This window comes from Micromonospora sp. WMMD1155 (assembly GCF_029581275.1).
GTDB lineage: Bacteria > Actinomycetota > Actinomycetes > Mycobacteriales > Micromonosporaceae > Micromonospora.
The window spans coordinates 336,565-393,933 of the sequence record NZ_CP120742.1 but is presented as its reverse complement, the minus strand read 5'-3'; the positions used below and the strand labels follow the sequence as shown (position 1 = coordinate 393,933).

Below are 57,369 nucleotides of genomic sequence, written 5' to 3'. Positions count from 1 at the left end.
CGTATCGGCGGAGCTGGGCGGACCGTTATCGTGGGGACCGCCATGGCGAAGATCTTCCAAGTGTCGGCCCGCGCGGGGATGACCCGCGTCGTCGAGCCGATTGCCCGTGCCCTTCTGCGCGCGGGCGTCACCCCCAATGCCGTCACCGTCACGGGCACCGTCGGTGTGCTCGTCGGCGCGCTCGGCTTCGGTGCGCGCGGCCACCTGGTCGCGGGCGCGTTGATCGTGACTCTGTTCGCGTTGACCGATCTGCTCGACGGGACGATGGCCCGGATGAGCGGCGGCTCCACCCGGTTCGGCGCGTTCCTCGATTCGAGCATGGACCGGGTCGCCGACAGCGCCGTCTTCGGCGCGGTCGCGTACTGGCTGGCCACCGAGGGCAACCACTCGGGGGTCACCGCCGCGCTGGTCTGCCTGGCCGCCGGGAGCCTGGTCTCCTACGTGAAGGCACGCGCCGAAGGGCTCGGCATGACCTGCAACGTGGGCATCGCCGAGCGCACCGAGCGGCTGCTGATCGTCGGCGTCGGCGGCATCCTCACCGGTGTCGGTGTGGAGCCGGCGCTGGAGATCGCGCTCTGGCTGCTCGCCGCAGTGTCGATCTTCACGGTGGGGCAGCGGATGACGCACGTCTACCGCCAGGCCCGGCAGCTCCAGCCGGACGGCCAGGCGTGAGGGGCCCGGTGACGGCCCGGTGCCGGACGACCGGCGGCCGGGCCGCGTGAACCTCACCGAGCTGGGCTACGTCGCCGGCTGGCGGGTGGTCCGCGCGCTACCCCGGCCGCTGGTGGCGGCGGTGTTCCAGGCGGGCGCCGACCGCGCCCACCGCCGTGGCGGCGGGGGTACGGACCGACTGCGCGCGAACCTGCGCCGGGTGGTCGGGCCGGAGCTGCCCGACGCCGAGCTGGACGATCTCGTCAAGCGTGGGTTGCGCTCCTACGCCCGGTACTGGATGGAGGCGTTCCGGCTGCCGTCGTTGAGCCGGACGCAGATCCTGTCCGGCTTCCGGCTCGACGGCGCGGAGCTGCTCGCCGCCGACGTGGCCGCGGGCCGGGGCGCCGTGGTGGCGTTGCCGCACGCCGGCAACTGGGACGCCGCGGGGGCCTGGGTGGCGGCCACCGGTTGGCCGATCACCACGGTCATGGAGCGACTCAAGCCGGAGGGCGTCTACGAGCGTTTCATCGCCTTCCGGGAGAGCCTGGGGATGGAGATCCTGCCGACCCACGGCGGACCGCGCCCGGCGTTCGAGGTGCTGCTGGACCGGGTACGCGCCGGTGCCGTGGTGCCGCTGCTGGCCGACCGGGACCTCTCCGCCCGTGGCGTGGAGGTGGACTTCTTCGACGGGAAGACCCGGATGCCGGCCGGGCCCGCACTGCTCGCGTTGCACACCGGAGCGCCGCTCTACGTGGCCTCGATGTGGTACGAAACGGACGCGGCCTGCGCGTCGCTCGCCGGCCCGCTGCCGGTGCCGGGGCCCGAGGCGGGGCCCCTGGACCAGCGGGTCCGATCGCTGACCCAGCTGATCGCCGACCGTCTGGCGGCGGGTATCGCCCGGCATCCGGAAGACTGGCACATGTTGCAGCGGATGTGGCTGGACCAGCGGAGGGCGGGGGACGGCACGGTGCTGCCCTCGTCGGCCTCCGGTCCGGCCTAGGGCGTGGTGGGCACGGTGGGTTGGTGTCCCACGATCACGGACAGGGGGCGGTGACGCATGCGGATCGGCATCGTGTGCCCGTACTCCTTCGACGTGCCCGGCGGTGTGCAGAACCACGTGATGGACCTCGCGGAGGCGCTGATCGCGCTCGGTCACGAGGTCAGCGTGCTCGCCCCGGCCGACGAGGATTCGCCGCTGCCGCCGTACGTGGTGTCCGCGGGCCGTGCGGTGCCGCTTCCGTACAACGGCTCGGTGGCCCGGATCGCGTTCGGCCCGGTCTCGACCGCTCGGGTCCGTCGGTGGATCACCAACGGTGACTTCGACGTGCTGCACGTGCACGAGCCGCTCACGCTGAGCCTGTCGCTGCTGGCCGTGCTCTCCGCTCGGGGTCCGGTGGTGGCCACGTTCCACACCGCGATGACCCGTTCGCGGGTGTTGGCGGCGGCGCAGGGTGTGCTCCAGATCGTGTTGGAACGGATCACCGCCCGGATCGCGGTCAGCGCGCTGGCCCGCAAGGTGCAGGTGGAGCACATGGACGGCGGCGCGGTGGAGATCCCCAACGGGGTGGCGGTGGCCAAGTTCGCCGACGCCGAGCCGTTGCCGGGCTGGCCGGGGGAGTGTGCCCCGGGCACCGGCGGCACGCTCGGCTTCCTGGGCCGGTTCACCGAGGCGCGCAAGGGCTTCCCGGTGCTGCGTGACGCGTTCGTGGCGCTGGCACCCACCCGGCCCGGGTTGCGGTTGCTCGTCGCCGGCCCGGGTGACCCGGACGACCTGTACGACCAGTTCCCGGCCGAGCTGCACGAGCGCGTCACGTTCCTCGGCCTGGTCACCGAACCGGACAAGGCACGCATGCTGCGCAGTGTTCACCTCTACGTGGCGCCGAACACCGGTGGCGAGTCGTTCGGCATGATCCTCACCGAGGCGTTGGCCGCGGGTACGACGGTCGTCGCCAGCGACCTGGACGCGTTCCGGCGGGTGCTCGACGGTGGGCGCGCGGGCCGGCTCTTCCCCACCGGCGACCCGGCGGGGCTGCGCGACGCGGTGACCGAGCTGTTGGACGATCCCGCCGGGCGGGCCACGCTGACCGCCTGCGGGGATCAGGTCGTGGCGAATTTCGACTGGCCGGTGGTTGCCCGCCGTGTTCTGGAGGTATACGCAGCGGCGATCGAGGCAACCGACGGGCGGGTCATCGACCAGGAATGGGTGGGGCTGGGCTGACCGCTGTGACGGACGGTGCGGCGGTGACCGGTCTCCCGGCCTGACCGCACCCACTCGGAACCGAAACGGAGCAGCACTACGATGCCGCACATGTGGTGGGTGGTGGCCGCGAGCGTGGTCGTCGGGCTGGTCGCGGCGTACCTCGTCTGGACGGCCGGCCGGGTCGACAGGTTGCAGGGTCGCGCGGAGCTGGCGGCCCGGGCACTCGACGCCCACCTGCTGCGCCGGGCGGCGGCGGCCGCGGTGCTGGCCGAGCGGCGGTTCGGCGTCGAGCTGTACGCGGCGGCCCGGATCGCCCTGGACGCCGGCCCGGACGAGCGTGAGGCGGCGGAGAACGACCTGACCCGGCAGTTGCGTGCCGTCCAGTTGGATCCGGACGATCCGGACTGCGGGGCGGTCATCGCGGCCAGCCGCCGGTTGGCGCTGTCTCGGCAGGTGCACACCGATCTGGTCCGGGACGCCCGCTCGGCGCGTAGTCGGCCGCTGGTGCGGTTGTTGCGGATGGGGCGGGGCCGGGAGTGGCCGCGCTACTTCGACATCGACGACCCGACCCTGACGGTGCCCGCGGACGTCCCCGCCACCTGACCCGGCCTCGCGCGGGCCGGTGATCAGTGCCACAGGGCAGGCCACCGGGGGTCTGATTGGCTGTCGGTGCGGCGTTGCAGCGCACGTAGCATTTTCGCTGCCACCCCCGGAGCCCGTCCAAGGAGCGTTGACCCGTGCCCGAAAACACCGCCTCGAACACCGGTACCGCCCCCGTCGTCGGCTCGGCCCGCGTGAAGCGTGGCATGGCCGAGATGCTGAAGGGCGGCGTGATCATGGATGTGGTCAACGCCGAGCAGGCCAAGATCGCCGAGGACGCCGGCGCCGTCGCGGTGATGGCCCTGGAGCGGGTGCCCGCCGACATCCGCGCGCAGGGCGGGGTGTCCCGGATGAGCGACCCCGACATGATCGACGGGATCATCGAGGCGGTGTCCATCCCGGTGATGGCCAAGGCCCGCATCGGCCACTTCGTGGAGGCGCAGATCCTCCAGTCGCTCGGCGTGGACTACGTCGACGAGTCCGAGGTGCTGACCCCGGCCGACTACGCCAACCACATCGACAAGTGGGCCTTCACGGTGCCCTTCGTCTGTGGCGCGACCAACCTCGGAGAGGCGCTGCGCCGGATCACCGAGGGTGCGGCCATGATCCGCTCCAAGGGTGAGGCCGGCACCGGTGACGTCTCCAACGCCACCACCCACATGCGAAGGATCCGCCAGGAGATCCGTCGGCTGTCCTCGTTGCCGGCCGACGAGCTGTACGTCGCCGCCAAGGAGTTGCAGGCCCCGTACGAGCTGGTCAAGGAGGTCGCCGAGAGCGGCAAGCTGCCGGTGGTGCTGTTCACCGCCGGTGGGATCGCCACCCCGGCCGACGCCGCGATGATGATGCAGCTCGGTGCGGAGGGTGTCTTCGTCGGCTCCGGCATCTTCAAGGCCGGCAACCCGGCCCAGCGGGCCGCCGCGATCGTCAAGGCCACCACCTTCCACGACGACCCGGACGTGCTGGCGAAGGTCTCCCGTGGCCTCGGCGAGGCCATGGTCGGCATCAACGTCGACGAGATCCCGCAGCCGCACCGCCTGGCCGAGCGGGGCTGGTGACCGACGGATGGCCGTACCCGTGATCGGTGTTCTCGCTCTTCAGGGTGACGTCCGTGAGCACGTGGCGGCGTTGGCCGCGGCGGGCGCGGACGCCCGCCCGGTGCGTCGTCCGGCGGAACTGGACGCGGTCGACGGCCTGGTGATTCCCGGGGGCGAGTCCACCACCATCAGCAAGCTCGCTGACATCTTCGAGATGCGCGAGCCGATCGACAAGCGGATCGCCGACGGCATGCCGGTCTACGGGTCCTGCGCCGGCATGATCATGTTGGCCACGGCGGTGCTGGACGGCCGACCCGACCAGCGCGGCTTCGCGGGCATCGACATGACCGTGCGGCGCAACGCGTTCGGTCGGCAGGTCGACTCGTTCGAGGCCCCGGTGGAGATCACCGGGGTGCCGGGGGAGCCGTTCCACGCGGTCTTCATCCGAGCGCCCTGGGTCGAAAGGGTCGGTGCCGGTGTCCAGGTCATCGGAACGGTGACCGGTGGCCCGGCCGCCGACCGGGTCGTGGCGGTCCGGCAGGGCAACCTGCTGGCCACCTCGTTCCACCCGGAGTTGACCGGTGACCTGCGGGTGCACGCGTACTTCGTGGATCTGGTGCGGGCCGCCTGAGCGGTCGGGCGGGGTCGCCCTCCGACCGGCGGGGCATGTTCTCCGGCCCCGGTTGGTTGTCCCATGGGTCGCCGGCGGCACCCCGGCGGCACCCCGGCGGGTGCCGGATGTGACACGCCCGGGTGTGACCTCGGTAAGATTGCCGCGGTTCGGCAGGGCCGTCGCCCGGCGCGGCAATTCCCGCGGAGCCGACCGGCCGCCGGACCGCCCGATGCGGCGCGTCATCGGTGCGGCAGTCGATGCAGGCGTGGAATGACAGACGGAGGTAGAAGATGTCCGGCCACTCAAAGTGGGCGACGACCAAGCACAAGAAGGCCGTCATCGACGCCAAGCGCGGCAAGATGTTCGCCAAGCTGATCAAGAACGTCGAGGTGGCCGCACGGACCGGTGGTGGCGACCCCTCCGGTAACCCGACTCTCTTCGACGCGATCCAGAAGGCGAAGAAGAGCTCGGTGCCGAACGACAACATCGATCGCGCCGTCAAGCGCGGCTCCGGCCTGGAGGCCGGCGGCGCCGACTGGCAGACGATCATGTATGAGGGGTACGGCCCGAACGGCGTCGCGATGCTGATCGAGTGCCTCACCGACAACCGCAACCGGGCGGCGACCGAGGTGCGCACCGCGCTGACCCGCAACGGCGGCTCGCTGGCCGACGCCGGCTCGGTGTCGTACCTGTTCTCCCGCAAGGGCGTGGTGATCGTCCCCAAGGAGGGCACCAGCGAGGACGACGTGATGATGGCCGTCCTCGACGCCGGTGCCGAGGAGGTCAACGACCTCGGTGAGGCGTACGAGGTGGTGTCCGAGCCGACCGACCTGATCGCGGTCCGCACCGCCCTGCAGGACGCCGGCATCGAGTACGAGTCGGCCGAGTCCTCCCTCATCCCCAGCATGAACATTCCGCTGGACGAGGAGGGCGCGCGCAAGGTCTTCAAGCTGATCGACGTGCTGGAGGACTGCGACGACGTGCAGAACGTCTACGCGAACTTCGACGTCAGCGACGACGTGATGGCGGCCGTCGACGCCTGAGGGCGATAGCCACCTCCATGATCCACACCAGGTCGGCGATATCGCGGTATCCGAGGCCCCGGGATACCCAACATCGGCGAAACCGAGTCGATCAACCGCGCAGACGATGCAGGTTTGCACTTGGCCCCAGGGGCGTGCAGACCTGTATTTTCTGCGCGGTTGATCCGAATTGCCCGGCGTGAGCGTGTCCGGGGCAGGAGGTCTGCTGGTCCCGACCCGGGCCAAGTGCCCCCTGCTGCCCATCGCCTGGTGCGCGGACAACTTTTGCCGGGCGCGACGCCTACTCTCGCGCCGCAGACGGAACACTGACTCTGAGGGCCATTCGCGGACTCCTTCGGGGATTCGGTAATCCGGGTGAGGATCCGCCTCCGGTTCACGGCCGGGGCCGGATGCCACTGTCACACGGGGGCAGATCTTCGTGCCGTCCGCGCAGTTGATCCGCAGCGTGGACGGCGACAGGTGCACTCCTGGGTACCCGCACGTCTCCCACGTCGTGAAGACGGATGGGCGCGCGTAGTCGAGTAGCTGTGTGGCGAACGCGAGCGTTCGGGTCGCCCGCTGCGTAGGCGGGGGCATCCCCGCCGGGGGTGGCTCCGGAGCCGGAACGGGGCGTGGCTCCTCGGCAGCCCACAACAAGGCGAACGAGCCAGACCGATACATGACTTTGACGCCGCGGGTCACTGCCCACCCGGACTGGTGTCCGCGCCGTAGCGCGTCACCGCCGTGATGTCGGGGTGCTCGCTGGCACTGATAAGCGCCGCGATCGCATCTAAGGCTTCGGTCACCTGAACGTATCGACTCCATTTTCCGCACGTCAGGGCAGCTCAGCGGGCGCGAATCAGTCTAGGTGTGGGCGAGGGCGCCGCCCTCGCCCGCCTCGCCTGGCCGGCTGACAGTCTTCGTAGCCCGGCCGGCTGCACGAGAACGGTTCGGCGGGCGACAGCGTCGCCCTTGCGGTTCACCTCGTAGCCGTCCAGCCAGGCCCAGTCGTCGTAGGTGGGCCAGTCGAGCATCCTGATGACGCGGAAGGTGATGGGTCGGATGAACTGGATCGACGCGGCTCGGGTGACGTGGAGAACATCGCCAGCTTTGAAGTCAGCCACCGGCAACCGTCCCGAGGTCCACGGCATCCGGCTCAAGCCGTGCTGGCGGGTTGTCCCGGAGAGCCTGCACCCGGATCGATACCGCGCGTTCTTGGAACGCCCTACCGTCGGGCCACAGCTCCACGCCGTGGAGTTGCACCCACTCAAGGGCCAGCAGGTCGGCGTTTCTCGGGACGTGAGTGACCCGCAAGTGGAGCCGATCACTCCCGAAGCAGTAGTCGGCCGGGCTGATGCTCAAGACGTCACCAACAGCGACCAGGGGCCAACGTGCGGGTAGGGCAGCGGAAAGGTCATCGCTCACCGCGTGTTCCGCCGCATCTGCCTCGTCCGGTGTTCCCCGGCCGTGTGAGTAAGGGCCGCTGCCGTAGGGCGGTCGTGGGTGCGTTCCACAGAGAGTGCGGTTCAGCTGAGGGTGAGGGCGGGCGGTAGCCGTATTCGCCCCGACGACCGGGGCGAGGTCGGCCGAGCCGACGACGGTCTACAACGAAGGTCTTTCGGGTGCGCTCTACCTTGACCGGCTCGAAGAGGTCAGAACGTACGCGGAAGTTTGGAACGCCCTCACCGCCCAAGCGTTGAGCGTTGAGGAATCCCGGAAGCTGATGCAGGGGATCAAGGAGAGGCACCATGTTTGATCTGACCAGCGCTCGTTGGCGCAAGAGCACCCGGAGCGGGGCACAGGGCAACTGTGTGGAGGTCGCCGACAACCTCCCTGGCATAGTCGCCGTTCGGGACAGCAAGGACCCGGACGGCGGTGCGTTGACTTTCGGGCAGGCATCGTGGCAGAGCTTCGTCAGCCTGGCGAAGGGGATCGGCACCCGCACGCTGCTCACCGAGAAGTAGGGCAGGGTGGACGCCGTGACATCGTGTCGGTCCTGACGTCACCGAGCCCTCGGTGGGGAGAGCGCGGAGGTGGAAGTGGTGGCGGACCGGTTCTCGCCCGGTGACACCGTGGTGCGGCGCGAGGTGCTGCGCGGCGAGGTGTGGTTCGCCTGCCCGACGATCTGCGTCGAGGACTCACCCGACCTGCTCGCGCTCTACCTCCCGCCGGGGGCTGAGTTCGGCTTCCCGAAGGACGGTGTCTTCCCGTGCGGGAGGCACCCGTGGGAGACCGCCGGGCACCGCTCCTGGTCGGGCCACGGCAAGGTGATGCTGCAACGCCCCGGTGAGGCGCACTCGATCGACGTGTTCTGGACGGGGCCCGGGCGCGACTTCGCCGGCTGGTACTTCAACCTCCAGGACCCGGTGCGCCGTACCCCGATCGGGGTGGACACCCTGGACCACGAGCTGGACCTGTGGTGGGGTGCGGACGCCGACCGGTACGTCTGGAAGGACGTGGAGTTGTTCGCCCAGCGCCTCGTCGAGGGGCGCTACCCCGGCATGAGCGACGCGATCCAGGCCGAGGGCGACCGGATCGCCGCGCTGCTCGACGCCGGTGCGCGCTGGTGGGACCCGGCGTGGGCGCGGTGGCAGCCCGACCCGGCCTGGTCCGCGCCGCCGCTGCCGCCCGGCTGGGACCGGGTGCCGCCGGCCCGTTGAACTCCGCCGGTCAGCGGCCAGGCAGTGTGTCGACCAGGAACAACTGGTCCGCGCCGTTAGTGCACGGCTCGACGAACGCCTCGGCCGACACCTCGGTGTCGTCGTCGCGCAGACCGACGCACAGGTCGCCGCGGGCCGGTCGGATCCGGTACGAGGTCGGCGTCGAGCCGGTCGACTCGAACCGGAACAGTTGCGACGAGTTGGTCGCGCTGCAGTCCTGCCAGGGTTCCAGCAGGTGGCGGCCCGGATCCTCGTCCCGGACGGTGAGGCAGCCGGGCCCGTGCGCCGGGTGGTTCCACTTGATGAAGTACAGCCCGTCAGCCACCGGCTCCAAGTAGGTGTCCGGTGGGGTGGCCTCGGTGCAGGGACGCTGCACCGCCACCTCGCTCCGGTACCGGCCGGTGCGGTCCCGCCCCTCGGTGACACAGAGTTTCGGGTTGCGGGCGGGCCGGATCTGGCTCAGTCGTGCGTTCGGCGCGATCGTCGGCCCGGCACCGGCGTCCGACGCGTCCGGTGAACCGGCGCTCGCCGAGCCGGTCGGCGCGCCCTGCGGTGCCGTCCGCTGTCCGTCATCGGGTCGCTGCATCCAGACACCGACGCCCAGCGCGGCCAGCAGGGTGCCCACGAGGGGCAGTGCCAGTGGCAGGGGCCGCGCGAACCACCGCGAACGGGTGGCGTCCGCCGCCTCCGGGGCGGCGTTGTCCGCCGCCGGGTGGCCGGGCACCGTGCCGCGCTCGGAAGCGTGATCGGCTTCGACGGACGGCTGGTCGGGTTCGACCGAAGGCCGGTCGGGCGCGGGCGAGGTCGGGGCGTAGGCACCCACCGCGAGACGGTGCCGCGCCCGCAGCCACGCCTCGACCTGGTCCCCGGCCCCGCAGGCCCGGACGAAGGCGGCCACCACCTCCGGTCGGGGCAGGGTGCTCCGGCGGACGACGTCGGCGGCGGTGCTGCGGGCCAGCACGTCACCGGCCGCCGTGGCGCGTTGCTCCAACTGGCGGTACGTGAGCCGCGACCGGTCCTTGAGTTGGCGTAGCAGGTCGACGAACTCGGCCGGATCGGCCGCCTCGTCCGGTCGTAGCTCCCCCGTGGACATCGCCCGATTCTGCATACCGTGCAGGCACCGGGGCAAGCTGCGGTCCACGGACTGTCCGAGATGGTCGGACAAAACCCGGACAGGTGGTCCTGAGCTGCGCGGACACCGCATCGCGACGGCCGGGCGGTTGTTCCGGCCCACCGCCTTGTCTAGCGTCTTCCTCGATGGCCGCGCCGGTGACGGGTGGACGGCTCACGGGCTCGGACCGGCACCGGTCCGGGCCCGACGACATCAACGACACGGGGAGAATCGATGGATGACGCCGCCCTGGATCCGGTGCCGTCGGCGAGCACGGCGGGGGAGTACGTCGCGTTGCTCCGCGAGGTGCGTCGACGTTCCGGCCTGACCTACCGGGAGATCACCCGACGTGCCTCGGCTACCGGACACTGGCTCCCGGCGAGCACCCTGGCCACGATGCTGGGGCGGAGCACCCTGCCCCGGGAACGTGTCGTCGTGGCGTTGCTGGCGGCCTGCGGTACGCCGGAGGGCGAGGTCGAGCGGTGGTTGGCGGTGCGCCGCGACATCGAGGCCCACCTCGGCGAGCGGGACCACGTGGCGGGTCAGGAAGCGCAGACCACGATGGCCCGGCCCACCGATGCGGCCCCGCCGGTCGACCCGGTTCCGTCGCACTCCCCGGCTCCGTCGGCCGAGCCGGACCCACCGACGTCGGTGCCACCTGAGGTGCCCCGGCCGGCGCGTCGACGTCTTCGGCTGGCGGCGCTCGCGCTGCTCGCCGTGCTGACCGCCGGCGCGGCCGGGACGCTGCTATCGCGCGACACCCCCACTGCGGACGTCGCGCCGACCGACGGCTGCCCGGCCGTCCTGCGCCAGGGCATGTACGGCCCGTGTGTGCAGGGCCTCCAGGAGCGGCTGGTGGCGGGCGGGTTGTTCCTGCCGGTGGACGGTTGGTTCGGCCCGGACACCACCAGCCGGCTGATCGCCTTCCAGGCCCTGGGTGGTCTGCCGGTCAGCGGCATCGCCGACGGGCAGGTGCTCGACGAGCTGTCGGGTGACCGGGTGGCCGCCAGGTGGCCGCAGGAGCGGGTGGGCACGTACGTGCGGAAGGCGTTCCCGGAGGATCCGGCCGCAGCGGTGGACGTGGCGCGGTGCCTGTCCGGGCTCGACCCGTACCGGGTGGAGATCGCCGCGGACGGGTCACGGCGGTGGGGGGTCTTCCAGTTCAGCGACATGGAGCTGTCCCGCCTCGGCGTCGACCGCCGGACCGCGCTGGAACCGGTGTGGAACGTCCGGGCCGCCCGCGACGTGTGGTTGCGTACCGGCAGCTTCGCGCGCTGGGACTGCACGCCGTTGCCGTGACCCAGACGTGCTGCTCCCCGCCCGACCTTGTGGACCGGACGGGGAGCAGCCCTCGGGCCTACACCGACTGACGGCTCACGGCCGCAGGCGGTTGGCGTAGACGTACGCGCCCACGGAACGCCCGGTGGCGAGTCCGGCGTCCGCGTCGAACCGGTAGTGCACGCCGAGGTAGATCCGGCTCAGCGCGTTCTCCTCGGCGGCGTGGTCGAAGCCGGTCATGCGCCGGACCACGCCCTGCGCGTGCGGATCGTCGGTGGTCGCGTCGAAGGCGATCGCGTCGGTGCCGAAGAACCTCTTCATCACGGCGGACCAGGCGCCCGCGAAGGTGGCGTGCCCGGAGACGTAGGCCGGGAACGCGGGCGAGAACGACACGCCGTTCGTGTCCTGCGACAGCGGCTTCCAGCCGTTGCCGATGGCGCTCTCCGGCCGCCACAGGTCGATTCCGGTCAGGTACTTGGCGTCCCAGGCGGCGATGGCGGCGTCGGCGAGCGCCAGGGCGACCAGCCCGAAGAGCCGGGCGTTGGCGAGGATGCCGAGGTTCTGCTGCTTCGCCACGATCTGGGTGTGCGCGAAGAGCTGACCCGGTGGCCGGTAGGTCACCGGCAGGTCGTTGGCCCAGAAGAAGGCGATCTGCGTCTGCTCGGGGGTGCGCAGCGACGACGACCGGCCGCCCAGGTTCCGGACCTCCTCGACCTGTTCGCGGTACTCGTCCTTGCCGAGCAGGTCCTCGTAGTCATCAGCGTCGGCCGGCAGGTCGGGCCGGAACTGGCTGCCCGAGGTCAGCGCGAACGGAGGGAGCAGACCCCACTTCGGGGTGACGGCCGGCTTCTCGTCGGTCGGCCGCCAGGAACCGTCGACGCCGTCCAACTGGTACCCCCCGGTGTCGCCGGAGCCGTCGTTGGCGCGGGCCTGGAGGTTGGCGGCGGCGGCTGCGGCACCAACCGTCTCACCGCGCGCGACCTCCGCGCTGTTCACGCCGGACGGCCGGCGCGAGGTGGCGGTCCCGTAGGCGTTGTCGAAGACCGGGCGCCGAGCCGGGAAGAGGGCCGCCAACACGTCGTACGCGGCCTTGTCGATGGCCGCGTGCAGGGACGGTGCCACGACGTCGTCCATGGTGCCTGGATAACTGACCGGCACGCGTACCCGGTAGGGGTTGCCGACGCCGGTGACCGACACGGCGGCGTCGTGCGTCGCCGCGTGCAGGATGGCCGCGTGGCGCGACAGGGTCGTCGGTGGCAGCTCCATCCCCTTGAAGGCGTCCAGCAGGACGCCGTTCCAGTACAGGATCGGGTCGGTGGCCGGGTCGACGGCCAGCGGGGTGAGCGAGATGTTGTCCAACCGGACAGTCGAGGTGGCCTGGCCACCGAAGTGGAACAGGAGTACCGCCTTCGGGTCACCGAACGGGGACGCGAAGTCGAAGGTGAACCGGCGCATTGTCGGGGTGAGCGCGACGCTCTGGTCGACGGCGGAGGTGAAGGGCGTGTCCGCCCGGGAGACCGAGACGCGCAGCGGGCGGCTGACGTCGGCGGTGGCGTCGAACTGCAACCGGTACCGTTGCGCCGCCGTCACGCCGAACTCGAAGTGGCCGACCAGGTCCTCCCAGACGGGCTTGCCGACCGTCGCGCTGGTGCGCACGCGCAGTTGACCGGCGTTGACAGTCGTGCTGGTCGAGGCGAGCCGGGTCCACCAGGGCTGGGTGCTGCCGTTGTCGAACGTGCCGTTGAGGATGAGGTCGCCCGGGGCGGCGGCGGCCGGCGTGGGCCGGACGAGGGCGGCGAGGGTGCCGGCGAGGACGACGGCGAGTACCGCGCTGAGGAGACGACGGAGGTGCCGTGGGTTGATCGGTGGGGACATCGAGAGCCTTTCCGGTCCGGGAACCGGCGACGACCAGGTCGTTGCCGTGAGGATCGGCTCACCGTAGGAGCGTTCGCCCTGTTCGCAGCCGCCGAACAGGATTCGGACCGGTGCCGTACGGCAGCGGGCGCCGGTGTCCGACCAGGACACCGGCGCCCGCGCGCGAACCGTCGGCTCAGCCGATCGTCTCCCGCTCCCGCCAGGCGGTACGCAGGGAGGTGCGGCCGTTGGTGCGCAGGAGCGACCCCTCGTACACCCGGGCACCGGCGACCAGGAACGCGCCGGCGGCGAGCACCAGGATGACCAGCGAGACGATCGGCTCCCAGCCGGCGGCGTCGCCGGTGAACAGCCGCAGCGGCATGGCCGTGGGCGACGAGAACGGCAGGTAGGACAGCACCCGCATCGCGGTGTCGTTGTCGTTCAGGAAGATCACCGCGAAGAACGGCAGCATGACGGCGAGCTGCACCGGCGTCGACACGGCGGCGATGTCCTCCTGCCGGTTGGCCAGCGCGCCGGCCGCCGCCCACATCGCGGCGAGCAGCACGAAGCCGAGCACGAAGAACGGCACGAACCAGCCGATCGCCGGGGCGAGCAGGGTGAGCAGGCCCCCGCTGTCACCCATCTGGAGCCCGATCACCGCCACCACCGCGATCAACGCGATCTGCGCGAACGCCAGGATGGCACCGGCCACCACCTTCCCGGCCAGCAGCGCTCGGACCGGCACGGCGGCGACCAGGATCTCCACGATGCGGGTCTGCTTCTCCTCGGTGACGCTCTGCGCGATCTGCAGGCCGAAGGTCTGCGAGGTGATGAAGAAGACGAACGCGAAGACGAACGGCACCAGGAACGCCACCACCGGGTCGACCGCGTCCGGGTCGAGCAGCTGCACGGGCGGCGAGCTGCTCAGCGCCTGGACCACGTCGGTGGGGGACTCGTCCATCGCGAGCACCTTCGGACCGGAGACCACAGCCGCGTCCACGTCACCGTCGCGGACGGCCTGCTCGGCGGCCCGGTCGTCGGCCACCACCCGGACGTCGAGTCCGGCGTCGCGCAGCGGGCCGGCGGCCTCCTGGGTGACGGCCACGCTGTCCGGCCCGCCGGAGAGCAGCGGCGGCAGGATGGTGCCGGCCGCCGCGATCAGCAGGAAGAACAGGGTGCCGAACAGGAACGTACGGTCGCGGAGCTTGACCCGGATCTCGCGTTCGGCGACCAGCCGGGTGGCCTGGGTGACGTTCACTGGGTGACCTCTCGGAAGATCTCGGTGAGCGAGGGGCTGACCGGGCGGAAGGCGCGGACCGGGCCGCGGGCGAGGGCTGCCTGCAACACCTGCTGCTCGTCGGCGCCGGCGGGCAGGTCGAAGACCACCCGCGGGCCGTCCAACTCGACCACTGTCACCCCGGGGTGGTCGCGGACCCAGCCGGCGTCGCTCGCCACCACCAGCTCGAAGCGGGGCACGGTGTACGAGTCGCGTAGCTCCTGCCGGCTGCCGGCGGCCCGGATCACCCCGGCTCCGATGATCACCAGGTCGTCACAGAGGCGCTCCACGACGTCGAGCTGGTGGCTGGAGAAGAGCACCGGCGCTCCGGCCGAAGCCCGTTCCCGCAGCACTGTGACGACGGTGTCGACGGCCAGCGGGTCGAGGCCGGAGAACGGTTCGTCGAGCACCAGCACCTCGGGGTCGTGCACCAGCGCGGCGGCGATCTGGGCGCGTTGCTGGTTACCCAGCGACAGCGTCTCCAGCAGGTCGTCACCGCGTTCACCGAGCCCGACCCGTTCCAGCAGGGTGTCGGTGGACCGTCGTGCCGCGGCGGCGTCCAGACCGTGCAGCCGGCCGAGGTAGGTCACCTGCTCCCGGGTGGTCATCTTCGGGTAGAGGCCCCGCTCCTCCGGCATGTAGCCGAAGCGTCGACGGTCCTGCCGGGTCAGCTTCGTACCGCCCCAGCTCACCTCGCCCGCGTCGGGCGAGAGCACACCCAGGATGATCCGCATGGTGGTGGTCTTGCCGGCGCCGTTGGCGCCGACGAAGCCGGTCATCCGTCCGGCGGCCACCTCGAAGGACACGTTCTTGAGCACCTGCCGGTCGCCGAAACCACGGTCGACACCGTCGAGGCGGAGCGTTCTGGTCACGGACCCACGCTAGATCGAATACGCCGGCCCGCCGTCCGTCCGGCGGCTGAGCGGGCGGTCCGCCTCGCGACGGACGGCGGTCAGCCCCCGGGTCGGACCACCCCGTTCTCGTAGGCGAACACCACCGCCTGCACCCGGTCGCGCAGGCCGAGTTTGGCCAGCACCCGGCTCACGTGTGTCTTCACCGTCGCCTCGCCCAGGTGGATGGTCGCGGCGATCTCCGCGTTGCTCGATCCGGCGGCGAGCAACACCAGTACCTCGCGTTCCCGTGGCGTCAGCTCGGCCAGCGCGGCGTCGGCTTCGGGGCCCCGGTGGGCGGTGCCCGCCGGGTCGCCGGGGCGGGCGAACGTGGAGATCACCCGGCGGGTGATCTCCGGTGCGAGCAGGCCGTCGCCCCGGGCCAGCACGCGGATCGCCTCGACCAACTCCTCGGGCGTGCCGTTCTTGAGCAGGAAGCCGCTGGCCCCGGCCCGCAGCGCGGCGAACAGGTAGTCGTCGCGGTCGAACGTCGTCAGGATCAGCACCGCGGGCGCCCCGGGGCCGTCGGCGGTGATCTGCCGGGTGGCCTCCAGGCCGTCCATCCCGGGCATCTCCACGTCCATGAGTACGACGTCCGGGCGGGTGGCCCGGGCCATGCTGACGGCCCGCTCGCCGTCGGCGGCCTCGCCGACCACCTCGATGTCGTCCTCCACCTCGAGGATCACCCGGAAGCCGGTGCGGACGAGGTGCTGGTCGTCGGCGAGGAGGACCCGAACCGGCTGACCGGAGCTGCTCATGCGCGGCCCTCTCCGTCGGCGACCAGGTGTTTCTCGCCGTCCGGCGTGCGCTGCGCGTCGACGGGCGTACCCGCCGACGTCGCCAGTGGGAAGCGGGCGCGCACCCGCCATCCGCCACCGGCACGCGGCCCGACCTCCAGGTCGCCGTCGTGCGCGGTGACCCGTTCGTGCATGCCGATCAGCCCGAGACCCTGGATGTTGGGTCGGCCGCCGGCCCGTCCGTCGTCGGTCACGTCGACCTCCACCTCGCGGGCCAGATACCGGACCCGCACGTCCAACAGGTCCGCCCCGGCGTGCTTCAGGGTGTTGGTCACCGCCTCCTGTGTCACCCGGTAGGCCGCCTGCGAGACGGACGCGGGCAACGCGACCGCGTCCCCGTACACCCCGAGGGTCGCCGTCAGGCCGGCGACGCGGGCCCGCTCGACCAGCTCGCCGATCCGCTCGACGCCACCCGCGGCCGGCGGCGCGGCGTCGGTTCCGGGAGAGGTCCGCAGCACGCCGAGCATGCGACGCAGTTCGTCGACGGCGGTGCGCGCGCTCTGCTCGATGGCGGCGAGTGCGGTGCGGGCCTTGTCCTGGTCACGGTCGAACACCCGACGGCAGGCGGACGCCTGCACGCCCATCACCGACACGTGATGGGCGACCACGTCGTGCAGCTCCCGGGCGATCCGGAACCGTTCGCCGAGCACCGCCCGCTCCCGGGCCTCGGTCTGGGACCGGCGTAGGTCCTCGGCCTGGGTGCGCAGCTCGTGCTCCCGCCGGGCGGCCACCCATGAGGTCTCGCCGAAGAAGTACGCGAACCCCAGGATCAGGACGTTGAGCAGCACGCCGGTGACCACCATGGCGAGCCTCGGCGGCACCGGACCGACCGCGTCGGCGAAGGCGGTCGCCGGAATGTGGTCGAGCAGCACCGCGTAGTAGATCCCCAGCCAGGCGAACATGGCGCCGATCACGCCGATGCGCAGCCGGCGGGCCAGTTGGCGGTTCTGCCCCCACGCGCCGACGGTGTACAGCGCGCAGAACAGCGCCCACGCGGAGAACTGGGTCTCCGGTGCCGAGCGGGCCTGCGCGGCGACGAACGCCACCGCGACGACGAGAAGCGTCGCGCCGGGCCACCGCCGTCGCCAGATCAGCGGCACGGTCACGGCGACGGTCCAGAACAACTGCTCCGGCCCGGACGGCGGCGGGCCCAGCAGGAACGCTCCGGTGCTGCGGGCCAGGGTGAGGCTGACCAGCGCCAGCCCGGTCACCGCCAGCCCGATCCACCGGTCGTTGCGACGCTGTTCCGCTGTCGGGCCGGGGCGGCGCCATTCCTCTCGCGGTGCCACGGTCATCCGGGAACGATGCCACGGCGGTCTGCGCGCCCGTCGACGGGGCCGGTGGCAGTCGTTGTGCTCGCGCCGACGGGCGGCGGCCCGGCGCGGGGTACGCGCCGGGCCGCCGCCTCGGGTGTCGCTCACGCCGTCTGCTGGCGCGTCTTACGGGCGGTGTCGACCAGGTCCCAGACCACGACCGCCGCGGTCCCCACCGCGATGGCCAGTCCGATGGCCTCCCGGTTGTCCGCCTCCGCGACCCAGCTCAGTCGCTCACCCAGGGCCGGGTTGAGCAGCCGGTCGGAGAGCGCCAGCCACGCCAGCGGCACCGAGAACGCCAGGTTGAGCAGCGCCTTGACGCCGAACAGGCCCCAGGTCCAGCGGCCGATCCGGTACTTCACGACCTCGAAGACGACGCTGAGGACCAGCACCACGATCAGCGCCGGCAGCCAGAACGACCACAGGGCCGGGTCGAGGAGCGGGATGTTCTCGCCGTCGGTGTCTCTCACCCACGACTGATAGTGCTGGAACGGCAGGTAGCCGATGGTCAGCACCAGCATGATCACGGATGCGATGGTGTCGGCGAGGGGGATGCCCCGGCGCACCGGGGCGTCGGGCAGTTGGTCGACGGTCCACTCCGGCAGGTCCACGGCCGTCTGGGTGCGCTCGATGATGGCGAAGGTCACTGTGAGCCAGAAGGTGATCTGAACGGCCACCTGCATGGCCACGACGAGGCCCGGCCCGATGGCGCCGAAACCCTTCCCTTCCGCGGCCTCCACGACGGTGACGACTGTGCCGACCAGCGCCGGGATGAAGCTGAGCAACAGCTTCAGCAGTCGCAGCCAGAGCAGGTAGTAGGTCGGGCCGATAAGTTGCAGCCGGCGGTCGGCGTACCGGGCGGCCAGCCGGTCGGGGTTGCCCAACTCGGTGAGCACCTCCCGCTCGGCGGTTCTGGCGTCCTGGCCGCCACTGGTCCGGCCCTCGATCATGTCGTCGATGGAGGCGCGCAGCTCGCTGGCGATCTCGTCGCGGCGCGGAGCGGGCACCGAGCGCAGGGTGGCGGCGAGGTAGCGGTCGGTCAGGGTGTTCATCGGTCCACTCCTTGGATCAGCCCGGTGACGGAGGTCTGCACGGCGGCGAGGTCGTCGAGGAGCCGGCTCAGCATCGACTCGCCCTCGTCGCTGGTCCGGTAGAACTTGCGCGGCCGGCTCTCCTCGGTGTTCCACTCGCTGGTCAGCAGCCCCTGGTCTTCGAGGCGGCGCAGCAGCGGGTAGAGGGTGTTGGCATCCACCGGGAAGCCGTGCTCGGTGAGTCTCTGCAGCAGTGCGTAGCCGTAGTCGGGTCGGCGGAGCGCGACCAGGCTGGCCACCACGACGGTGCCGCGACGCAACTCCTGTAGGTGCGTCCGTAGAACGTCCTCGCTAACCATGTGTCACACCATACTGTGTGGCACACAGTGTTGTCTATAGAAATAACATCGCGTCTGCTGGGGGTGTCGGATCGGGCCGTCGGCCTGGGCGCTGCCGGGGTCACGAGGGGTTGTTCACCCCCTTTGCTCTGCTGCTGCGGATGCGCCAGTGCGGCGCCGCCCGGTGGTGCGTAAGCGGCAGCAGAGCAAAGGGGCCATGTACAGCAGTGGCCCGGCGCTCAGAGGGCGCCGGGCCAGGTGATCGAAGAGGTGACGCGCTCGCCGCGTCGAGCGCACTACTCGAAGCGGGACACGTCTCCGGCGCCCCGGCGCAGGATCTCCGGCTCCGGGCCGGACAGGTCGATGACCGTGGTCGGCTCCATACCGCAGTCACCGGCGTCGAGCACCGCGTCGAGCTGGTGGTCGAGCCGTTCCTTGATCTCCCAGCCCTGGGTCATCGGCTCGTCGTCGCCGGGTAGGACCAGGGTGCTCGACACCAGCGGCTCGCCCAGCTCGGCCAGCAACGCCTGGGTGACGGTGTGCCGGGGTACGCGTACGCCGACGGTGCGCTTCTTCGGGTGCAGCATCCGGCGCGGCACCTCACGGGTGGCCGGCAGGATGAAGGTGTAGCTGCCCGGGGTGGACGCCTTCACCAGGCGGAAGACCGAGTTGCTGATCTGGACGAACTGACCGAGCTGCGCGAAGTCCCGGCAGATGAGCGTGAAGTGGTGCCGGTCGTCGAGGTGGCGGATCTGCCGGATCCGGTCCAGCCCCTCCTGGTTGCCCAGTCGGATGCCGAGCGCGTAGCAGGAGTCCGTCGGGTAGGCGACCAGCCCGCCACCGCGGATCAGGTCGGCGACCTGGCCGATGATCCGGGGCTGTGGGTTCTCCGGGTGCACGTCGTAGTACCTCGCCATCCTGAGGAGCCTAGGCGCACCCGGGACCGGGCAGGAGACGAGGGCCACGGCCGTCGGCGCGGACGGTGGAGCCGCCGAGATCACCTCGGTAGGGTAGGTCCCGGTCGGCTCCGACCAACAAGATCCACAACGCCGGGGGGCGCCACGCATGGCCGATTCGTTCGCGCATCTGCACGTGCACACGGAATACTCGATGCTCGACGGAGCGGCCCGGCTGAAGGACCTTTTCGCCGAGGCCAACCGCCTCGGCATGTCGGCCGTGGCGATCACCGACCACGGCAACATGCACGGCGCGAACGACTTCTACAACCAGGCGATGGCCGCCGGGATCACCCCGATCCTGGGCGTCGAGGCGTACGTGGCGCCGGAGTCGCGCTATCACAAGGCGCGGGTCAAGTGGGGTCGGCCGGAGCAGAAGAGCGACGACATCTCCGGTAACGGCGCGATCACCCACAAGACGATGTGGGCCAAGAACGCCAAAGGGCTGAAGAACCTGTTCACCCTCAACTCGCGCGCCTCCATGGAGGGGCACTACGTCAAGTGGCCCCGGATGGACATGGAGCTGATCGCCGAGCACGCCGAGGGGATCATGGCCACCACCGGCTGCCCGTCCGGCGCGGTGCAGACCCGCCTGCGCCTCGGGCAGTTCGACGAGGCACTCAAGGTCGCCGCGAGCTACCAGGACATCTTCGGCAAGGACAACTACTTCCTGGAGATCATGGATCACGGGCTCTCCATCGAGAGCCGGGTCCGTGAGGGGCTCACCGAGATCGCCCGCAAGCTGGACATCCCGCCGGTGGTCACCAACGACTCGCACTACACCCACGAGGCGCAGGCCACCGCCCACGACGTGCTGCTCTGCGTACAGACCGGCAGCAACATCGACGACCCGAACCGGTTCCGGTTCGAGGGTGGCGGCTACTTCATCAAGAGCGCCGACCAGATGCGCGCGGTGGACTCGTCGGAGCTGTGGCAGGAGGGCTGCCGTAACACCCTGCTGGTCGCCGAGAAGGTCGACCCGAAGGGCATGTTCGAGTTCCACAACCTCATGCCGCGCTTCCCGGTGCCGGAGGGGGAGACCGAGGAGTCCTGGTTCCGCAAGGAGACCTTCGCCGGGCTGGGCCGCCGCTACCCGAACGGCATCCCGGAGGGGCACGTCGTCCAGGCGGAGTACGAGCTGGGCGTCATCAACCAGATGGGCTTCCCGTCGTACTTCCTCGTGGTCGCAGACTTCATCCAGTGGGCCAAGAGCCAGGGCATCTCGGTGGGTCCGGGCCGTGGTTCGGCTGCCGGCTCCCTCGTCGCGTACGCGCTGGGCATCACCGACCTCGACCCGATCCAGCACGGCCTGATCTTCGAGCGGTTCCTGAACCCCGAGCGGGTCTCCATGCCGGATGTCGACATCGACTTCGACGAGCGTCGGCGCGGTGAGGTGATCAAGTACGTCACCGACAAGTGGGGCGAGGACAAGGTCGCCCAGATCGCCACGTTCGGCACGATCAAGGCGAAGGCCGCGATCAAGGACTCGGCCCGGGTCCTCGGCTACCCGTACGCGGTCGGCGACCGGATCACCAAGGCCATGCCGCCGGCGGTGATGGGCAAGGACATCCCACTCACCGGCATCTTCGACACCAAGCACCCCCGGTACGCCGAGGCCGGTGAGATCCGCGGCCTGTACGACTCCGACCCGGACGTCCGCAAGGTGATCGACACCGCCAAGGGCATCGAGGGGCTGATCCGGCAGACCGGTGTGCACGCCGCCGGCGTCATCATGTCCGCCGAGCCGATCATCGAGCACATCCCGTTGATGCGCCGCGACGCCGACGGGGCGATCATCACGCAGTTCGACTACCCGACGTGCGAGTCGCTCGGGTTGTTGAAGATGGACTTCCTCGGCCTGCGCAACCTGACGATCATCGACGACGCGGTCAAGAACATCGAGCTGAACCACGGCGAGAAGCTCGACCTGCTGGCGTTGCCGCTCGACGACAAGGCCGCGTACGACCTGCTCGCCCGGGGTGACACCCTGGGTGTGTTCCAGCTCGACGGCGGGCCGATGCGATCGCTGCTGCGGTTGATGAAGCCGGACAACTTCGAGGACATCTCCGCCGTCCTGGCCCTGTACCGGCCCGGCCCGATGGGCGTCGACTCGCACACCAACTACGCGCTGCGCAAGAACGGCCTCCAGGAGATCACCCCGATCCACCCGGAGCTGGAGGAGCCGCTGCGGGAGATCCTGGCCCCCACCCACGGCCTGATCGTCTACCAGGAGCAGGTGCAGCGCGCCGCGCAGATCCTCGCCGGCTACAGCCTCGGTCAGGCGGACCTGCTGCGCCGGGCCATGGGTAAGAAGAAGAAGGAGATCCTCGACAAGGAGTTCATCCCGTTCCGGGACGGCTGCCGTGAGCGTGGCTACTCCGACGAGGCGATCCAGGCGGTGTGGGACGTCCTGGTGCCGTTCGCCGGGTACGCGTTCAACAAGGCGCACTCCGCCGCGTACGGTCTGGTCTCCTACTGGACGGCGTACCTGAAGGCGCACTACCCGGCCGAGTACATGGCCGGGCTGCTGACCTCCGTCGGTGACGACAAGGACAAGATGGCGCTGTACCTGTCCGAGTGCCGCCGGATGCGCATCCAGGTGCTGCCTCCGGACGTGAACACCTCGGCCGGGCCGTTCACCCCGGTCGGCAAGGACATCCGCTTCGGCCTGGCGGCGGTCCGCAACGTCGGCGCGAACGTGGTCGCCTCGATCATGCGCTGCCGCGAGGAGAAGGGCGAGTACGCCGACTTCTACGACTTCCTGTCCAAGGTGGACGCGGTGGTCTGCAACAAGAAGACGATCGAATCCCTGATCAAGGCCGGTGCGTTCGACTCCCTCGACCACCCCCGCAAGGGGCTGCTCGCGGTCCACGCCGACGCCATCGACGCGTACGCCGACGTGAAGCGCAAGGAGGCCGTCGGCCAGTACGACCTCTTCGGCGCGGGCTTCGGTGACGCCGACACCGGCAGTACGACGGTGATGCCGGTGATCGGCGACAGCGAGTGGGACAAGCGCGACAAGTTGGCCTTCGAGCGGGAGATGCTCGGCCTGTACGTCTCCGACCACCCGCTGTTCGGCCTGGAGCACATCCTGGGCGCGGCGGCCGACACCACGATCGCCGCCCTGGCCGAGGAGGGCGCGGTGCCCGACGGGGCGGTGGTCACCCTCGCCGGCATCCTCTCCGGGGTGCAGCGCCGGGTCACCAAGCAGGGCCGCGCCTGGGCCTCGGCGACCCTGGAGGACCTGGCCGGTGGGGTGGAGGCGCTGTTCTTCCCCAACACCTACGAGGTGATCGGGCAGTACATCGCCGAGGACGCCATCGTGGTGGTCAAGGGCCGGGTGGACCGCCGCGACGACACCCCCCGGATCATGGCGATGGACATGTCCATGCCGGACGTCAGCACCAGCGCCACCAACAAGCCGGTCACCCTCACCATCCCGGTGCACCGCTGCACGCCGCCGCTGATGGAGAAGCTCAAGGAAACCCTCGTGCTGCACCCCGGCGACACGGAGGTGCACGTCAAACTCCTCAACGGTGGGCGCACCACCACCCTGCGGCTGGGCCCGTTCCGGGTGGCGGCGACGACCGCGCTGATGGGCGACCTGAAGAGCGTCCTCGGCCCGGCCAACGTGAGCTGACCGGGCCGCGGCCCAGCCCGAGCTGACCCGTGCGCGGCCCGGCGGGCGTGATCGCCTGGCCGGGCCGCGCACGGTCGGCGGGCTCAGCCCCGGTCGGGGGCGGCGATCTCGCGCAGTCGACCGTCGGCCAGCCGCAGCCAGCGCTGCACGCCGATCTCGGCGAGGAACCGTTCGTCGTGGCTGACCACCACGAACGCCCCCTGGTACGCGGTCAGCGCGCTCTCCAACTGGGCGACGCTGACCAGGTCCAGGTTGTTCGTCGGCTCGTCGAGCAGCAGCAGTTGCGGGGCCGGTTCCGCGCAGAGCACACAGGCGAGGGTCGCGCGCAGCCGCTCACCGCCGGAGAGCACCCCGACGGGCAGGTTGACCCGGGCGCCCCGGAACAGGAACCGGGCCAGCAGATTCATCCGCCTGGCGTCCGGCAGGCTCGGCGCGTACGCGGCGAAGTTCTCCGCCACCGTCCGGTCCAGGTCCAGCAGGTCCAGCCGCTGCGACAGGTACGCGATCCGTCCGTCGGCCCGCTTGACGTCGCCGCCGGCCGGTTCGAGGTCTCCGTTGACGAGGCGCAGCAGGGTCGACTTGCCCACGCCGTTCGCCCCGGTGAGCGCGATCCGTTCCGGACCTCGGATCACCAGGTCGGCACCGTCACCGCCGAAGAGTTCCCGGTCGTCGAAACGGGCGCGCATCCCCGTACCCGTGAAGACCGTCCTTCCGGCCGGGACGGTCGTGTCCGGCAGGTCCACGACGATCCGGTCCTCCTCGCGGACCGCCCGCCCGGCCTCGTCCAGTCGGGCCTTGGCCTGACCGAGCCGGCTGGAGTGCGTCTCCTGGGCCTTGCCCGCCGACTCCTGTGCGCTGCGCTTGAGCCCGCCGGCGACGATCCGGGCCAGCCCGGCGTTCTTCAGGTTCTTCGAGGCGTTGCTGGCCCTCCGATCGGCCCGCTCGCGGGCCTGCTGCATCTCGCGCTTCTCCCGCTTCACCTCCTGCTCGGCGTTGCGCAGGTTGCTCTCGGCCACCTCCCGCGCCGCCTGCACCGCCTCGGTGTACGCGGTGAAGTTGCCCCCGTACCAGCGGATCTCGCCGCGTTCCAGCTCGGCGATGCGGTCCATCCGGTCCAGCAGTTCCCGGTCGTGGCTGACCAGCAACAGGCAGCCGGACCAGTCGGTGAGCACGTCGTAGAGCTTGTGCCGGGCCTCCAGGTCCAGGTTGTTGGTCGGCTCGTCGAGCAGCAGCACGTCCGGGCGGCGCAGCAACTGGGCCGCCAGACCGAGGGAGACCACCTGACCACCGCTGAGCGTGTGCAGCGGCCGGTCGAGTGACAGGTCACCCAGCCCCAGCCGGTCCAGCTCGGCGCGGGTGCGCTCCTCGATGTCCCAGTCGTCGCCGATGGTGGCGAAGTGCTCCTCGCCGGCGTCGCCGGCCTCGATGGCGTGCAGTGCCGCGATCCGCTCGGCGACGCCGAGCACCTGCGCCACGGCCAGGTCGCCGGCCAGCGGAAGGGTCTGCGGGAGGTAGCCGAGCAGACCGTCGACGGTGACGCTGCCGCCGCTGGGCCGCAACTCCCCGGCGATCAGCCGCAGCAGGGTGCTCTTGCCGGCGCCGTTGGGCGCGACCAGGCCGGTACGACCGCCGGGAACGGTGAAGGACAGCTCCGAGAAGACCGGGGTGTCGTCCGGCCAGGAGAAGGACAGATTCGAGCAGACGATGTACGCGTCAGACATGCGAGTGACCTCAAAGGGTGGGTTGGGCGCGTTCGAGCGCGCCCGACGACGAACGGGACCGGTGGAACGACGTCATGGCCACCGCGGCGCCGAGCGCGCCGAACCGATGGCCGAACACATCCGGTCTCACCCGGAGATGTCGTCGTCACCCGCCATGTCTGGTCTCCCTGGTCGTACCGCTGACCCAACCCGGCCAGTCTAACAACGGATCTTCACCCCGCCACCGCGTTTCCCGGCCTCCCCCGGGCACAGAGGAGGCTAGGAGACGTCGAAGAGGCGCAGCCCGTCGTACTCGGCGAAGTCGGCGAAATCCTTGCCATTGAACGTCGCGAGCGGTAGCCGGTCGACAAGGCAGCACGCCGCGATCCACGAGTCGTTGGTCGGCAGGAGCCGCCCACGGTGCTGCGCTCGCGCCTGAAGATGCCCCCAGGTCACCGCCACGGCCTCGTCGAAGGGCAGCAGGACGATCCCCGACCGCCAATGCGCGAGATCAGCCAACTTGCGCGGCCCCCAACTGCGCAGTGCCGTCCACTTGGTCAGTTCGCCGAGCGTCACGAAGGTCACGCAGAGGGTCTTACCGGCCAAACGGGCTCGGAGAGGGTCCGACAGCCGCCCGCGAAGGATTGCCGACGCCACGTCGGTGTCGAGAACGACGAGGCTCACGCGGCGCCGGCCCGCCGGGAGGCGTACAGGTCGGCGAGGAATTCGTCCAACTCGTCGTCTGACTCGAACAGATGGGGGCGCGCCAGGTCGTCTACGGAGGCGATGGGTCGAATGCCCTGGCGGCGGGCCAATTCCTCGGCTGGGACATGCTCGGCCGTCGGCCACTCGGGTATCCGCTCCGCGTTACTCGACGGCACGGCTCACCTCCTGGTTGTCGGTCTGGTCGATTCTCCCACTTTCCCCGTCGACAGACCGCATCTCGCGCAGGTGTCGAGTCGACGTTTCGTCCTGCTCACCGGGGCCGGTACTCGACCTCGGGGCGGCCGGGGGTGCCGTAGCGGGAGCTGCGGACGACTCGGTCGATCGTCACCAGGTACTCCAGGTAGCGGCGGGCGGTCACCCGGGAGATGCCGGTCGCCGCGCCCACCTCGGTCGCGGACAGCCCCACCTCAGCGCCGGTCGCGTCGCTGAGGGCGGCGCGTACCCGATTGAGGGTCTGCGCGTCGAGGCCCTTGGGCAGGCTGTGCCCGGCGGTGCCGCGCAGGGTGGCGAACATCCGGTCGACGTCGTGCTGGGCGGCCACCTCCCCGTCGGCGAGCGCCTGCGCACGGTAGTCCGCGTACCGCTCCAGCTTGTCGCGGAACGCCGCGAACGTGAACGGTTTGAGCAGGTAGTGGGTCACCCCGAGGGACACCGCGGTGCGGACCACCGCCAGGTCCCGGGCGGAGGTCACCGCGAGCACGTCGACGCTGCTGCCGGCCGCGCGCAGCGCCCGGCAGACGTCCAGGCCGTGCAGGTCGGGCAGCCGAAAATCCAGGAGTACGAGGTCCACGTCGCCGCCGCCGCCCGCGCGCAGCGCCGCCATCGCCGCCCGCGCGGTGTGCGCCACGCCGACCACCACGAAACCGGGAACCCGCTCGGTGTACGCGCTGTGCGCCTCGGCCAGCAGCGGCTCGTCCTCGACGACCAGCACCCGGATGTCCGTCATCACCGCCCGCCCGGCAGTCGGACGGTGAACAGGCTGCCACCGTCGTCCGAGCGGGTCACCTCGGCGCTGCCGCCGTGCCGGCGGACCACCTGCCCGACCAGGGCCAGCCCGAGGCCCCGCCCGGTGCTCTTGGTGGACCAGCCGCGCCGGAACGCGTCCGCCACCCGCTCCGGGGCCAGCCCGGGGCCGCTGTCGCCGACCCGGACGACCAACTCCGTGTCGACAGCGCCGACGAAGACTCGCACGCGGCGAGGCGCGGGCGTGCCGGCCACCGCCTCCAGGGCGTTGTCGACCAGGTTGCCGACCACGGTGACCAGGTCGCCGCTCGGCAGAGGGCTGTCGTCGAGCCGGCAGTCCGGCTCGATGACCAGGTCCACCCCGCGTTCGCCGGCCTGCGCCGACTTGCCCAGCAGCAGGGCGGCCAGCGCCGGCTCGGTCACCGCGCCCACCACCCGGTCGGTCAGTTGCTGGGCGAGGGCCAGGTCCCGGGTGCCGAGCCGGACGGCCTCGTCGGCGCGACCCAACTCCATCAGGGTCAGCACGGTGTGCAGGCGGTTGGCCGACTCGTGGGTCTGCGCCTGCAACGCCTCGGTCAACGCGCGCACCGAGTCCAGCTCACTGGCCAGGGTGCGCAGCTCGGTCTGGTCCCGCAGGGTCAACACGGTGCCGAGCACCGCGCCCTCGAAGCGGGTGGTCCGCTGGTTGGCGACGAGCACCCGGTCACCGGCCAGGACCGGCTCGTCCAGGGCGTCGCGCCCGGAGCCGAGCAGCTCGGCCACCGCAGGCGGCAGGTCGATCCCGGCGACCGGCTGGTCGGTCACCGGTCTGTCCGCGTCCAGGCCCAGCAGGCGGCGGCCCTCGTCGTTGACCAATGCCACCCGCCGGTCGGTGGTCAGCACCACGAGACCTTCGCGGACCGAGTGCAGAACCGCGTCGTAGTACTCGTACATCCGGGTCATCTGCGCCGGGCCCAGACCGTGGGTCTGTCGACGAAGCCGGCGACTGAGCAGCCACGAGCCGGTCGCGGCGAGCGCGAGCGCCGGTGTGGCGACGCCGATCAACACCGGCAACTGGCGCAGCAGCTTGCGGTTGATCGCCCGGGTGGTGATGCCCACCGAGACCAGGCCGACGATGCGCCGCTGCTCGTCGTACACCGGGACGACAGCACGCACCGACTCGCCGAGCGTCCCGACGTTGGTGGTGGTGAACGGATGACCGGCCAGGGCCGGCTCGATGTCGCCGACGAAGGGCTCGCCGATCCGCTCCGGTGTGGGGTGGGAGAAACGGGTGCGGTCGGGGGCCATCACGACCACGAAGTCGGTGCCCGTCGCCCGGCGGGTCGACTCGGCGTACGGCGCGAGGACGCCCGCCGGGTCGGCGGTCGTGAGGGCCGCGCGGACGTCGGGGGAGCGGGCCACGGTCTGCGCCACGGCGAGCACCTCCTCCTGGGCGGCCTGGCGGGAGTCGCTGCGGGCCAGCCAGACGGCGCCGGCCGCCCCGGCCAGCACGAGCAGCGTCACCACCACCGCCTGGAGGGCGAAGAGCTGCCCCGCGATGCTCCACTGGCGTCGGGCCATCCTCATCACCTCCTTCGTGCGCCGCCACCGTTGTGGCTGTCGTGGTGAACAGAATGACCGCAAGGCTGTCAACTGGTGAGAGGCACTTCACATTGTTGACATGGACACCGAATCCACCACCTCGGCGGCGCCCTCGGTCCGCCGGGACCGTACCCGTTACCTCTATCTGGCCGTCATCGTGGCCGTGTTCGCCGGCATCGTCGTCGGCCTGGTCGCGCCCGATTTCGGCAAGGAACTCAAACCGATCGGCACCGGCTTCGTCAACCTGATCAAGATGATGATCAGCCCGGTCATCTTCTGCACCATCGTGCTCGGCGTCGGTTCCGTCCGGCAGGCCGCGAAGGTCGGCAAGGTCGGCGGCCTCGCCCTCGGCTACTTCCTCACCATGTCGACCGTCGCGCTCGCCATCGGCCTGATGGTCGGCAACCTCATCCACCCCGGCTCCGGTCTCGACCTCGGCCAGGACCTCGCCGGTGCGGGCAAGGCCGCCGCAGGCGACGAGGCCGGCGGTACGACGGACTTCCTGCTCGGGATCATTCCGACCACGTTGCTCTCCGCGCTCACCGAGGGCGAGGTGCTCCAGACGCTGCTGGTGGCCCTGCTGGTCGGGTTCGCCGTACAGGCCCTGGGTCGGCGCGGCGAGCCGGTGCTCGGCGCGATCGCCGTCATCCAGCGGGTGGTGTTCAAGGTACTCGCCATGATCATGTGGTTGGCGCCGATCGGCGCGTTCGGGGCCATGGCCGCCGTGGTCGGCGCGACCGGCGTGGACGCGCTCAAGAGCCTCGCCCAGATCATGCTGGGCTTCTACGCGACCTGCCTCATCTTCGTGCTGGTGTTCCTGGGCGCGCTGCTCTGGTTCGTGGCCCGGATCTCGATCTTCTCGCTGCTGCGTTACCTGGGTCGGGAGTTCCTGCTGATCCTGTCGACCTCGTCGTCGGAGTCGGCGTTGCCGCGGCTGATCGCGAAGATGGAGCACTTCGGGGTCAGCAAGCCGGTCGTCGGCATCACCGTGCCGACCGGTTACTCCTTCAACCTGGACGGCACGGCCATCTACCTGACGATGGCGTCGCTGTTCATCGCCGACGCGCTGGGCAAGCCGCTCTCGATCGGCGAGCAGGTCTCGCTGCTCCTGTTCATGATCATCGCCTCGAAGGGCGCCGCCGGGGTCACCGGCGCGGGTCTCGCGACGCTGGCCGGTGGACTGCAGTCGCACCGGCCGGACCTGGTCGACGGGGTCGGCCTGATCGTCGGCATCGACCGGTTCATGTCCGAGGCCCGGGCGCTGACCAACTTCGCGGGTAACGCCGTGGCGACCGTGCTGGTGGGGACGTGGACCGGGGAGTTCGACCGGGACCGGGCGGCCGAGGTGCTGCGCGGAGACGACCCGTTCGACGAGGCCACGATGCTCGACGAGCACGACGGCTCGGACGACGACGAGACGGCGGCACGGCGGTCCACCGAGGAGGCCGGCGTCCCGGCCTGACATCGACGAGGCTGGGGTCGCGCCGGGCGCCGGTGCGACCCCGGGCCCCCCGCCCGGCTCCGACCGGCCCCCGTTCTAGGCAGGTGCGCGCGGGTCGTTGCGGAACGCCTGCGGGGACATCCCGAACGTGGCCGTGAAGACCCTGCTGAAGTGGGCCTGGGAGCGGAAGCCCCAGCGGGCGGCGATGCCGTGGATGGGCCGGGCCCGGAGCAGGGGATCGCGCAGGTCCCGTGCGCACCGGTCCAGACGTTTCCGGCGGATGGTCTCGGCGACCGTCTCGTCCTCGGTCTCGAACGCCCGGTGCAGGCTACGGAGGGAGATGTGGTGGGCGGCGGCGACGGTGCCCGGCGACAGGTCCGGGTCGCCGAGGTGCTCGTCGATGAACGCCTTGACCGTCATGCGCAGGCTGTGTCCGCGTACCTCGATCGGTAGGGCGTCGGTGAGGTCCAGGTGTTGGGCGACCATCGCGGACATGAGGTCCCGCACGACGGTGCCCAGGAGCGGGGCGTCACTGTCGTGGTACTGATCGGGATGGGTCATCACCTGGTGGACGAACTGGTTGAGCAGTACGCCGATCCCCTCGGTGGCGGAGATGCTCGTGCCGAGCAGCTGCGAGATCCGGTTGGGATGCACCGGCAGGAGGCCGTGCGGGACGAGGATCGTCCGGGTGGTCAACATGCCCTCGTGGTGCGACCGTCCCTGATGGGTCGACTGGTGTGGTCGGGACGTGTCGACGATCGCGAAGCTGCCCGGCGTGAAGGCGTTGCTCCGCCGCTCCTGCTCCAACCCGCCCTGCCCGGACAACGGGAGCGCGAACTGGTACATCTCCGGATCGCTGCGGCGGATGAAGGTGCCGGTGCGCTGCATGTCCAGGGACGGGTACCGCCAGGTCGACAGCACGACCTCACCCAGGCTGATGACCTCTGCCCGGGCCCGGAAGTCCGCCGCGTGGGCACTGTGGATGCGCATCGGCACCGACTCGCGTGCCACCAGGTCGTGCCAGTACCCGAACCGCTCGCTCGGGGGCACCGCGACGGTGTCCGCCGAGCCTACGGTGAGCACGGGCTGCCTCGATCCTCTTCGACGGTTGACGGGCCGCTGTGGCGTTGCCGACTGAGCCTACAAGATCAACCAGCATCGGCCCAGGTCCGATGTGGTGAATACCAAGGCGGACAGGTGCGTCGACGTGCTCGACGCCAACCCGGACAACGGCGCCCGGCCGCGGATCCGGCAGTGCACCGGCAACGCCGACCAGAAGTGGCGGGCCAATTGAGCACTGACGGCTGGCGCTCGGATGGTTACGGTCGTGGATGCCGTGGTTCCCCGACGTTCGAGGAGTGATCGCATGCCTCTCTCTCCGTCCCGGCTGTTCTCGCGGATAGCCACCGCCGAACGACCGGCTGAGACACGTGTGGTCATGCGACGTGCGGTGGTGCTCGGTGGCAGCATGGCCGGGCTGATGGCCGCGCGGGTGTTGAGCGACCACGCCGAGGAAGTGCTGATCATCGAACGGGACCCGTCCGACGTCGACGCCGGACCTCGGCCGGGCGTGCCCCAGGGCAGTCAGGTGCACGCGCTGCTGCCCGCCGGCCAGGTCCAGTTGGAACGCTGGTTCCCCGGCATCGCCGACGAGGCGCTCGCGCTCGGCGCCCCTCCGCCGCCGAGCGACCAGAGCACGGCGAAAGTGTTCGTCAACGGAGTTCCCGGGCTGCCACCGGCGGCGACCGGCACCGGGCCGGCGCTGATCACGACGCGTCCGTTCCTGGAGGCGTTGGTCCGGCGGCGGACGCTCGCCGTGCCCAACATCCGCATGGTGTACGGCCGCGCGGAGGGCCTGCTCCTCGACGAACGGCGGGTCACCGGCGCGCGGTACGTGCCCGAGGGTGGCGGCGAGGCGGTCGTCGAACCGGCGGATCTGGTGGTCGACGCGATGGGTCGGTCCAGCCGGCTCGGCGACTGGCTGGCCGAGCACGGGTGGCCGCGCCCACCGATGCGCCGCATGCCGATCAAACTGAACTACGCGACGGCGCTCTACCGGCGGGACGAGAAGGTCAGCGACGCCTGGGTCGCGGTCTTCCACACCATGGCCGGCAAGGGGCGCACCGCCCGGATCGGCGGCATCAACTCGGTCGAGGGAGACCGCTGGATCATGCTCGTGGCCGGTTACGACGAGGACCGGCCCAGCCGCGACGTCGCCGACTTCACCGAACGCTGCCGGAAGCACTACCCACAGATGTTCGGCGACATCGCCGAGTACGGGGAGATGCTGGGCGGGGTGGTCACGTACCACCAGGCCGACAGCCGACGCCGCGACTTCCACGAACTCGACCGCCTGCCCGCCGGGTTGGTCGCGGCCGGCGACGCGGTCGCCTCCTTCAACCCGGTGTACGGCCAGGGCATGACCTCCGCGACGCTGCACGCCTCCTGCCTGTCGGCGTACCTGCGGTCCGGTCCGAAGCCGCACGACGAGCCGGCGCGGGCGTACTTCGACCAGGTCCGGGTGGTCGTCGACGCCGCCTGGCAGATCTCCACCACCGCGGACATCGAGCTTCCGCACGTCGACGGGCCGTACCCGCCGGGGTATCGGCTCACCAAGTGGTTCGGTGACCTGATCTTCCGGGCGTCACTGACCGATCCGGTGCTCAACGCCCGGCTGGGTCGGGTCACCACCATGCTCGACCACCCGGCGGCCCTGGGCCGCCCCGGCACCCTGCTCCGGGCGCTCCGGCTCGGCCTGCTCCGCCGCGCTCGACACTGATTCGTCGCGAAACCCGCCGATCCCGACGGGCAGCGGGGAGAATGGGACGCCGGGGAGGGAGTCGCGACGAACCCGGGGAGCAGGCGTGCTGGCAACCCTCCTCGACCGGCTTCGCCGCCGTGATCCGGGGTACGCCGTCCTGCGGCGTGGGGCCCGGCTGACGCTCGTCGCGTCCGTCGTCTTCTACGGCTGCCGCTACGGCGTCGGCAGTCCGGTGCTCGCCACGTACGGTCTGTTCGGCACGATCGCCGCCGGGGCGTTCGCACGGCTGCCCGGTCCCGCGCCGCAACGGGCGCGGATCCTCATAACCTCGCTGCCGGTGGTCTGGGCGCTGATCGCGGCGGGTTCGGCGTTGGCGTGGAGCACGTGGGCGGCGGCCGGTGGGATGCTGGTCATCGGGTTCCTCGTGGCGTTCGGTGGGGTCGGCAACCCGCGCCTGGTGGGGTGGGCCAGCGCGTTCCAGCTCTTCTACATCCTGGCGTCCTTCCCGCCTTACCAGCCGGACACCCTGCCGCAACGGCTCGGTGGCGTCACCCTCGCCATCGTGCTCCTCGCCGTGGCCGAGGTGCTCCTCTGGCCCGACCCGGTGCCGGTCTCGTACCGGCAACGGCTCGCCGAGGCGGCCGACGGTGTCGCGGCGTTCCTCGACACCGCGGCCCGCACGCTGACCGAGCCGCACGTGGACGACACCGGCCGGGACGCGCGACGGCGGCGGGCGTACGACGTCGTCGGTCCGCTCGACCTGGCCCGCAACCCTCCGGCGTGGGCACCCACCGCGGCGGGCGCCCAGGACCGTGCGCTGCGGATCTGCGCGGTGGCGTTGCGGGACGTGCTGGCCGAGGCGGACCGGTTGACGGCGGACGTCCCGGCGGAGCCGATCCCGGACCTGGCGGCGGCGCGACTGCTGCGCGTCGGCGCGGACACGACCCGGGCCGCCGGTCGCAGCCTCACCCCGGGCGGGGCGGCTGTGGACCTCGGTGGTCTGGACGCCGCGATCGGGCGGGCCGAGGCGGCGTACCCCGTGGGTGGGGGCGACGGCCGCGACGCCCCGGACGTACCCCGGTTGTGCCGGGACGCGACGGCACTGGCCCTCGCCGAGCAGGTGCGGGTCTTCGCCGTCGGCGCCCGGCTGGCCACCGGGTCGCGGCTCGACGGTGTGGACGCCCCGCCGGGCCTGTTCGACTACGCGCGGCACCACCAGTGGACGCTGTACTGGTGGCAGTTCCGCTCCCACCTGGCACCCCGCTCCGCGCACCTGCACAGCTCGGTGAGGCTGGCCGTCGCGTTGGCGGTCGCCCGGGTGGCCGCCGGGTTGCTGAACCTGACCCACGGCTTCTGGGTGCTGCTGGCCACCCTCACGGTGCTGCGTACCTCGGCCGCGGACACCCGCTCCGCGCTGCGGCCGTCGGTGCTGGGCACGATCGTCGGCGCCCTCGTCAGCGGCGCGGTGATGCTCGTCGTCGACCTGCCGATCGTCTACGCCGTCGTCCTGCCGGTCACCCTGATCCTGGCCTTCGGCGTCGGGCGGCTGCTCGGTGCGGTCTGGCAGCAGGCACTGTTGACGGTGCTGCTGACCGTCGTCTTCGCCCAGCTCGGCCCGGAAGGGTGGCGGCTCGCCGAGGCGCGCCTCGTCGACGTCCTGCTCGGCGCGGTGATCGGCGTGCTCGCCGGTGTGGCCATCTGGCCGCGTGGGGCGGGTCACGACCTGCGACAGAACGCCGCCCGTTACCTCGCGGCCAGTGCGGACGCGGTCGAGCAGACCGTCGAGGCGGTGCTCGGCGACGCTCCGTCACCGCAGCGGGCCATCGACCGGGTGCGTCGTCGGATGGTCCTGACCGACTCGTCCTACTGCCAGTACCACTCGGAACGGCACGACCCGCACCGGCAGCAAATCGACTGGGACGCCGTCCTCAGCGCCGGGCATCATGTCGTGCCCGGGGCCGGGTCGCTGCTGCGCCGCAACCCGCCCGGCTGTCTCGCCGGCTGGCCCGCGGCGGCGGCGCTGCTGCGCGACACCGCCGCACACCTGCGCTCACTGTACGACGAGGTGGCCGATGAGGTGACCCACGGCCGGTCGGCGGGCCCGCGACCGGCGGCGATGACCTGTGCCGACGAGCTGGACCGGATCCGGCCGCTGCTCGGCGAGGTCGACAGGCAGGCGGTCCGGCACCTGGTCGAGGTCGACAGGTGGCTCACCGCTCTCGCCGACACCCTCTCCCGCGCCCGGGGCCGACCGGGTGAGCCGGCTGGGAGACCCTGACCTTCCGGCGCACCGCGGCGGGCCGGACCGTGATCGCTCGCTGTGGCACGCCGTCTCACCCGGACGCACGCTGACAGGCCGCCGATCGGGGATTGGCCGTGCCCGTCGCCCGGCGGCCCGCCTACCGTCGAGGTCATGGAGATCGAGCAGGCGCAGCAGTTGTGGAAGCCGGAGCCCGGTTGGTTGAACACCGCCTCCTACGGGCTGCCGCCCGAGCCGGCGTGGACGGCGTTGCAGGAGGCGCTCGCCCAGTGGCGGGTCGGCAGCACCTCCTGGGAGGGCTGGGGCGACTCGGTGCAGCGCTCCCGTACCGCGTTCGCCGGTCTGATCGGCGTGCCGGAGGGCGACGTGGCGGTCGGCGCCTCCGTCTCGCAGATGCTCGCGCCGGTGGCGGCGGCGCTGCCCGCCACGGCGACGGTGGTGGCCCCGGACGTCGAGTTCACCTCCAACCTGTTCCCCTGGCTCGTGCAGGAGGAGCGTGGCATCTCCGTCCGCACGGTGCCGGTGGAGTCTCTCGTCGACGCCATCGACGCGGACACCGACCTGGTCGCGTTCAGTCTGGTGCAGTCGGCCGACGGGGCGGTCGCCGCGTACGACGACGTCGTGGCCGCCGCCCGCGCGCACGACGCGTTGGTGGTGGTGGACGCGACCCAGGCGTGTGGCTGGCTGCCCTTCGACGGGAGCCGGGCCGACGTGGTGGCGGTGGGCGGCTACAAGTGGCTGATGAACCCGCGCGGGACCGCGTTCGCCTACCTGGCTCCGGCGCTGCGTGAAAGGCTGCGCCCGGACGCCGCCGGCTGGTACGCGGGCCGCGATCCGCACGCCTCCTACTACGGCCCGCCGTTGCGACTGGCCGACGACGCGCGCCGGTTCGACATCTCGCCGGCCTGGTTCAGCTGGGTGGGGGCGGCACCCGCCCTGGAGTTGGTCGCCGAGATCGGCGTGCCGGCGATCCAGGCGCACGACGTGGCGCTGGCCAACCGGTTCCGGATCGGGCTGGGCCAGCCGCCGGGGGAGAGCGCCATCGTGACCGTGGACGTGCCGGACGCGGAGCGGCGTCTGGCGGCGGCCGGCATCCGGGCGGCGGTACGCGCCGGACGGGTGCGGGCCTCGTTCCACATCTACTCCACCGAGGCAGACGTGGACGCTGCGCTGGAGGCGCTGACCGGCTGACCCTCACCTGCTCGCGCCGCCCGCCCGCGCCGCCCGCCTGCTCGCGCCGCCCGGCCGCGCCCGGCGCCGCCCTGCTCGCGCCCGGCGCCGCCCGCCCGCGCCCCGCGCCCGCGCCCCGCGCCCGCGCCCCGCGCCCCGCGCCCGCGCCCCGCGCCCCGCGCCCGCGCCCCGCGCCCCGCGCCCCGCGCCCCGCGCCCCGCGCCCGCGCCCCGCGCCCGCGCCCCGCGCCCCGCGCCCGCGCCCCGCGCCCGCGCCCCGCGCCCGCGCCCCGCGCCCGCGCCCCGCGCCCGCGCCCCGCGCCCGCGCCCCGCGCCCGCGCCCCGCGCCCCGCGCCCGCGCCCCGCGCCAAGATCTGCGCAACTTCCCGGATGTTGCTGCCTCCGAGACGCGGGAGACACCAACATCCCTGATATTGCGCGGATCTTGGCGCGGGCGGTGGGCGTGGATCTTGGCGCGGGCGGGCCCGGCGCGTGGCGCACGCGGATGCGGGCGCGGGCGCACGCGGGCCTGGGCGTGGGCGCACGCGGGTGCGGGTGCGGGCGCACGCGGGCCTGGGCGTGGGCGGGCCCGGCGCGTGGGCGCACGCGGGTGCGGGTGCGGGCGGGCCCGGGCGTGGGCGTGGGCGCGCGCGGGCGGGTGCGGGTGCGGCGTGGGGCTCTAGGCCAGGTGGCCGCCGATCTTCGTGTAGCCGCGCAGCAAATCCCGGGAGATGATCAGCCGCTGCATCTCGTCGGTGCCCTCGAAGATCCGGTAGAGGCGGACCTGCCGATACCAGCGCTCGATCGGCAGTTCACGGGTGTAGCCCATGCCGCCGTGGATCTGGAGCACCCGGTCGACCACCCGGTTGACCATCCCGGCGCCGTAGAGCTTGCCCATCGACGACGCGTGTCGGGGGTCGAGGCCCTGGTCGACCGTCCACGCCGAGCGCAGCACCAGCCAGCGGGCCGCCTCCAACTCGGTCTCCGAGTCGGCGATCATCCACTGGATCGCCTGGTTGGTGCCGATCTTGGTGCCGAAGGTCTCCCGGGTGTTGGCGTAATCGATCGCCATCTGCAGCACCCGCTCGGCGATGCCGATGGCGTGCGACGGGATGGTGTAGCGGCCCTTGCCGATCCACTCCATGCCCAGCGTGAAGCCCTGCCCGATCTCGCCGAGGATGTTGCGGTGCGGCACGCGTACACCGTCGAAGATGAGCGACGCGGGCCCGCCCTCGCCCATGGTCTGGATGAATTCCGAGCGCCACCCCATCGACCGGTCCACCAGGAACGCGGTGGCCCCGCCGTTGCGGGCGCCCTTCTCCCGGTCGGTCACCGCGACCACGATGGCGAAGTCGGCGTCGTGGCCGCCGGTGATGAAGGTCTTCTCCCCGTCGAGGATCCAGTCGTCGCCGTCGCGGCGGGCGGAGAGCCGGATGTTGGCGGCGTCCGACCCGGCCCCCGGTTCGGTGATCGCGAAGCAGGAGCGCCGTTCGCCCTCGATGGTCGGGATGAGGAACTCCTGCTTCTGCTCCTCGGTGGCGTGGAACAGGATGTTGTCCGCCTCGCCGCCGAAGCGGAACGGCACGAACGTGTGGCCCAGCTCCGTCCAGATCAACGACTGGAGCACCGCCGGCAGGTTCATCCCGCCGTACTCTTCCGGGGTGGCCAGGCCCCAGAAGCCGAACTTGCGCGCCTTGAGTTGCAGCTCGCGCACCTCGGAGTGGTCGAGGCCCGGCTGGTGCGCCCTCTCCCGGCGGAGCACCTCCGCCTCCAGGGGCATCACCTCGCGGCGGATGAACGATCGGACGGTGTCCCGTACCGCCCGCTCCTCGTCGGTCAGCGAAAAGTCCACGGTGGTCCTCCTGGCGTCGGTGCAGCCGGTCACCCTTAAACTAGCGGTGCAAGTTTTGCCGCGTCCAGACCTGACGGACGAGACCTCAAGGAGCGCAGTGCCCCGACCCCGCCAGCCCCGGCTCACCCGGCAGCTGATCGTCGAGACCGCCACCGCGCTCATCGACGCCGAGGGGCTGCCCGCGTTCTCCACCCGCCGGCTCGCCGCCGAGTTGGGGGTCCGTGGGCCGTCGCTCTACAACCACTTCGCCACCAAGGACGAGATCCTCGACGCGGTCGCCGACGCGGTCACCGGCGCCGTCGACACCGGCGGCTTCGCCAGCCGGGACTGGGTCGCCGCGCTGCGCGACTGGGCCTGGTCGTACCGGCGGGCGCTCACCGCGCACCCGAACATCGTGCCGTACCTGGCGCAGGGGCCCGGTCGACGACCGGCCGCCCTCGCCATGGCCGACGCGGTCTACGGCGGCCTCGTCCGGGCCGGCTGGCCCCCCGCCCGGGCCACGCACATCGGCGCGGCGCTGCGCTACTTCGTGGCCGGGTCGGCGCTCGGCTCGTTCGCCCGTGGCTTCGTGGAGGACCCGGAGCTGTACGCCGCGCACTACCCGCACCTGCGCGACGCGCACCGGCTCGCCGAGCACCAGCAGAGCGTGGACGAGGGCGCCTTCGCCCTCGGCCTGGACGCACTGCTGCACGGTCTGGCCGCCGAGTACGCCCGCACGGTGGGCACACCGGACCCCGTCGGCACGGCCGACCCCCGCCGCACCCTCGGCGCGACCGGCTCCGTCCGCACCACCGGCACGGTGGAGTCCGCCCGGCCCAACGGGTAGCGTCCAAACTCCCAGCGCTAGTTTCATCGCCCACCGCGACCCCGTCGCCATCGCCGGTCGCCCACCCCGAAGGGACGACATGGACCTCGCCGCCCCGCCGTCGCAGCTGTCCGACGCCCTGCGCCTCCGGCGCCACCTGCACGTCGGCGGCGAGTGGACGCCTCCCGCCGGCACCGACGTGATCGACGTGGAGAATCCGAGCACCGGCGAGTTGATCGGGCAGGTGCCGGCCGGCACGGCAGCCGACGTGGACGCGGCCGTGGCCGCCGCCCGCGCCGCGTTCCCCGGTTGGTCGACCATCGCCCCCGCCGAACGGTCCGCCCACCTGGACCGGCTGCACGCCGCGCTCGCCGTCCGCGCCGACGACCTCGCCCGCACCATCGCCGTCGAGTTGGGCGCCCCACTGAAGCTCGCCACCCGGGTCCAGGTCGGGTTGCCGCTGACCGTCCTGCGCGACCACGTCACGCTCGCCGCCCGCGTACCGGTCGAGGAGAGCATCGGCAACTCCCTCGTCGTCCGCGAGCCGATCGGTGTGGTCGGCGCGATCACCCCGTGGAACTACCCGCTGCACCAGGTGATGGCGAAGCTGGCCCCGGCGCTGGCCGCCGGCTGCACGGTGGTGCTCAAGCCCAGCGAGCTGACCCCGCTGACCGCGTACCTGCTCTTCGACGCGGTCACCGAGGCCGGGTTGCCGCCGGGGGTGCTCAACCTGGTCGCCGGCACCGGGCCGGTGGTCGGCGAGGCCCTGGCCGGTCATCCCGACGTCGACCTGGTGTCGTTCACCGGCTCCACCGCGACCGGCGCCCGGATCATGCGGCTCGCCGCCGACCGGATCGCCCGGGTCGCACTGGAGCTGGGCGGCAAGTCCGCCAACGTGATCCTCCCCGACGCCGACCTGGCCGCCGCGGTCAAGGTGGGCGTCGGCAACGCCCTGCTCAACTCCGGCCAGACCTGCACCGCGTGGACCCGGATGCTGGTGCACCGCGACCGGTACGACGAGGCACTCGACCTGATCGCCACGGCGGTGGCCGGCTACCGCCTCGGTGACCCGTTCGACCCGTCCACCCGCCTCGGCCCGCTGGTCTCCGCAGCCCAGGCCGAGCGGGTGCGCGGCCACATCGACAAGGCCGCCGCCGACGGCGCGCGGCTGGTCGCCGGTGGCCCGGACGCCCCGGTGCCGGCGCGGGGGCACTTCGTCGCGCCGACCGTGTTCGCCGACGTGCACCCCGACAGCGCACTCGCCCAGGAGGAGGTCTTCGGTCCGGTGCTCGCCGTCCTTCCGTTCACCGACACCGACGAGGCGGTCGCCATCGCCAACAATTCGAGGTACGGGCTGGCCGGTGCGGTCTGGTCCGCCGACACCGACGCGGCGCTCGCGGTGGCCCGCCGGCTGCGTACCGGGGCGGTGGACATCAACGGCGCACCGTTCAACCCGCTCGCCCCGTTCGGTGGCTACAAGCAGTCCGGCCTGGGCCGTGAGCTGGGTGTGCACGGGCTCGCCGAGTTCTGCGAACTGAAGGCGATCCAGCGATGAGCGCCCCCGAGCCGGTCACCGTCCGCGCGCTCGTCGCGCGCGGGTCCGGCGCCGAACTGCGGATCGAGCGGGTACGCCTGCCCGCTCCCGGCCCCGGCGAGGTGCGGGTGGCGATCACCGCCGCCGGTGTCTGCCACTCCGACCTCTCGATGGTCAACGGCACCCTCGCCGCGAGGTTTCCGCTGGTGCTCGGGCACGAGGCGACCGGTGTGGTCGCCGCGACCGGCCCGGGCGGCAGCCTGCCGGTCGGCACACCGGTGGTGCTCAACTGGGCACCGGCCTGCCGAGCCTGCTGGTGGTGCCGGCACGGCGAGCCGTGGCTGTGCGCGGACACCACCGCACCGACCGTGCCGCGCGGCGAGACCGACGACGGCGTACCGCTGAACCTGACTCTCGGTCTCGGCGCGCTCGCCGAGGCGGTGGTGGTGCCCGAACGCGCCGTCATCCCGATCCCGGCCGGGCTGCCGCCCGAGCAGGCCGCCCTGCTCGGCTGCGCGGTGCTCACCGGCGTCGGCGCGGTCGGCAACACCGCCCGGGTGGCACCTGGCGAGAGCGTGGCCGTCGTCGGGCTCGGTGGGGTCGGCCTCGCCGTTCTGGCCGCCGCCCGCCGGGCCGGTGCCACGACGATCCTCGCCGTCGACGTCGCCGAGGCCAAGCGTGACCTGGCGCTCGCCGCCGGGGCGACCGACTTCCTGCTCTCCGACGATCGGCTCTCCAAGGAGATCCGGGCCCGCACCGAAGGCCGGGGCGTCGACCACGCGTTCGAGTGCGTCGGCCGGGCCGCCACCATCCGCGCCGCCTGGCGGCTCACCCGGCGCGGGGGAGCGGTGACAGTCGTCGGCATGGGCGCCAAGGACGACATGGTCAGCCTCGGCGCGCTGGACGTCTTTCACTCCGCCCGTACCCTGCGCTCCTCGGTGTACGGCTCGTCCGACCCGGACCGAGAGGTGCCGGTGCTGGCCGCCGCCCTCGCCGACGGCGCGCTGGATCTGCGTGTGCTGGTCAGCGGCACGATCGGCCTGGACGAGGCACCCATGGCGTTCGATCGGCTGGCGCGGGGCGAGGGCGCCCGCTGGGTGGTCACTCTGGACTGAGTCGAAACCGGCTCGTGAGTCCTCGCGGCGGCTGTTAGCGTCGCGGAATGTTCGCCACCGAGCGGGTCCGACTGCGCCCGCCCACTCCCGACGACGCGCCGAACATGTTCCGGCTGTACGGCGATCCCGAGTTGCACCTGATCACCGACGGCGAGCCGTTCCTGCCGCGCCACGTCGGCCAGATCCGGGCGCGGCTGGAGAAGCAGGTCGCCGACCCGCCCGACGGCCAGGCCAACGTGTCGCTGGTGGCGGAGACCGTGGCCGACGGCACGTTCCTCGGTGGCAGCGTGCTGTGGGGGATCAGCGCGTTCAACCAGTTCGCCCACCTGGGCATCTCGCTGCTCCCCGAGGCACGTGGCCAGGGGTACGGGACCGAGGTGATCCGGCTGCTCTGCCGGTACGGCTTCCGCAACCGCAACCTGCGCCGTCTGGAGTTGGAGACGCTGGCCGGCAACACGGCCATGCGGCGGACCGCGGAGGCGTGCGGCTTCACGCACGAAGGCACCCTGCGGGAGCGCGAGTACGACGGTGACGGCTTCGCGGACATGGTGATCTACGGGCTGCTCCGCCGCGACTGGACGCCGTAGCGGGCCCCGGCCGCGGCGTCCAGTCGCGATTGCCCTGGGTGTTACCCGGTCTGCTCGGCCAGTGCGATGGCGATGCCGGCGGGGCCGCGCAGGTAGCAGAGCCGGTAGCTGTTCTCGTACTGCACCAGCTCGCCGATGAGTTCGGCTCCGTGCGGGCGCAGGCGGTCGAGGATGTCGTCCATGTCGTCGACGGCGAACATGATGCGATGGGCGCCCAGCGTGTTCGTCGGCGCGGACGGGTCACCGTGGCGGCTCGACGGCGTCTGGTATTTGGTCAGCTCGACGCGTCCGTAGCCGTCCGGGGTGCGCATCATGGCGATGTCCGAGCGGACCCCCTCGAGCCCGAGGAGGCGGTCCACCGCGCTGCCCTCGACCGTCGCCTCGCCTTCCAACTCAAGTCCGAGTTCGACGAAGAACGCCACGGCGGTGGCGAGGTCGTCGACGACGATGGCGACGTTGTCCATCCGCTGGATCGTCCCTCGCCGAGGCTGCGGGCCTCGCGCGCTGGCGTCGGTCATGCTGCTCTCCTCTCGGACGGGCGTCACCTGCCGGTGACGATGCCCGGGTTGATGCAGAGGCCCGGGTTGATGTCATTGTCGGTCTGCTGTCCCGCGCGGTCCGCCGCCGGTGAATTCCGCGACGGCGCATCCGCCGTGCGTCGTTTCGGCGAATCCCGGGTGGAAACCATCTACCCGGGGGTACGTCTGGTGCTGACCGATCCGATGCCGGCCGAGGCTGTGGAGATCGCGCACAAGCAGGTCCTGTCGGCGGCCGAGGACCTGGACGGTAACAGTGTCGCCACGCTGGTGCTGGAGATGGCCGGGGCGTGGGGCGTGCCGGCGGTCTGGGAGCAGGTCTGCCGTCCGTTGCTGGCTCGGCTTCCGGGGCGGACCGCCGCGGAGGTCGTCGTCGAGCACGCCTTGTGCGAGGGGCTTCGGGTCGGGTTGGACGCGTACCGCCGCGAGCCGGGCCGCGCCCTGCCCACCGGCGGTGTGCTGCTGGCCGGCGTCGAGAGGGAGGCGCACAGCCTCGGCGTGCAGGCCCTGGCCGCCGCGTTGCGCGAGAAGGGTCGCGGCTGTCTGAATCTGGGCCCCGCGTTGCCCTGGTCGGCGCTGACCGACGCGGTGCGGCGGGCCCGCCCGCACACCGTCGTGCTCTGGTCGCAGACGCCGGTCACCGGCCGCGCGTACCGTCTGGTGCGCTTCGCCCGGGACTTCCCGCGCCTGCGGGTGTACGGCGCGGGGCCCGGCTGGATCGAGCCGCTCACCCCGCCGGCGGCGCACCTCGACTCGTTGTCGGACGCGGTCGCCGTCTGTTCGGCCGTGCCTGCGGGGCGTGATGCTCACCACATACGATACGGATCGGTGCCGTATCGTTAATGCGGGCCGTAGGCTGACCCACGTTACGAGTCTGACCCGTATCGTATTGCGCCGCGGTAGAGCATGGGGGGAAACCAGGCATGGAGCTGCACGACAACACCGGCCACCCGAGGAGGTGGGCGATCCTGGGGGTGCTGGTGATCAGCCTCCTCGTGGTCGTCCTCGACAACACGATCCTCAACGTGGCCCTGCGCACCCTGGCCGACCCGGTGCACGGCCTCGGCGCCAGCCAGGGCGAGCTGGAGTGGGCGATCAACTCCTACACGCTGGTCTTCGCCGGGCTGCTGTTCACCTTCGGCGTTCTCGGCGACCGCGCCGGCCGCAAGCGCTTCCTCATGATCGGTCTGGCGCTGTTCGGCCTGGCGTCGCTGCTCTCCGCGTACGCCCAGAGCCCCGGCCAGCTCATCGCGGCCCGCGCCCTGATGGGTGTCGGTGGCGCGGCCATCATGCCGGTGACGCTGTCGATCATCTCCAACGTCTTCGACCCCCGTGAGCGTGGTCGGGCCATCGGCGTCTGGGCCGGTGCCGTCGGTCTGGCCGTGGCCATCGGCCCGATCCTCGGCGGCGCGCTGCTGGAGCATTTCTGGTGGGGCTCGGTCTTCCTGATCAACGTGCCGGTGGTCGTGGCCGGCGTGATCCTGGTGGCCCTGCTGGTCCCCGAGTCGCGCGACCCGCGACCGGGCCGCGTTGACGTGCTCGGCGTCCTGCTCTCCGTGGTCGGCCTGGTCGCCCTGTCCTACGGCATCATCGACGGCGGCGAGCACGGCTTCGACCGCCCGCTGGCCTGGGGCTCGATCCTCGTCGGCGTCGCCGTGCTGGCCTGGTTCGTCCAACACGAGCGGCGCAGCGACCACCCGTCGCTGGACGTCCGGCTGTTCAAGGTGCCCCGGTTCGCCGCCCCGGTCGCGATCGTCGGCCTGGTGTTCTTCGCCGCGATGGGCTCGCTGTTCTTCGGGTCGTTCTACCTGCAACTGGTGCGCGACTACAGCCCGCTGCAGACCGGTCTGCTCTTCCTGCCCTTCGCCGGCGCCCAGCTGATCTTCGCGCCGCGTAGTGCCGCGATGGTCCGCCGCTACGGGGGCAAGGCGGTCGCCACCGTCGGGCTTGCCCTCACCACGGCGGCCCTCGCCGCGTTCGCCTTCGTCGACGCGTCCACCCCGATCTGGATCGTGCTGGTCGTCTACTTCTTCCAGGGCGTCGGGATGGCCAACATCATGCCGCCGGCCACTGAGTCGATCATGTCGGCGCTGCCCCGCGAGAAGGCCGGCGTCGGCTCCGCGGTCAGCAACACCATCCGTCAGGTGGCCGGTGCGCTCGGCGTCGCGGTCCTCGGCTCGGTGCTCTCCGCGGTCTACCGCAGCGACGTCGGTGACGCGCTGACCGGGCTGCCCGCCGGCGCCCGCGACGCGGCCAACGAGTCGATCTCCGGGGCGTACGCGGCGGCGGGCCAGCTCGGCCCGGCGGCGCCGGCGCTGATCTCGGCGGCCAACGACGCCTTCGTCACCGCCATGCACTGGGCGGCCGGGCTCGCCGGGATCATCGCCGCGCTCGGGATCATCGTGGTGCTGCGCTGGATGCCCGGCCGGGACGACACCAGCCACGCCCCGGTGGCCCCGGCCGCCGAGCCCGAGTTGGCCGGCACGGCATAGGTTCGGGGAGAATGTCGGACATGACGTCCACTGCCGATGCTCCGCGGTCGCCCGGGCGACCGCGGAGCATCCGCGCCGACGAGGCGATCATCGAGGCGACCCTCGACCTGCTCGCCGAGGGCAGCACCGTCGAGGCGCTCTCGATCGAGGCCATCGCCGCCCGCGCCGGGGTCGGCAAGGCCACCATCTACCGCCGCTGGGCCGGCAAGGACGCCTTGCTGCTCGACGCGCTGCGGCGACTCAAGGGCGTCCTGGCGAAGCCGGCCGGGCACTCCGTCCGCGACGACCTGGTGCTGCTGGTCGGCGCGATCGGCAAGAACGTCGACCCACGGGCGGCGAAGATCATGCCCTGCCTGGTGCCCGCGGTGAACCGCAGCGCGGACCAGTTCCAGCTCTACCAGAACATCATCTCGCCCCGGCGGCAGTTGATGCGCGAGGTGCTGCGACGCGGCATCGACGAGGGTGTGCTCCGCGCCGACATCGACGTGGAGGTGACGATGGCTCTGCTCACCGGCCCCATGCTGATCCAGCGGGTGCTGAAGTGGAACCCGGACCTGGACGAGCAGACCCTTCCCGAGCGGGTCGTCGACGCCGTGCTGGAAGGCATCCGCGCCCGCTGACCGGGCATGTCCGGCCGGGCGCGACGTTCCCGTCGGGCCCGGCGCGGCCTTTTCCGTCGGGTCGGGGTGCGGCCTGGCGGGGCGGTCAGCCGGCCGGGTCGCGTAGCCGGTGCAGGCGCAGCGCGAGCTGCACCTCCAACGCCCGATCGGGCCGCTGCCAGTCGGCGCCGAGCAGCTGCCCCACCCGCTCCAACCGCTGGGTCACCGTGTTGACGTGCACGTGCAGCTGCTCGGCGGCCCGGGCCAGGCTGCCACCCACCCCGAAGTACGCGTCCAGCGTCTTCACCAGAGCCGTGCCCCGCCGGGCGTCGTAGTCGACCACCGGCCCGACGGTGGCGCTCAGGAACTGGGTCACGTCCTTCTCGCCCCGATCACCCACCGTCCCGAGCAGCAACCCGACGAAACCCAGCTCCACAGTGCTCGCACCCTGGCCGGCGCGGCCCAGAGCGCCCAGCGCCGTCAGGCACCGGTCCGCCTCGTGGAACGTGGCGGCCAGCGCCCCCGGACCGTTCGACGGGCCACTCGCCCCGGCGGTCACCGGACGGCCGGTCACCCGGGACAGGTCCCGGGCCACCGCGCGAGCGCTGCCACCGGCGTCCTGCCCGGGCAGCATCAGCACCACCCGGCCGTCGCGCGCCGCCGCCAACCCACCCCGCGCCGACGCGTACGTGGTGGCCCAGGACAGCACCCGCTGCCGAGCCGAACCGGTCGCGGCGATCGCGTCCTCGCCCACCGCCACCAGCACGTGCGGCGCGTCCAGGTCCACCCCGAGTCGGCGTGCCCGACTGCGCAACGCGTCGGTGTCCCGCAGCGGGCGGGCGATCAGGTCGTCCAGCAGCTCGCCACGCACCCGCCCCTCCGCCTCCGCGACCGTCCGGCGGAACAACAGCAGCAGCGCGGTCACCAACGCGGCGCGCTCCAGGATCCGCTGGTCGGCGTCGACCAGCTCGTCGTCCGGGCGCAGCACCAACGCACCCAGGTTCTCCGCGCCGGCGACCACCGCCGCGTACCAGAGTGGGCTGCGGCGCACGCTGCGACCCTCGGTGCGCGACGCCGCCACCGCCTCCACGATGTCCGCCCGGTCCGGCTCGTCGATCTCGCCCACCCGAGCCAGCAGGCGGCCCTCGGCGTCCAGCGCCAGCAGTGCGCCGCCCAGGACCTCGGTCACCGCGGCCGCCACGTCCTCCACACCACCGCCGCGCAGCACCAACGCCGTCATCCGGTCGTGTGCCGCCGCGGCCCGCTCCACCGAGCTGCTGTGCGCCCGGATGGTGGTGTTCGCCGCCGACAACTCGGCCAACGCCGAGCGGGTCTCGGTCAACAGCCGGGCGGTGTCGATCGCCACCGCGGCGTGCGCGGCGAGGGAGACCAGCAGCGCCACCTCCTCCCGGACGAACGGTCGAGCCGAACGATTCGCCGCGTAGAGCACACCGATCGAGGTGGAACCGAGCCGCAGCGGCACCCCGAGGATCGCCACGAGGCCCTCCTCCCCGACCCCGGCGTCGATCTCGCCGGTGTGGTGGAAGCGCGCGTCCTCGCCGTAGTTCGCGGTGACGTACGGAGCGCCGGACTGGGCCACCAGGCCACCGAGGCCGGCACCCATCGGCAACCGAAGCCGCTGGAAGCGGGCCGACACCGACCCGTCGGTCACCCGCATGTAGGTGTCGCCGCGTTCGTCGTCGTTCAACGTCATGTAGGCCACGTCCGCGCCGAGCAGGTTGCGGGCCCGGTGCACGATCGCCCGCAGCACGTCGTCGAGGTCGCGTAGACCGGCCAGGTCACTGACCGTGTCGTACAGGCCGGACAGCTCGCTCTCCCGGCGGCGTCGACGCTCCAACAACGCGCGTACCCGCAACGCCACCGACTTGGCCTGCTCCAGCTCGGCCAGCCGGTCGGGCGGCAACCCGGCGGCGCGCGCGGCCACCAGCGGCCCCTCGAACTCGACCGCGGCGGCCTCCCGCGCGAGCAGCTCCAGGAACTCCACCGGCGATGACATGGTCGACATTGTGCTCGGGCCCACTAGTTGGCCGTCCAGCCCCCGTCGAGGGCGATCGACGCGCCGGTGATGAACGCCGCGGGCGGCGAGCAGAGGTACGCCAGCAGCTCGGCCACCTCCTCCGGCTCGATCAGCCGCTTGATCGCGGCCCGGGCCAGCATGATCTTCTCGATCACCTCGGTCTCGTCGATGCCGTGGCTGACCGCCTGGTCGGCGATCTGGCTCTCCACGAGGGCGGTGCGCACGTACGCCGGGTTGATGCAGTTGGCCGTCACCCCGTGTGCGGCGCCCTCCAACGCGACCACCTTCGACAGCCCTTCCAGGGCGTGCTTGGCCGAGACGTAGGCCGCCTTGTACGGCGAGGCACGCAACCCGTGCACCGAGGAGATGTTGACGACGCGACCCCACCCCCGGGCGTACATGTGTGGCAGAGCCCGGCGGATCAGCAGGAACGGCGCCTCCACCATCACCCGCTGGATGTACTCGAAGCGTTCGACCGGAAAGTCCTGAAGCGGTGCGACGTGCTGAAGCCCGGCGTTGTTCACGACGATGTCCACGTCCACGTCGAGGCGATCCACCGCCGCCGCGTCGGACAGGTCCACACCCTCGGCCCGGCCGCCCGCCTCGGCTGCCACCGCCTTGGCCGCCTCCAGGTTGCGGTCCACCACGAGCACCTTCGCGCCGGCCGCACCCAACCGCAGCGCGCACGCCCGCCCGATGCCACTGCCACCCCCGGTGACCAGGGCGGTGCGACCAGCGAGGTCAACCTGCACGACGTGGGGGACCACCACGGGTTCTGCCGTCATGGCGCATGAAGTTACGAGCTGTGTCCTCCCCGGCACATGGGCCGGAGACACATACTCCAGGCCGAAGCTGTGTGGCTCGCCCGCCCTCGCCGTCCACAGCCGGCCGTACTCCCGCTCGCCCCGCCCTCGTCACCCGCCCCTCGTGCTGCCTGTCTCGCGTGCTGCCCGTCTCGCGCTGTCCGTCTCGCGCGCTGTCCGTCTCGCGCGCTGTCCGTCGCGCGCGCTGCCCGTCGCGCGTGCTGCCTGTCGCGCCGCAGGATCGGGCAACATCCAGGATGTAGTGGTATCCCGGCGCTCCGTTGCCACTACATCCTGGTTCGAGCGTGACCCTGACCGCCGACGGCGTTCTGACCCCGCTCCCGATCGGCCGCGGGTGGTCTTCGTCGTCAAGATCCGCGCAATAACGGGGATGTTGCTGCCTCTCGCGTGTCTGAGGCAGCAACATCACCGATGTTGTGAGGATCTTGGCGCGGGGCGCGGGGCGCGGGGCGCGGGGCGCGGGGCGCGGGGCGCGGGGCGCGGGGCGCGGGGCGCGGGGCGCGGGGCGCGGGGCGCGGGGCGCGGGGCGCGGGGCGCGGGGCGCGGGGCGCGGGGCGCGGGGCGCGGGGCGCGGGGCGCGGAGGGCGTGTCCCGTGGGGCTGGCGTGAACGACGACGGTTAGGGTGTCGAACACACGTACTGCTGACGGCTGGGGAGGGGGCGGCATGCGCGTGCTTGGTGTCGACCCGGGGTTGACCCGGTGCGGTGTGGGCGTGGTCGAGGGTGTGCCGGGGAGGCCCTGCATTCTGATCGCGTACTACGTGGTCTACACCGACCCGGCCGACGAGCTGCCGCTGCGCCTGCTGCACCTGGACCGGTCGTTGACCAAGCTGGTCGCCGAGCACCAGCCGGAGAGTGTCGCCGTCGAGCGGGTGTTCAGCCAGCACAACGTGCGTACGGTGATGGGCACCGCGCAGGCCAGCGGCATCGCCGTGTTGGCCGGGGCGCGCGCCGGGTTGCCCGTGCAGACGTACACGCCGAGTGAGGTGAAGGCGGCCGTGACCGGGTCCGGTCAGGCCGACAAGGCGCAGATGACCGCGATGGTGACCCGGTTGCTGCGGCTGGACGAGCCGCCGAAGCCGGCCGATGCGGCCGACGCGCTGGCCCTGGCGATCTGCCATGTCTGGCGCGGTGGGACCCGCTCGAAGTTGGCGGCGGCGGCCGACCGGGCACGACGAGGAGGAGCACGATGATCGCCAGCGTGCGCGGCACGGTGACCGCGACGGGTCCGGACCAGGCCGTGATCGAGGTCGGCGGTGTCGGTCTGGCCGTGCACTGCGCCCCCGGGACGATCGCGGACCTGCGGGTCGGCCAGGTCGCCCGGCTCGCCACGAGCCTCGTCGTGCGGGAGGACTCGCTCACCCTCTACGGTTTCGCCGACGACGACGCCAAGTCGCTGTTCGAGCTGCTCCAGACCGCGAGCGGGGTGGGTCCGCGCCTGGCCCAGGCGGTGCTGGCGGTGCACACCCCGGACGCGGTACGCAAGGCGATCGCCAACGCCGACACGGCGGCGCTGACCCGGGTGCCCGGCATCGGTAAGAAGGGCGCCGAGCGTCTGGTGTTGGAGCTGCGCGACCGGATCGGGCCGGTGCCGATCGGTGTCGACGGTGCGGGCGGCGTGACCGGTGGGGCCTGGCCGGAGCAGGTCCGGCAGGCGCTCGTCGGGCTGGGCTGGACGGCCGGTCAGGCCGACCAGGCGGTGGCCGCCGTGGCGGAGACCGTCGACGGTCCGACGCCGCCGGTGCCGGTCCTGCTCAAGCAGGCCATCCGCCTGCTCGGTCGTACCCGGTGAGTGAGACCGACGGGCTCGTCTCGGCGTACGTCAGCGACGCCGACCGGGACGCGGAGGCCACGGTCCGGCCGAGGCGGCTGGCCGAGTTCATCGCCCAGGATCGGGTACGCGACCAGCTCGACCTGTTGTTGCAGGGCGCGATGCGGCGTGGTTCACCGCCGGACCACATCCTGCTGTCCGGCCCTCCGGGGCTGGGCAAGACGAGTCTGGCCAACATCGTCGCGGCCGAGTTGGGTGCGGGCATCCGGGTGACCAGCGGCCCGGCGATCGAGCGGTCCGGTGATCTGGCGGCGATCCTGACCAGCCTCGCCGAGGGCGACGTGCTGTTCATCGACGAGATCCACCGCATCGCGCGGCCGGCCGAGGAGTTGCTGTACAGCGCGATGGAGGACTTCCGGGTCGACGTGGTGGTCGGCAAGGGTCCGGGGGCGACGGCGATCCCGCTGGACGTCGAGCCGTTCACCCTGGTCGGTGCGACGACCCGCTCGGGTCTGTTGACGGGGCCGATGCGGGACCGGTTCGGTTTCGTCGCCCACCTCGACTTCTACTCTCCGGTGGAGCTGGAGACGTTGCTGCACCGCTCGGCGCGGATCCTCGGCGTGCCGATCACCGCCGAGGGCGCCGCGGAGGTCGCCGGGCGGTCCCGGGGCACGCCCCGGATCGCCAACCGGTTGCTGCGCCGGGTCCGGGACTACGCGGAGGTACGGGCCGACGGGGTGGTCAATCTGGAGACCGCCCGTGCCGCGTTGACCGTGTACGACGTGGACGCGCTCGGTCTGGACCGGTTGGACCGGGCGGTGTTGACCGCGTTGGTCGACTCGTTCCGGGGAGGTCCGGTGGGTCTGTCCACCCTCGCGGTGGCGGTGGGGGAGCAGCCGGACACGGTCGAGGAGGTCTGCGAGCCGTTCCTGGTCCGGGCTGGTCTGTTGGCCCGTACGCCCCGGGGGCGGGTGGCCACGGAAGCGGCTTGGCGGCATCTGGGGCGAAATCCGCCGAATGGTACATTTGGCGCAGACCGTCCGGCCGTGCCCGATCTGTTCTCCTTGGATACCGAACAGCCGTGATGTGAACGTGATCTGTGCCGCATTCGGTGTTCTCAGGTGCAGGGTTTAGACTTCGCCGCGGTCTGTACAGGACGTGAGAATCCGCCTCCGCTCCGGCACCCCCGGTGCCGGGAAGGCGGCCAATGGGAAGGTCAGTAACCGTGCATTACGCAGCATCGGGCGGCGGGGCCGGCGGTTTCACGCCGATCCTGATGATCGCCCTGCTCTTCGGCGTCATGTATTTCATGATGATCCGGCCCCAGCAGAAGCGCCGCCGTGAGGCGGAGGCGATGCAGTCCAACCTCGGCCCCGGCGACGAGGTCGTGACGATCGGCGGGCTCTACGGCACGGTCACCGGCATCGAGGACGACACCGTCCTGATCGAGGTCGCACCGGGCGTGCAGACCCGCTACGCACGCCCGGCCATCGCCCGGGTGGTCACCCGCGCGGAGCTGCCGAGCGAGCCGGTGACCGAGGACGCGGACACCGCCAAGGACTGACCGCCCCCTCCCGGGGTGGTGGTTCGGCGTACGGCCGGGTCGCCGCGCCCGACGGGGCAGCGGACGAGACGTGAAAACTGGATAGTTGGGTCGACGCCGGGCGTCGGCACGTTCCCGTGACAGTCGGCGAAGCACGCCGCCCGGTCCTCGTGTCGGCCTCACGTCGGCTCAAGGCAGACCCGTCGGGCGGGATCACCGGCCCGACACCGCCGTCGCTGCGCAGAGCGGCGCGACCGTACAGGGAGACAGGACAGCCGTGGCACCACCTCAGGGACAGATGCGCCCCGGGCGGCAGCTCGCCGTGCTCGGGTTCATCTTCGTGGTCCTCTATCTTTTGGTGTTCTTCGCCGGCGCCAACGGCAGCTTCAAGGACCGGCTTGAGCCAAAGCTCGGCCTGGACCTGATCGGCGGCACCCGGATGACGCTGGAGGCGACCAACTCCGTCGACGGCAGGCCGCCGACGGCGGAGAACCTCGAGGAGGCCCGGCAGATCATCGAGAGCCGGGTCAACGGGCTCGGCGTCGCCGAGGCCGAGGTGGTCACCGAGGGCAACCGGAACATCGTCATCTCCCTGCCCGGTGAGAACCGGAACCTCGACGAGGTGGGCAGCGCGGCCGAGCTGCGCTTCCGGAAGGTGCTGAAGGCGGCGGACGGCAGCGGGACGGTCGCCGCGCCGCCGGCGGCCACCCCGACCCCGTCGGGCAGCGCCGTCCCGACCCCGTCCGGCGGCGCGACCCCGACCCCGTCGGGCAGCGGCGCGCCGAAGGCGACCTCGTCGCCCAGCGGCGGTCAGGGCGGCATGGCCCCCGCGTCGCCCAGCGCCACGCCGACGCCTTCCGCGTCCGCCTCGCCGAGCGCCGCCTCGCCGACGCCGAGTGCCAGCGCCGAGCCGGTGCCGGCCAGCATCGAGGAGCAGCGCAAGGCCGTCGAGCAGAAGGTCGGCGCCGCCGCCTGGCAGGCCGCCAACGGGCTGCAGGCCCCGGCCGACCTGACCGCCGACCCGTCGCTCGGCGACAAGCTCAAGCCGTTCGGCACGCTGTCGCCGCAGGAGGTGGCGGTGCTGCCGGCGCAGATGCAGTTCAACGTGCCGACGATCGGCTGTGCGCAGCTCGACAAGCGCCCGCCGGCGTCGATCTCCGAGCCGAAGCAGCAGGTCGTCGCCTGTGAGGGTGGTGCGTCGAAGTACCTGCTGGACCAGGCCAAGGTGCTCGGCACCGACGTGGACGACGCCGACGCGGTGCTCGACCAGACCAACTCCTGGGTCGTCAGCCTGGACTTCTCCGGCGAGGGCCAGAGCAAGTGGACCGCACTGACCCGTGAGTCGTTCAACAACGAGGGCCAGGCCTGCGACGCGACCGCGCTGGGTCAGGACGGCAAGTGCCGGGTGGCCGTCGTGCTGGACAACGAGATCGTCTCCTCGCCGGAGATCCAGGGTGTGCTGACCGGCAACTCGCAGATCACCGGCAACTTCAACCAGAAGGACGCCAGCGCGCTCGCCGGCCAGCTCCGCTACGGCGCGCTGCCGGTGACCTTCGAGCAGCAGGAGGCGCAGAACGTCACCGCGACGCTCGGCGCGAGCCACCTGCGTGCCGGTCTGCTCGCCGCCGGCATCGGCATGCTGCTGGTCATCATCTACTCGTTCTTCTACTACCGGCTGCTCGGCTCGGTGATCTTCCTGAGCCTCATCCTCTCCGCGCTGCTGGTCTTCGGCGCGCTGGTGGTGCTCGGTCGGCAGATCGGCTTCACGCTCACCCTCGCCGGCATCGCTGGCATGATCGTGTCACTGGGTGTGGCGGCGGACTCGTTCGTCATCTACTTCGAACGATTGAAGGACGAGATCCGGGAGGGGCGCAGCCCGCGTAGCGCGGTGCCCCGGGCCTGGATCCGGGCCCGCCGGACGATCATCTCGGCCAACGCGATCACCCTGCTCTCCGCGGTGGTGCTCTACGTGGTCTCGGTCGGCACGGTCAAGGGCTTCGCCTTCGCGCTCGGTCTGGCCACGGTGCTGGACCTGGTCGTGGTCTTCCTCTTCCGTCACCCGATCATGACGATGTTCGCCCGGACCCGGGCGTTCCTGTCCCCGCGGGTCAGCGGTCTGGGCCGGGCGCTCCCGGCTCGCAACCAGCCGACTCAGCAGCCCCGCAACCCGCGCGCCAAGGAGGCCTGAGATGGCTCGAAACGGTCTGGCGAGCCGCCTCTACAACGGCGAGGCCGGTCTCAACATCGTCGGCCGACGCAAGCTCTGGTTCGGCGTCGCCGGAGTCCTGGTCCTGATCGCGATCCTCAGCTTCTCGATTCGTGGCTTCAGCCTGGGCATCGAGTTCGCCGGCGGTAACTCGTTCCAGGTGCCGGCGAGCGTCGGCACCCTGGACGACGCCGAGCGCGAGGTCGACTCGGCGCTCGCCGCGGAGAACACCGGCATCGAGGTGGTCACCGCGCAGAAGGTCGGCGGCCCCGGTGGCGACTCCTACGAGCTGCGTACCGGGCAGCTCAGTGCCGAGCAGGCCACTGCGGTCAAGGCCCAGATCGCCGAGGACCTCGGCATCAACGCCGACCAGATCAGCAGTAACCAGGTCAGCGAGGCGTGGGGCAGCCAGGTCACCGAGCGCGCCGTGCTCGGTCTGGTCATCTTCATCGCGCTGGTGATGGTCTACCTGATCCTGCGCTTCGAGTGGCGGATGGCCGTCGCCGCGGTCTCCTCGCTGATCATGAACCTGATCCTGACCGCCGGTATCTACTCGCTGGTCGGCTTCGAGGTCACCCCGTCGACGATCATCGGGTTCCTCACCATCCTGGGCTTCGCGCTCTACGACGTGGTGGTGGTCTTCGACAAGGTCCAGGAGAACACCCGGGGCATCACCGCGAACAACAACCAGACGTACGGCGAGGCGGCCAACCTGGCCATCAACCAGAGCCTGATGCGGTCGTTGAACACCTCGGTGGTGGCCCTGCTGCCGGTCGGTGGTCTGCTCTTCATCGGTGCCGGCCTGCTCGGTGCCGGCACGCTGAAGGACCTCGGTCTGGTGCTGTTCGTCGGTATGGCGGTGGCGTTCCTGACCTCCATCCTGGTGGCCACGCCGCTGCTGGCGCTGCTGAAGAACTACGACCCGCGGATCCAGGCGCACAACAAGCGCGTCCTGACCCGGCGGGGCGCGATCGCCCGGGGCGAGGTCGCCGGCAAGGGTCCGACGAGCCCGGCCCAGGCCGACGCCACCGACGAGCCGCTCGACCCGGATGCCGCGGCGCTGGCCGGCGCCGCCCCGAAGGTGGGCGCACGGCCGGCGGGCAAGCGGCCGACCGGTGCCCGAGGCGGTCGCCCGGGTGGCGGCGGCAACCGGCCGGGTGGCGCCAAGCGGCGCTGACCCGAGGCTAAACACCCGAACGGGACCACCCGAACGGCGTCCGGCATGCTGTTGCCGGACGCCGTTCGTCGTCGAAGGGAAACGAGACAGCCGTGACGGAGACCCACAGCACCGAGGCGCGCGGGGACAGCGGCCCGGAGACCGCCCGACTGGTCGCCAGTCGGGTCCTGGACGTGCCCGACTTCCCGAAGCCCGGCGTCCTGTTCAAGGACCTGATGCCGCTGTTCGCCGACGGGAAGGTCTTCCGTGAGGTGGTCGACGGGATCGTCGCGTACCACGGGCGGGACGCCTTCGACGTGGTGGTCGGCATCGAGGCGCGCGGCTTCGTCGTCGCGGCGGCCGTCGCGTACGCCGCCGGGGTGGGCGTGGTGCCGGTGCGGAAGGCGGGCAAGCTGCCCCGCCCGGCGCACTCGGTCTCCTACGCCCTGGAGTACGGCGAGGCCACCCTGGAGGTGCACGAGGACGCCTTCACGGCCGGGCACCGGGTGCTGGTGGTGGACGACGTGCTGGCGACCGGGGGCACCGCCGAGGCGACGCTGGATCTGGTCGAGCGGGCCGGCGGGACCGTCACCGGCTTCACCGTGCTGCTGGAACTCGGCTTCCTGGGTGGGCGGGACCGGCTGGCTCAGCGTCCCGTTCACGCCCTGTTGACCGTTTAGACCCCCTCGACGGGTCGGCGGCCGTTTGGTGGCGGATCGGTCGAGGTGAAGCCGGTGCCGACCGTCCGGCGGAGCGGCAGGGGGCCGTCCGTGCGGGTAGCATTGCCCTTTGCCGAAGCCGGCGGCACACGTCGGGCGAGGCGAGACCAGGCCGACCGATGTTCGGTCGGTGTGTTTCCGGCGAGCGGTGAGGAGGCCGGTGTCCCACGATGTCGTCCCTCCGGCGGAGGGCACGGTGCACCCGACAGGCGACGCTGACGGCTCGGTGACCGACCGGACAGGCGACGTGCCGGCCCGGGTGACGGGCACCGGCAACGGCTCCAGCAGGGCGGCGAGCGAGAGCGCGGCCTCCCCGGTCAGTGCCCCGCCGAGTGCCGAGGCGTCGCCCGGCGCCGACGGGGTGGTGGTGCCGTTCCCGACCGACGCGGGCATCGACCCGTCGCCGAGCGGTGGTTTCGCGCTGTCCAACGCGCCCACCGGCCGGCGGGTCCGGGCCCGGTTGGCGCGGTTCAACGCGCCCTGGCAGACCTCACAGGTCAGCGAGGTGCTGGAGCCGCTGATCGCGAGCCACCGGGACAACCACCCCAAGGCCGACGCCCGGCTGCTCCAGCGCGCCTTCGACACGGCCGCGCGGTGGCACTCCGGGCAGTACCGCAAGTCCGGCGACCCGTACATCACCCACCCGCTGGCCGTGGCGACGATCCTCGGCAACCTGGGGATGGACACCACCACGCTGGTCGCCGCGCTGCTGCACGACACCATCGAGGACACCGAATACACGCTCGACCAGATGCGGGCCGACTTCGGCGGCGAGGTCGCCCTGCTGGTCGACGGCGTCACGAAGCTCGACAAGGTCAAGCTGGGTGACGCGGCCAAGGCCGAGACGATCCGCAAGATGGTCGTGGCGATGGCCAAGGACCCGCGGGTGCTGGTGATCAAGCTGGCCGACCGGCTGCACAACATGCGCACCCTGACCTTCCTGCCCCGCCCCAAACAGGAGCAGAAGGCCAAGGAGACGCTGGAGATCCTGGCGCCGTTGGCGCACCGGCTCGGTATGAACACGATCAAGTGGGAGCTGGAGGATCTCTCCTTCGGCACGTTGTTCCCGAAGCGCTACGAGGAGATCAACCGGCTGATCGGGGAGCACCAGCCGCAGCGCGAGGCGCTGCTGCGGCAGGTGACGCAGAAGGTGCAGACCGACCTGAAGGCCGCCAAGATCAAGGCGGAGACCACCGGGCGGCCGAAACACCTCTACTCGATCTACCAGAAGATGATCGTGCGGGGTCGGGACTTCAACGACATCTACGACCTGGTGGGTGTGCGGATCCTGGTCGACACGGTTCGGGACTGCTACGCGGCGCTGGGTGTGATCCACGCCAACTGGCAGCCGGTGCCGGGGCGGTTCAAGGACTACATCGCCATGCCCAAGTTCAACATGTACCAGTCGTTGCACACGACTGTCATCGGGCCCACCGGCAAGCCGGTGGAGATGCAGATCCGCACGTACGCGATGCACCGCACCGCGGAGTTCGGCATCGCCGCGCACTGGAAGTACAAGGAGCACAAGGGCACCCAGATCGTCGGCCCGCCGGCGCACATCGACGAGATGACCTGGCTGCGGCAGTTGCTCGACTGGCAGCGTGAGGCGGCCGACCCCAGCGAGTTCCTGGATGCGCTGCGCTTCGACCTGTCTAGCCAGGAGGTGTACGTCTTCACCCCGAAGGGTGACGTCATCCCGCTGCCGACCGGGTCGACGCCGGTCGACT

51 protein-coding genes and 1 pseudogene (1 of these 52 only partly in view) are annotated in these 57,369 nt (G+C 71.6%); 31 read left to right on the top strand and 21 right to left on the bottom strand.

Annotated elements, in window-relative coordinates:
* The first annotated feature begins 42 nt into the window (after positions 1 to 42).
* The 7 genes from pgsA (at position 43) to O7617_RS01465 (ending at position 6,141) form a co-directional block, all read left to right on the top strand.
* Positions 43 to 672: a phosphatidylinositol phosphate synthase gene (gene pgsA, locus O7617_RS01495; protein WP_282260965.1), complete on the top strand. Its 630-nt coding sequence runs from the start codon at positions 43 to 45 to the stop codon at positions 670 to 672.
* 46 nt (positions 673 to 718) lie between these two features.
* On the top strand, positions 719 to 1,651 hold the full coding sequence (locus tag O7617_RS01490; RefSeq protein ID WP_282264603.1) for a phosphatidylinositol mannoside acyltransferase: 933 nt from the start codon (positions 719 to 721) through the stop codon (positions 1,649 to 1,651).
* Positions 1,652 to 1,708: 57 nt separating this feature from the next.
* The gene (locus O7617_RS01485) at positions 1,709 to 2,869 is read left to right on the top strand and encodes a glycosyltransferase family 4 protein (protein WP_282260964.1); all 1,161 of its coding nucleotides are present in this window, start codon (positions 1,709 to 1,711) and stop codon (positions 2,867 to 2,869) included.
* A gap of 81 nt (positions 2,870 to 2,950) precedes the next feature.
* A complete protein-coding gene (locus tag O7617_RS01480) occupies positions 2,951 to 3,454 on the top strand; it encodes a hypothetical protein (RefSeq protein ID WP_282260963.1) in 504 nt (167 codons plus the stop codon).
* Positions 3,455 to 3,588: 134 nt separating this feature from the next.
* Entirely contained in the window at positions 3,589 to 4,506 is a 918-nt protein-coding gene (gene pdxS / locus O7617_RS01475; RefSeq protein WP_282260962.1) for a pyridoxal 5'-phosphate synthase lyase subunit PdxS, read from the top strand.
* A 7-nt stretch (positions 4,507 to 4,513) separates the two neighbouring features.
* Positions 4,514 to 5,116, top strand: coding sequence for a pyridoxal 5'-phosphate synthase glutaminase subunit PdxT (pdxT, locus tag O7617_RS01470; protein WP_282260961.1), 603 nt, complete (start codon positions 4,514 to 4,516; stop codon positions 5,114 to 5,116).
* Positions 5,117 to 5,388: 272 nt separating this feature from the next.
* The gene (locus O7617_RS01465) at positions 5,389 to 6,141 is read left to right on the top strand and encodes a YebC/PmpR family DNA-binding transcriptional regulator (protein WP_088990395.1); all 753 of its coding nucleotides are present in this window, start codon (positions 5,389 to 5,391) and stop codon (positions 6,139 to 6,141) included.
* An 824-nt stretch (positions 6,142 to 6,965) separates the two neighbouring features.
* On the opposite strand, the gene O7617_RS01460 is transcribed toward O7617_RS01465, so the two are convergent.
* Entirely contained in the window at positions 6,966 to 7,244 is a 279-nt protein-coding gene (locus O7617_RS01460) for a hypothetical protein (protein ID WP_282260960.1), read from the bottom strand.
* Positions 7,237 to 7,482: a hypothetical protein gene (locus tag O7617_RS01455; protein WP_282260959.1), complete on the bottom strand. Its 246-nt coding sequence runs from the start codon at positions 7,480 to 7,482 to the stop codon at positions 7,237 to 7,239. The genes O7617_RS01460 and O7617_RS01455 overlap by 8 nt, the downstream gene beginning before the upstream one ends.
* Before the next feature lie 211 nt (positions 7,483 to 7,693).
* Here O7617_RS01455 and O7617_RS01450 point away from each other — a divergent pair.
* The 3 genes and pseudogenes from O7617_RS01450 to O7617_RS01440 all read left to right on the top strand — a co-directional run.
* Positions 7,694 to 7,876, top strand: a pseudogene (locus O7617_RS01450) (Scr1 family TA system antitoxin-like transcriptional regulator); the annotation flags it as partial.
* Positions 7,869 to 8,084 (top strand): DUF397 domain-containing protein, encoded by a 216-nt coding sequence (locus O7617_RS01445; RefSeq protein WP_282260958.1) that lies wholly within the window; start codon positions 7,869 to 7,871, stop codon positions 8,082 to 8,084. The pseudogene O7617_RS01450 and the gene O7617_RS01445, both read left to right, overlap by 8 nt.
* A 78-nt stretch (positions 8,085 to 8,162) precedes the next feature.
* Positions 8,163 to 8,780, top strand: a complete 618-nt coding sequence (locus O7617_RS01440) for a DUF402 domain-containing protein (protein WP_282260957.1) — start codon at positions 8,163 to 8,165, stop codon at positions 8,778 to 8,780.
* A 10-nt stretch (positions 8,781 to 8,790) separates the two neighbouring features.
* Here O7617_RS01440 and O7617_RS01435 read toward each other — a convergent pair whose 3' ends face one another.
* A complete protein-coding gene (locus tag O7617_RS01435) occupies positions 8,791 to 9,873 on the bottom strand; it encodes a helix-turn-helix domain-containing protein (RefSeq protein WP_282260956.1) in 1,083 nt (360 codons plus the stop codon).
* Positions 9,874 to 10,125: 252 nt separating this feature from the next.
* Between O7617_RS01435 and O7617_RS01430 the strand changes: the two genes are divergently transcribed.
* Positions 10,126 to 11,190, top strand: a complete 1,065-nt coding sequence (locus O7617_RS01430; protein WP_282260955.1) for a peptidoglycan-binding protein — start codon at positions 10,126 to 10,128, stop codon at positions 11,188 to 11,190.
* A gap of 75 nt (positions 11,191 to 11,265) precedes the next feature.
* On the opposite strand, the gene O7617_RS01425 is transcribed toward O7617_RS01430, so the two are convergent.
* From O7617_RS01425 to O7617_RS01390, 8 genes are all read right to left on the bottom strand, one after another.
* Positions 11,266 to 13,044 (bottom strand): carbohydrate binding domain-containing protein, encoded by a 1,779-nt coding sequence (locus O7617_RS01425; protein WP_282260954.1) that lies wholly within the window; start codon positions 13,042 to 13,044, stop codon positions 11,266 to 11,268.
* A gap of 175 nt (positions 13,045 to 13,219) precedes the next feature.
* Complete coding sequence (locus tag O7617_RS01420; protein ID WP_282260953.1) at positions 13,220 to 14,281, bottom strand: ABC transporter permease; 1,062 nt, start codon at positions 14,279 to 14,281, stop codon at positions 13,220 to 13,222.
* A complete protein-coding gene (locus O7617_RS01415) occupies positions 14,278 to 15,171 on the bottom strand; it encodes an ATP-binding cassette domain-containing protein (RefSeq protein WP_282260952.1) in 894 nt (297 codons plus the stop codon). The genes O7617_RS01420 and O7617_RS01415 overlap by 4 nt, the downstream gene beginning before the upstream one ends.
* Before the next feature lie 80 nt (positions 15,172 to 15,251).
* Entirely contained in the window at positions 15,252 to 15,947 is a 696-nt protein-coding gene (locus tag O7617_RS01410) for a response regulator transcription factor (RefSeq protein WP_282260950.1), read from the bottom strand.
* A complete protein-coding gene (locus O7617_RS01405) occupies positions 15,944 to 17,281 on the bottom strand; it encodes a sensor histidine kinase (RefSeq protein WP_282260948.1) in 1,338 nt (445 codons plus the stop codon). Before O7617_RS01405 ends, O7617_RS01410 begins: the two co-directional genes overlap by 4 nt.
* 122 nt (positions 17,282 to 17,403) lie before the next feature.
* Entirely contained in the window at positions 17,404 to 18,351 is a 948-nt protein-coding gene (locus tag O7617_RS01400; protein WP_282260946.1) for a permease prefix domain 1-containing protein, read from the bottom strand.
* Entirely contained in the window at positions 18,348 to 18,689 is a 342-nt protein-coding gene (locus O7617_RS01395) for a PadR family transcriptional regulator (protein WP_088990384.1), read from the bottom strand. Before O7617_RS01395 ends, O7617_RS01400 begins: the two co-directional genes overlap by 4 nt.
* A gap of 275 nt (positions 18,690 to 18,964) precedes the next feature.
* Complete coding sequence (locus tag O7617_RS01390; RefSeq protein ID WP_282260945.1) at positions 18,965 to 19,585, bottom strand: L-threonylcarbamoyladenylate synthase; 621 nt, start codon at positions 19,583 to 19,585, stop codon at positions 18,965 to 18,967.
* Between the two features lie 148 nt (positions 19,586 to 19,733).
* Here O7617_RS01390 and dnaE point away from each other — a divergent pair, with 148 nt between their 5' ends.
* The gene (gene dnaE / locus O7617_RS01385; protein ID WP_282260944.1) at positions 19,734 to 23,264 is read left to right on the top strand and encodes a DNA polymerase III subunit alpha; all 3,531 of its coding nucleotides are present in this window, start codon (positions 19,734 to 19,736) and stop codon (positions 23,262 to 23,264) included.
* A gap of 83 nt (positions 23,265 to 23,347) precedes the next feature.
* On the opposite strand, the gene abc-f is transcribed toward dnaE, so the two are convergent.
* From abc-f to O7617_RS01360, 5 genes are all read right to left on the bottom strand, one after another.
* A complete protein-coding gene (gene abc-f, locus O7617_RS01380; RefSeq protein WP_282260943.1) occupies positions 23,348 to 24,985 on the bottom strand; it encodes a ribosomal protection-like ABC-F family protein in 1,638 nt (545 codons plus the stop codon).
* Between the two features lie 258 nt (positions 24,986 to 25,243).
* Complete coding sequence (locus tag O7617_RS01375; protein WP_282260941.1) at positions 25,244 to 25,648, bottom strand: type II toxin-antitoxin system VapC family toxin; 405 nt, start codon at positions 25,646 to 25,648, stop codon at positions 25,244 to 25,246.
* Complete coding sequence (locus tag O7617_RS01370) at positions 25,645 to 25,845, bottom strand: hypothetical protein (protein WP_282260940.1); 201 nt, start codon at positions 25,843 to 25,845, stop codon at positions 25,645 to 25,647. Before O7617_RS01370 ends, O7617_RS01375 begins: the two co-directional genes overlap by 4 nt.
* Positions 25,846 to 25,940: 95 nt before the next feature.
* Positions 25,941 to 26,636, bottom strand: coding sequence for a response regulator (locus O7617_RS01365; protein WP_282260939.1), 696 nt, complete (start codon positions 26,634 to 26,636; stop codon positions 25,941 to 25,943).
* Positions 26,636 to 28,213, bottom strand: a complete 1,578-nt coding sequence (locus O7617_RS01360) for a sensor histidine kinase (RefSeq protein ID WP_282260938.1) — start codon at positions 28,211 to 28,213, stop codon at positions 26,636 to 26,638. Before O7617_RS01360 ends, O7617_RS01365 begins: the two co-directional genes overlap by 1 nt.
* Before the next feature lie 100 nt (positions 28,214 to 28,313).
* Here O7617_RS01360 and O7617_RS01355 point away from each other — a divergent pair, with 100 nt between their 5' ends.
* Positions 28,314 to 29,696, top strand: coding sequence for a cation:dicarboxylase symporter family transporter (locus O7617_RS01355; protein WP_282260937.1), 1,383 nt, complete (start codon positions 28,314 to 28,316; stop codon positions 29,694 to 29,696).
* Between the two features lie 75 nt (positions 29,697 to 29,771).
* Here O7617_RS01355 and O7617_RS01350 read toward each other — a convergent pair whose 3' ends face one another.
* Entirely contained in the window at positions 29,772 to 30,758 is a 987-nt protein-coding gene (locus tag O7617_RS01350) for a helix-turn-helix domain-containing protein (protein ID WP_282260936.1), read from the bottom strand.
* A gap of 283 nt (positions 30,759 to 31,041) precedes the next feature.
* Between O7617_RS01350 and O7617_RS01345 the strand changes: the two genes are divergently transcribed.
* The 3 genes from O7617_RS01345 to O7617_RS01335 all read left to right on the top strand — a co-directional run bounded on the left by O7617_RS01345 (position 31,042) and on the right by O7617_RS01335 (position 35,887).
* Positions 31,042 to 32,454 carry an FAD-dependent monooxygenase gene (locus O7617_RS01345; protein ID WP_282260935.1) on the top strand — a complete coding sequence of 471 codons (1,413 nt, stop codon included), beginning with the start codon at positions 31,042 to 31,044 and terminating at the stop codon, positions 32,452 to 32,454.
* A gap of 85 nt (positions 32,455 to 32,539) precedes the next feature.
* A complete protein-coding gene (locus tag O7617_RS01340) occupies positions 32,540 to 34,714 on the top strand; it encodes an FUSC family protein (protein WP_282260934.1) in 2,175 nt (724 codons plus the stop codon).
* A gap of 135 nt (positions 34,715 to 34,849) precedes the next feature.
* Positions 34,850 to 35,887 (top strand): aminotransferase class V-fold PLP-dependent enzyme, encoded by a 1,038-nt coding sequence (locus O7617_RS01335; protein WP_282260933.1) that lies wholly within the window; start codon positions 34,850 to 34,852, stop codon positions 35,885 to 35,887.
* A 657-nt stretch (positions 35,888 to 36,544) separates the two neighbouring features.
* On the opposite strand, the gene O7617_RS01330 is transcribed toward O7617_RS01335, so the two are convergent.
* Positions 36,545 to 37,717 carry an acyl-CoA dehydrogenase family protein gene (locus O7617_RS01330; RefSeq protein WP_088947393.1) on the bottom strand — a complete coding sequence of 391 codons (1,173 nt, stop codon included), beginning with the start codon at positions 37,715 to 37,717 and terminating at the stop codon, positions 36,545 to 36,547.
* A gap of 97 nt (positions 37,718 to 37,814) precedes the next feature.
* Between O7617_RS01330 and O7617_RS01325 the strand changes: the two genes are divergently transcribed.
* The 4 genes from O7617_RS01325 to O7617_RS01310 all read left to right on the top strand — a co-directional run bounded on the left by O7617_RS01325 (position 37,815) and on the right by O7617_RS01310 (position 41,758).
* Positions 37,815 to 38,543 carry a TetR/AcrR family transcriptional regulator C-terminal domain-containing protein gene (locus tag O7617_RS01325; RefSeq protein WP_282260932.1) on the top strand — a complete coding sequence of 243 codons (729 nt, stop codon included), beginning with the start codon at positions 37,815 to 37,817 and terminating at the stop codon, positions 38,541 to 38,543.
* Positions 38,544 to 38,622: 79 nt separating this feature from the next.
* Positions 38,623 to 40,077 (top strand): aldehyde dehydrogenase family protein, encoded by a 1,455-nt coding sequence (locus O7617_RS01320; protein WP_282260931.1) that lies wholly within the window; start codon positions 38,623 to 38,625, stop codon positions 40,075 to 40,077.
* Positions 40,074 to 41,171, top strand: a complete 1,098-nt coding sequence (locus O7617_RS01315; RefSeq protein WP_282260930.1) for a zinc-binding dehydrogenase — start codon at positions 40,074 to 40,076, stop codon at positions 41,169 to 41,171. The genes O7617_RS01320 and O7617_RS01315 overlap by 4 nt, the downstream gene beginning before the upstream one ends.
* A gap of 47 nt (positions 41,172 to 41,218) precedes the next feature.
* Entirely contained in the window at positions 41,219 to 41,758 is a 540-nt protein-coding gene (locus tag O7617_RS01310) for a GNAT family protein (RefSeq protein WP_282260929.1), read from the top strand.
* Positions 41,759 to 41,799: 41 nt separating this feature from the next.
* On the opposite strand, the gene O7617_RS01305 is transcribed toward O7617_RS01310, so the two are convergent.
* Positions 41,800 to 42,276, bottom strand: coding sequence for a VOC family protein (locus O7617_RS01305; protein WP_282260928.1), 477 nt, complete (start codon positions 42,274 to 42,276; stop codon positions 41,800 to 41,802).
* A 159-nt stretch (positions 42,277 to 42,435) separates the two neighbouring features.
* Here O7617_RS01305 and O7617_RS01300 point away from each other — a divergent pair, with 159 nt between their 5' ends.
* From O7617_RS01300 to O7617_RS01290, 3 genes are all read left to right on the top strand, one after another.
* Positions 42,436 to 43,137, top strand: a complete 702-nt coding sequence (locus O7617_RS01300) for a transcriptional regulator (protein ID WP_282260927.1) — start codon at positions 42,436 to 42,438, stop codon at positions 43,135 to 43,137.
* Positions 43,138 to 43,217: 80 nt separating this feature from the next.
* Positions 43,218 to 44,786, top strand: a complete 1,569-nt coding sequence (locus O7617_RS01295) for an MFS transporter (RefSeq protein WP_282260926.1) — start codon at positions 43,218 to 43,220, stop codon at positions 44,784 to 44,786.
* Between the two features lie 11 nt (positions 44,787 to 44,797).
* Positions 44,798 to 45,406 (top strand): TetR/AcrR family transcriptional regulator, encoded by a 609-nt coding sequence (locus tag O7617_RS01290; RefSeq protein WP_282260925.1) that lies wholly within the window; start codon positions 44,798 to 44,800, stop codon positions 45,404 to 45,406.
* A gap of 85 nt (positions 45,407 to 45,491) precedes the next feature.
* Here the strand turns inward: O7617_RS01290 and O7617_RS01285 are convergent, their stop codons facing one another.
* Complete coding sequence (locus tag O7617_RS01285; protein WP_282260924.1) at positions 45,492 to 47,411, bottom strand: helix-turn-helix domain-containing protein; 1,920 nt, start codon at positions 47,409 to 47,411, stop codon at positions 45,492 to 45,494.
* Between the two features lie 14 nt (positions 47,412 to 47,425).
* On the bottom strand, positions 47,426 to 48,208 hold the full coding sequence (locus O7617_RS01280; protein ID WP_282260922.1) for a 3-hydroxybutyrate dehydrogenase: 783 nt from the start codon (positions 48,206 to 48,208) through the stop codon (positions 47,426 to 47,428).
* Positions 48,209 to 48,912: 704 nt separating this feature from the next.
* Between O7617_RS01280 and ruvC the strand changes: the two genes are divergently transcribed.
* The 8 genes from ruvC to O7617_RS01240 form a co-directional block, all read left to right on the top strand.
* Positions 48,913 to 49,440: a crossover junction endodeoxyribonuclease RuvC gene (ruvC, locus tag O7617_RS01275; protein ID WP_282260921.1), complete on the top strand. Its 528-nt coding sequence runs from the start codon at positions 48,913 to 48,915 to the stop codon at positions 49,438 to 49,440.
* Entirely contained in the window at positions 49,437 to 50,039 is a 603-nt protein-coding gene (gene ruvA, locus O7617_RS01270; RefSeq protein WP_282260919.1) for a Holliday junction branch migration protein RuvA, read from the top strand. The genes ruvC and ruvA overlap by 4 nt, the downstream gene beginning before the upstream one ends.
* Positions 50,036 to 51,103 carry a Holliday junction branch migration DNA helicase RuvB gene (gene ruvB / locus O7617_RS01265; protein ID WP_282260918.1) on the top strand — a complete coding sequence of 356 codons (1,068 nt, stop codon included), beginning with the start codon at positions 50,036 to 50,038 and terminating at the stop codon, positions 51,101 to 51,103. Before ruvA ends, ruvB begins: the two co-directional genes overlap by 4 nt.
* A gap of 122 nt (positions 51,104 to 51,225) precedes the next feature.
* Positions 51,226 to 51,582, top strand: coding sequence for a preprotein translocase subunit YajC (gene yajC, locus O7617_RS01260; RefSeq protein ID WP_282260916.1), 357 nt, complete (start codon positions 51,226 to 51,228; stop codon positions 51,580 to 51,582).
* 256 nt (positions 51,583 to 51,838) lie between these two features.
* Complete coding sequence (gene secD, locus O7617_RS01255) at positions 51,839 to 53,749, top strand: protein translocase subunit SecD (RefSeq protein ID WP_282260915.1); 1,911 nt, start codon at positions 51,839 to 51,841, stop codon at positions 53,747 to 53,749.
* A gap of 1 nt (position 53,750) precedes the next feature.
* Positions 53,751 to 54,944, top strand: a complete 1,194-nt coding sequence (gene secF / locus O7617_RS01250; RefSeq protein WP_282260914.1) for a protein translocase subunit SecF — start codon at positions 53,751 to 53,753, stop codon at positions 54,942 to 54,944.
* Positions 54,945 to 55,036: 92 nt separating this feature from the next.
* Entirely contained in the window at positions 55,037 to 55,603 is a 567-nt protein-coding gene (locus O7617_RS01245; RefSeq protein WP_282260913.1) for an adenine phosphoribosyltransferase, read from the top strand.
* A 199-nt stretch (positions 55,604 to 55,802) separates the two neighbouring features.
* A protein-coding gene (locus tag O7617_RS01240) for a bifunctional (p)ppGpp synthetase/guanosine-3',5'-bis(diphosphate) 3'-pyrophosphohydrolase (RefSeq protein WP_282260912.1) crosses the window boundary here: on the top strand, positions 55,803 to 57,369 show its 5' portion. Its footprint extends 956 nt past the window's final position; 1,567 of the gene's 2,523 nt are visible here — the first part of the coding sequence; its start codon is at positions 55,803 to 55,805; its stop codon lies beyond the right edge, outside the window.

Coding starts and splice junctions, on each gene's coding strand:
- pgsA (WP_282260965.1), top strand. CDS start 43: ATGGCGAAGATCTTCCAAGTGTCGGCCCGCGCGGGGATGACCCGCGTC.
- O7617_RS01360 (WP_282260938.1), bottom strand. CDS start 28,213: ATGGCCCGACGCCAGTGGAGCATCGCGGGGCAGCTCTTCGCCCTCCAG.
- O7617_RS01335 (WP_282260933.1), top strand. CDS start 34,850: ATGGAGATCGAGCAGGCGCAGCAGTTGTGGAAGCCGGAGCCCGGTTGG.
- O7617_RS01395 (WP_088990384.1), bottom strand. CDS start 18,689: ATGGTTAGCGAGGACGTTCTACGGACGCACCTACAGGAGTTGCGTCGC.
- abc-f (WP_282260943.1), bottom strand. CDS start 24,985: ATGTCTGACGCGTACATCGTCTGCTCGAATCTGTCCTTCTCCTGGCCG.
- O7617_RS01285 (WP_282260924.1), bottom strand. CDS start 47,411: ATGTCGACCATGTCATCGCCGGTGGAGTTCCTGGAGCTGCTCGCGCGG.
- ruvC (WP_282260921.1), top strand. CDS start 48,913: ATGCGCGTGCTTGGTGTCGACCCGGGGTTGACCCGGTGCGGTGTGGGC.
- dnaE (WP_282260944.1), top strand. CDS start 19,734: ATGGCCGATTCGTTCGCGCATCTGCACGTGCACACGGAATACTCGATG.
- pdxT (WP_282260961.1), top strand. CDS start 4,514: ATGGCCGTACCCGTGATCGGTGTTCTCGCTCTTCAGGGTGACGTCCGT.
- O7617_RS01405 (WP_282260948.1), bottom strand. CDS start 17,281: ATGACCGTGGCACCGCGAGAGGAATGGCGCCGCCCCGGCCCGACAGCG.
- O7617_RS01365 (WP_282260939.1), bottom strand. CDS start 26,636: ATGACGGACATCCGGGTGCTGGTCGTCGAGGACGAGCCGCTGCTGGCC.
- O7617_RS01410 (WP_282260950.1), bottom strand. CDS start 15,947: ATGAGCAGCTCCGGTCAGCCGGTTCGGGTCCTCCTCGCCGACGACCAG.
- secF (WP_282260914.1), top strand. CDS start 53,751: ATGGCTCGAAACGGTCTGGCGAGCCGCCTCTACAACGGCGAGGCCGGT.
- O7617_RS01435 (WP_282260956.1), bottom strand. CDS start 9,873: ATGTCCACGGGGGAGCTACGACCGGACGAGGCGGCCGATCCGGCCGAG.
- O7617_RS01390 (WP_282260945.1), bottom strand. CDS start 19,585: ATGGCGAGGTACTACGACGTGCACCCGGAGAACCCACAGCCCCGGATC.
- O7617_RS01315 (WP_282260930.1), top strand. CDS start 40,074: ATGAGCGCCCCCGAGCCGGTCACCGTCCGCGCGCTCGTCGCGCGCGGG.
- O7617_RS01355 (WP_282260937.1), top strand. CDS start 28,314: ATGGACACCGAATCCACCACCTCGGCGGCGCCCTCGGTCCGCCGGGAC.
- ruvA (WP_282260919.1), top strand. CDS start 49,437: ATGATCGCCAGCGTGCGCGGCACGGTGACCGCGACGGGTCCGGACCAG.
- O7617_RS01345 (WP_282260935.1), top strand. CDS start 31,042: ATGCCTCTCTCTCCGTCCCGGCTGTTCTCGCGGATAGCCACCGCCGAA.
- O7617_RS01430 (WP_282260955.1), top strand. CDS start 10,126: ATGGATGACGCCGCCCTGGATCCGGTGCCGTCGGCGAGCACGGCGGGG.
- O7617_RS01480 (WP_282260963.1), top strand. CDS start 2,951: ATGCCGCACATGTGGTGGGTGGTGGCCGCGAGCGTGGTCGTCGGGCTG.
- O7617_RS01425 (WP_282260954.1), bottom strand. CDS start 13,044: ATGTCCCCACCGATCAACCCACGGCACCTCCGTCGTCTCCTCAGCGCG.
- O7617_RS01305 (WP_282260928.1), bottom strand. CDS start 42,276: ATGACCGACGCCAGCGCGCGAGGCCCGCAGCCTCGGCGAGGGACGATC.
- O7617_RS01400 (WP_282260946.1), bottom strand. CDS start 18,351: ATGAACACCCTGACCGACCGCTACCTCGCCGCCACCCTGCGCTCGGTG.
- yajC (WP_282260916.1), top strand. CDS start 51,226: ATGGGAAGGTCAGTAACCGTGCATTACGCAGCATCGGGCGGCGGGGCC.
- O7617_RS01290 (WP_282260925.1), top strand. CDS start 44,798: ATGTCGGACATGACGTCCACTGCCGATGCTCCGCGGTCGCCCGGGCGA.
- O7617_RS01310 (WP_282260929.1), top strand. CDS start 41,219: ATGTTCGCCACCGAGCGGGTCCGACTGCGCCCGCCCACTCCCGACGAC.
- O7617_RS01280 (WP_282260922.1), bottom strand. CDS start 48,208: ATGACGGCAGAACCCGTGGTGGTCCCCCACGTCGTGCAGGTTGACCTC.
- O7617_RS01465 (WP_088990395.1), top strand. CDS start 5,389: ATGTCCGGCCACTCAAAGTGGGCGACGACCAAGCACAAGAAGGCCGTC.
- O7617_RS01320 (WP_282260931.1), top strand. CDS start 38,623: ATGGACCTCGCCGCCCCGCCGTCGCAGCTGTCCGACGCCCTGCGCCTC.
- O7617_RS01445 (WP_282260958.1), top strand. CDS start 7,869: ATGTTTGATCTGACCAGCGCTCGTTGGCGCAAGAGCACCCGGAGCGGG.
- O7617_RS01485 (WP_282260964.1), top strand. CDS start 1,709: ATGCGGATCGGCATCGTGTGCCCGTACTCCTTCGACGTGCCCGGCGGT.
- O7617_RS01295 (WP_282260926.1), top strand. CDS start 43,218: ATGGAGCTGCACGACAACACCGGCCACCCGAGGAGGTGGGCGATCCTG.